This window comes from Actinoplanes sp. NPDC049599, assembly GCF_044465625.1.
Lineage (GTDB): Bacteria > Actinomycetota > Actinomycetes > Mycobacteriales > Micromonosporaceae > Actinoplanes.
On sequence record NZ_JBITLX010000001.1, the window covers coordinates 611,815 to 667,137 of the forward strand.

Here is a 55,323-nt window from a genome sequence, read left to right on the forward strand (position 1 = left end):
CAAGACCGCTCCGCTGGTGGACTTCTACGGGGCACAGGGCAAGCTGGTGGGCATCGACGCCACCGGCCCGGTCGAGGACGTCACGGTGCGCGCCATCGACGCCCTGCGGTCGTACGGGGGCTGAGATGCGCCGTCCGCAGCTGGACATTCAGCTGAAGACCCCGGAGCAGATCGAGCTGATGCGCGGGGCCGGCCTGGTCGTCGCCGCAGCGCTGGAGGCGATGCGCGACGCGGTCGCGCCCGGCGTCTCGACCGGTGACCTCGACGCCATCGCGGAGAAGGTCATCCGCGAGGCCGGCGCGGTCCCGTCCTTCAAGGGCTACCACGGCTTCCCGGCCTCGATCTGCGCCTCGGTCAACGAGCAGGTCGTGCACGGCATCCCGGCCGCCGAGCAGGTGCTGCGTGAGGGCGACCTGCTCTCGCTCGACTGCGGCGCGATCCTGCACGGCTGGCACGGCGACTCGGCGATCACCGTCGGGGTGGGCGAGACCGACCCGGCGCTGCTCACGATGGCCCAGGTGGCCGAGGACGCCATGTGGGCCGGCATCGCCGCCGCGGCCCGCGGCGCCGCCAACGGCCGGGGCCGGCTGACCGACATCTCGTTCAACGTCGAGAAGGCCGTCCGCAAGGGTGGCCGCTACGGCATCGTGGACGGCTACGGCGGCCACGGCATCGGCACCGAGATGCACCAGGACCCGCACGTGCTCAACCACGGCAAGCCCGGCAAGGGCCCGCGGCTGGTGCCGGGGCTGTGCCTGGCGATCGAGCCGATGATCACGATGGGCTCGCCGCGTACGGTGGAGCTCGACGACGGCTGGACCGTGGTCACCCGGGACGGCTCGATGGCCGCCCACGTCGAGCACACGATGGCCCTGCTCGACGACGGCGTGTGGGTCACCACCGCACCCGACGGCGGCCGGGCCCGGCTGGGCGACCTGGTCACCTCCCGCCAACCGGAAATAGCCTCCCTGCCGGAGTGAATGCGATGAGCCGCGACGAGATGCGAGCCGGCGACAGCGAGCGCCAGCAGGTAGCCGACCGGCTCAAGGCGGCACTCGACGAGGGCCGGCTGGATCTGCACGAGTACGACGAGCGGCTGGGGCAGACCTACGCGGCGAAGACGTACGGCGAGCTCGACCGGCTCCTCACCGACCTGCCCGGCCCGATCCCGGCTCAACAGTCCCGCGTGGAGCCCTATCAGCCGCCCGCTGCGCCCGCGCCGGCCGCCGAGGTGGGTCAGGTGGCCAAGCCGGGCGGCCCGCCGTTCCTGGGGCCGTACGGCGGCGTGGTGGTGGTCTGCTTCGTCATCTGGGGCGTCTCCTGCCTGGCCTCTGGTGAGTTCGTCTACCCCTGGCCGCTGTGGCTGCTGATCCCGCTGATCCTCGGCCTGCTGAGCCGCTTCACCCACCGGAATCGCTGAGGCGTCAGCTGGCCGGTGCCTGGCATGCTGGAGGGTATGGGCCGGGACGAGATGAGAGCGGCCGACGCCGATCGGCAGGCCGTGGCAGATCAGCTGAAGGCCGCGCTGGACGAGGGCCGGCTCGATCTGCACGAGTACGACGAGCGGTTGCAGCAGGCGTACGCCGCCAAGACCTACGGTGACCTGCAGCCGCTGCTCGGCGACCTGCCCGCGGCCGCGCTCCCGGTGCCGGCCCAGCGCGGCGCCCTCGCCGCTCCCGCCGGGAACGCCACCAGCGCCGAGCTGACCCGGCGCTGGGTCATGGAGGTCTGGGCGAGCTGGATCCCGGTCGTCGGGGTCACGTCGGCGATCTGGCTCATCTCCAGCATCTCCGCCGGCGAGCTGCTCAACTTCTGGCCGATCTGGGTCGCCGGCCCGTGGGGCGCCGTGCTGATCTTCATCACCCTGACCGGCCTGGCCACCGGCGAGCCGCGCAAGCAGGCCGAGAAGAAGGCCCGCAAGGAACAGGCGAAGCAGCTCAAACGCGAACGTAAGGCGCTTGAGCTGGAGGCGGACGAAAGCGTCCATCCGGCAACAAACGGGGATGAAAATCGGGCGTGACACACCCGACCCCGGGTTACGGGGACCTCGGTTTGGTGTCGATGCACCGGCGCGCGTACACTGGCTAGCTGGCGCGCAGCGTCCACTCTTCCATGTCCACCAGCGCTTCGGTGGCGGAGGAGCCGCGGCTGGTCCCGGTCCGACCACTCGACCCGGGATGAACGTTGTGAGCCTGCCCCAGAACCCGATGTCAGGTAGCGGAGGACATGCCAAAGAAAGACGGAGCCATCGAGATCGAAGGCCGAGTGATCGAGCCTCTGCCGAACGCCATGTTCCGTGTGGAGCTTGCAAATGGTCACAAGGTACTGGCTCATATCAGCGGCAAGATGCGGCAGCACTACATCCGCATCCTCCCGGAGGACAGGGTCGTCGTCGAGCTTTCGCCGTACGACCTGACCCGCGGGCGAATCGTCTACCGCTACAAGTAAGGGTCGCGGGGGCTTTGCCTAGTCCCGTCTGACAGAGAGTCAAGGCACAACCGTGAAGGTCAAGCCGAGCGTCAAGCGGATCTGCAACAACTGCCGGGTCATCCGGCGGCACGGCCGCGTCATGGTCATCTGCAAGACCGACGCGCGCCACAAGCAGCGCCAGGGTTAATCAGCTCAGCCTGATTCATCCTTGCGCTCTGGATCCGTACCACCGAACAAGCTCGTCCCAGCCGCGGTTTCGTCTCACGATGAAGCGCGGTTCCACCCCCGGTCGGAGGCCGGGGCCCGCCCGGGCAGGCGGGGTGGGGCTGGCACAGACCTCCGTGAGACACCTGAGGAGTACGCCCACTTATGGCAAGACTCGTCGGCGTCGATCTTCCCCGCGACAAGCGGATGGAGATCGCGCTCACCTACATCTTCGGGGTCGGTCGCACCCGCGCTGTCGAGGCGCTCACCGCTACCGGCATTGACCTGAACAAGCGCGCCAAGGACCTCACGGACGAGGAGCTGGTCCAGCTCCGCGACTACATCGAGGGCAATTTCAAGGTTGAAGGCGACCTGCGCCGCGAGGTCGCCGCCGACATCCGCCGCAAGGTCGAGATCGGCTGCTACGCCGGCATCCGCCACCGCCGGGGTCTCCCCGTCCGCGGACAGCGGACGCGGACCAACGCTCGTACCCGCAAGGGTCCGAAGCGCACGGTCGCTGGCAAGAAGAAGCCCGGTCGGAAGTAATAGGAGCGCACTGACTTATGCCACCGAAGGCACGCGCCGGAGCACCTGTCAAAAAGGTCCGTCGCAAGGAACGCAAGAACGTCGCCCACGGGCAGGCGCACATCAAGAGCACCTTCAACAACACCATCGTGTCGATCACCGACCCGACCGGTGCTGTGATCTCCTGGGCCTCGTCCGGCCAGGTGGGCTTCAAGGGCTCCCGCAAGTCGACTCCGTTCGCCGCGCAGCTGGCCGCCGAGGCCGCCGCGCGCCGGGCCATGGAGCACGGCATGCGCAAGGTCGACGTGTTCGTCAAGGGCCCCGGCTCCGGCCGGGAGACCGCCATCCGTTCGCTGCAGGCCGCGGGCCTCGAGGTCGGTCAGATCTCGGACGTCACGCCGCAGCCGCACAACGGTTGCCGTCCGCCTAAGCGTCGCCGGGTCTAAGGGAGAGATCGAAGCATGGCTCGTTATACAGGGGCGGACTGCAAGCGCTGCCGCCGCGAGAAGATGAAGCTGTTCCTCAAGGGCAGCAAGTGCGACGGGCCGAAGTGCCCGTTCGAGTCGCGTCCCTTCCCGCCCGGCCAGCACGGCCGCGGTCGGACCAAGGAGACCGAGTACCTGCTCCAGCACCGCGAGAAGCAGAAGGCCCGCCGCACCTACGGCGTGCTCGAGAAGCAGTTCCGCGGTTACTACGAGGAGGCTGTCACCAAGCCCGGCAAGACCGGTGAGGTGCTGCTGCAGATCCTCGAGTCGCGTCTCGACAACGTCGTCTACCGGGCCGGCTACGCCGCGTCCCGGGACATGGCCCGGCAGTTGGTCAAGCACGGCCACCTGCTGGTCAACGGTGTCAAGGTCGACATCCCGTCGTACCGGGTGAAGGACCACGACATCGTGCAGGTCCGGGAGAAGTCCCGCGAGATGACGCCGTTCGTGGTCGCCCAGGCCCAGTCCGGTTCCCGCGGGGTGCCGGCCTGGCTCGAGCCGATCCCGAGCGAGATGAAGATCCTGATCCACTCCCTGCCGGCGCGTCAGGTCATCGACACGCAGGTCCAGGAGCAGTTGATCGTCGAGCTCTACTCCAAGTAGGGCGACAGGGGTGCCGGCCCACCGGCCGGCACCCTTTCCGACGGGCGTCATATAGCGGATGCCCTGACAGAAAGAAGAACCACGTGCTCATCAGCCAGCGCCCGAGCCTCTCGGAAGAGTCGATCAGCGAGACCCGCTCCCGGTTCACCATCGAGCCCCTGGAGCCGGGCTTCGGCTACACCCTCGGCAACTCGCTGCGCCGGACCCTGCTGTCGTCCATCCCGGGCGCGGCGGTCACCAGCATCAAGATCGACGGCGTCCTGCACGAGTTCACCACGATCCCCGGTGTCAAGGAGGACGTGGTCGAGCTGGTCATGAACGTCAAGGAGCTGACCGTGAGCTCCGAGCACGACGAGCCCGTCAGCATGTACCTGCGCAAGCAGGGCCCGGGCGACGTCACCGCGGGCGACATCCAGCCCCCGGCCGGCGTCTCCGTGCACAACCCCGACCTGAAGCTGGCCACGCTCAACAGCAAGGGCCGGCTCGACATGGAGCTCACCGTCGAGCGGGGCCGTGGTTACGTCACGGCCGCGCAGAACAAGAGCGCCGGCGCCGAGATCGGCCGCATCCCGGTCGACTCGATCTACTCGCCGGTCATGAAGGTGACCTACCGCGTCGAGGCGACCCGGGTCGAGCAGCGCACCGACTTCGACCGGCTGATCATCGACGTCGAGTCGAAGGCGTCGATCTCGCCCCGCACCGCGCTGGCGTCGGCCGGCTCGACCCTGGTCGAGCTGTTCGGTCTCTGCCGCGAGCTGGACGAGACCGCCGAGGGCATCGACATCGGCCCGTCCCCGCAGGACGCGCAGCTGGCCGCCGATCTGGCCCTGCCGATCGAGGAGCTGGACCTCACGGTCCGCTCGTACAACTGCCTCAAGCGCGAGGGCATCAACACCGTCGGTGAACTCATCGGGCGGACGGAGGCCGACCTTCTGGATATAAGGAATTTCGGTCAGAAGTCCATCGACGAGGTCAAGATGAAGCTCGCCGGCATGGGCCTGGGCCTCAAGGACAGCGCGCCGTCCTTCGACCCGGCGCACGTGGTCGACTCGTTCGGCGACGTGGACTACGACACCGACGACTACCGCGAGACCGAGCAGCTCTAATCCCGGCTGCCGCGTGAGCTGGGTGGCTGTGCCGCCCCGCAGGAATTTCAACGAGGAGCAACAAGATGCCCACGCCCACCAAGGGTCCCCGCCTCGGCGGCAGCCCGGCGCACGAGAAGCTGCTGCTGGCCAACCTGGCCACGGAGCTCTTCCGGCACGGGAAGATCAAGACCACCGAGACCAAGGCGAAGCGCCTGCGCCCCTTGGCGGAGCAGCTCATCACCAAGGCCAAGCGCGGCGACCTGCACTCCCGCCGCCGGGTCCTGGGTGTCGTCAAGGACAAGGACGTCGTCTACTCGCTGTTCGAGTCGATCGCGCCGCGGTACACCAACCGCCCGGGTGGCTACACCCGGATCACCAAGGTCGGCATCCGCAAGGGCGACGCCGCTCCGATGGCCGTCATCGAGCTGGTCGAGGAGCTGCAGGTAGCGGCCACCACGGCGCCGGCCAAGAAGGCCGCCCGCAAGGCCGCCGCGCAGCAGGACAAGGTCGAGGCGCTCACCCGCGAGGAGGAGACGGTTCCGTCTTCGTCCGTCGACCAGGACTCCGAGCCGCCGGTGAACGCTTCCGGCGACAAGGGCGCTGAGGGCCCGGGCGACAAGGCCGAGGGCGAAGACCCCGACGCCAAGGCCTGACCTTCGGCAAGGTTTGATCGGCCCGGCACCCTTCGTGGGTGCCGGGCCTTCCTTTTCCGTACGGCTTCCTTGTCCACGATCCAGCGGAGGACGGCCCCCACATGACCGACACGACGCGCCTGCGCCTGGACGTCTCCTACGACGGCCGGGACTTCTCGGGCTGGGCCGTGCAGCCCGCCCGGCGCACCGTCGCCGGGGTGCTTCTTGAGGCGCTGGAGAAACTTGTCGGACCGGATCAGGAGCTGGGGCTGACCGTGGCGGGACGCACCGACGCGGGGGTGCACGCGACCGGGCAGGTGTGCCACATCAACCTGCCCACGCCGACCTGGGAGACGTTGGCGGAATCGCTGGTGCGCAGGCTGGCCGGGCTCATGCCGCCGGACGCGCGGGTGCGGTCCGTGGTGCCCGTACCGTCCACGTTCGACGCCCGCTTCTCGGCTACCTTCCGCCGCTATGAGTACCGGGTGGCGAACACGGCCTTCGGCCCCGAGCCGCTGCGCCGGTACGACACGATCGGCTGGCTGCGGCCGCTCGACCTGGACCGGCTGCGGCAGGCCGCGGCGGGTCTGGTCGGGCTGCACGACTTCGCCGCGTTCTGCAAGCGCAAGGAGCACGCCACCACGGTGCGCGCGATCACCCACCTGGACTGGCGCCGGGAGCCGGACGGGGTGCTGATCGCCACCGTGCAGGCCGACGCGTTCTGCCAGGCGATGGTGCGCAGCCTGGTCGGCGCGATGCTGACCGTGGGCGACGGCCGCCGTGACCCGGAGTGGCCGGCCCGGCTGCTGACCCTGCGGGAGCGTTCCAGCGAGGTCACCGTGGCCCCCGCGCACGGGCTGACCCTGATCGCGGTGGGCTATCCGGACGAGGCCGACTACGCCGACCGGGCCGACGCCACCCGCCGGCTACGGGTCTAGCGTCCGCCCGCCGACAACCTGCTCACCGAGATACTGCTCGACGAGCTCGGCGGTGATCCGCGTCGCGTACGGGTCGTCATCGGTGACCAGCTGCCCGTCGGGCCGGGCGATCACGCAGTACAGCAGGTAGTGACCGCGGTTGTGCCACCCCACCTGGGCCAGCGGCTCGACCAGCGGGTCGCCGGCCGAGCCGCCCAGCGTGGCGAAGGTGCCCCGGCCGGTCTCGACCAGAGTGCCGGTCAGCTCGCTGACCCGGGCCGCGCCGCTGCCGTCCGCGAGATTGAAGATCCCGGTGGTGACCTGGTAGCCGCCGTACGGCGCGGTCAGCCGGGCCCGGATCACCTGGGTGCAGCCGTAGTCACGGAGCAGGGTGCCCAGTTCACCGATGGTGGCGATCCGGCACTCGCTGTCGCTGTGCGTCATGGTGACCTGATAACCCCCGGCGATCGTGGGCTCGGGGAACACCTCACGCTGGGTCAGCGGCTCGGCGTCGACCGACCGGGACGCGATGCCCGGCTCGGCGCCGGGCGCGGCGACGGAGTCGCGTTCCTGCCCGCGGCTTTCCTCGGCGACGATGAAGAAGCCGCTCAGCCCGACGATCGCCAGGACGATCAGGGCGGCCAGCCCGCGCATCAGCAACTGCAAGGTCCTCTGGAGCTCCTGGGGCGCCCGCCGCTGCGGCGACCGCCATCGCCCGCCGGGCCACTGTGGGTCCCGCTGCGGCGACCGCCGCTGCCCGGCCGGCCCGCCGGGCCACTGTGGGCCGCGGTGCGATGACCGCCGCTGCCTGGGCAGCCCGCCGGGCCACTGTGTGCCAGGGTGCTGTGACACCGCCGAGGGGGCGCCCAGATGCCGGCCGCCGGCGTGGAACTCCGCGGCCAGCCGCACCACGTCCGGCAGCTCGAGCGCCAGCCCTGGCCCCAGCCCCAGCCCTGGCCCCGGCCCCAGCCCCAGCCCTGGCCCCAGCCCCAGCCCTGGCCCTGGCGCCAGCCCTGGCCCCGGCGCCGGCGCTCCGAGCGCCGGCGAACCGACCCGCTGCCGCCCCCGCGCCAACGGATGGTGCGCCGCCGCGTCGTCGGCTGCCGGGTCCGGCGGTGAGGTGATCACGGCCGAGCTGCGCCGGACTGTCGCGCGGTGGGCCCTGGCCCGGCGGGCCAGCGCCTGCCGGATGATCGCCTGGTGGGCCCTGGTCTGGCGGGCGAGCGCCTGCCGGATGATCGCCTGGCGGGCCCGGGCCTGACCCGCCTGGGCCTGGCGGACCAGCGCCTGGGGGCTCAGCAACGCGAGTCCACCCGCCGGGCTTGCGCGGTGGGCGGAGCGGGAGTGCGGATCGCCAAGCATGCAGGCCACGGTAGGAGGGCACCGTGATCGATGGACGCACAGGCTGTGCGGCACCCACCCCCGGCCTCCCGTCGTTGCGGGGAGGGCGTTGAGGGAGGATGAACCGCGTGACCGCCGACCATTACTTCAGCGCCGAGCCCGCCGCGTCCGCCAAGCGGAGCCGGATCGCGTTCACCGCCGCGGGGCGCTCCTACGACCTGGCCGTCGCGGCCGGGGTGTTCTCCGCCGGGCGGCTCGACCCCGGCACCGCCGTGCTGCTGCGCAAGGGTGACCTGCCCACCGCCGCGACCACCGGCACGCTGCTCGACCTCGGCTGCGGCTACGGTCCGATCGCGTGTGTGCTCGCGAGTGAGGCGCCGGCCACCACCGTCTACGCCGTCGACGTCAACTCCCGGGCCCGGGATCTGACGGCCGAGAACGCGGCCGCGCTCGGGCTCGCCGACCGGGTGCGTGTGGCGGCGCCCGACGAGGTGCCGGCCGACGTCACCTTCGACCAGATCTGGAGCAACCCGCCGACCCACGTGGGCAAGGCCGAGCTGCACGCGCTGCTGGCGCGGTGGCTGCCCCGGCTGGCCCCCGGCGGGGTGATCTGGCTGGTGATCAACCGGAACCTCGGTGGTGATTCGCTGCACACCTGGCTCACCTCGCTGGGCTGGGAGGTCACGCGAACGGCCAGCCAGCGGGGGTTCCGGGTGCTGCGGGTGACCGGGAAAACCGACTGACCGCGAGCGGCTCGTCAGGGAGGATGCTCGGGTGGGTTATGTAGACGTGTCCGGGGTCGGATTTGTGCTGCCGGACGGCCGGGAGCTCTTCTCCGACGTCTCGTTCCGGGTCGGCGAGGGCGCGAAGGTGGCGCTGGTCGGGCCGAACGGCGCCGGCAAGACGACGTTGCTGCGGATGGTCGCCGGCGACACCCCCACGCCGATCGGCACCGTCGCGCGGTCCGGCGGGCTGGGCGTGATGCGCCAGTTCATCGGCATGATCGGCGACGACCGTACGCTCGACGACCTGGCGCTGTCGCTGGCCGCGCCGCCGCTGCGGGCCGCCGGTGCGGTCCTGGCCGCGGCCCAGGCCGCGCTCGAACGTGACCCGGACGCCGAGAAGGCGCAGCTTGCCTATGCCAACGCGATCGCCGGCTGGGGCGAGGCCGGCGGCTACGACGCCGAGGTGCTCTTCGATGTCGTGGCGGTCGGCATCCTGGGCAAGCCGTGGGATGAGGTCCGGCACCGTCCGGTGCGGACGCTCTCCGGCGGCCAGCAGAAACGCTTCGCGCTCGACCTGCTGCTGCGCGGCGGCGACGAGGTGCTGCTGCTCGACGAGCCGGACAACTTCCTGGACGTGCCCGGCAAGCGCTGGCTGGAGGCCCGGCTGCGGGAGTCGGCAAAATCGGTGCTCTACGTCTCGCACGATCGCGAGCTGCTGGCCCAGACGGCAAACCGGGTGGTGGCCGTCGAGGGCGGGAGCGCGTGGACGCATCCCGGCGGGTTCGCGTCCTGGCACGAGGCCCGCTCCAACCGCCACGAGCGGCTGCTGGAGCTGCGCCGGCGCTGGGACGAGGAGCACGAGAAGCTCAAGGAGCTCGTCTTCACGCTGAAGAACAAGGCGGCGTACAACGACGGGCTGGCGTCGCGGTATCAGGCGGCGCAGACGCGGCTGCGCAAGTTCGAGGAGGCCGGGCCGCCGCCGCTGCCGCCCAAGGAGCAGTCGCTGCGGATGAACCTGCGCGGCGGGCGTACCGGAAAACGCGCGGTGATGTGCACCGGGCTGGAGCTGGAGAACCTGACCTTCCCGTTCGACCTGGAGATCTGGTACGGCGACCGGGTCGCGGTGCTGGGCGCCAACGGCACGGGCAAGTCGCACTTCCTGCGGCTGCTCGCGGCCGGCGGCACCGCGCCCGATGTGGACAACAAGCCGGTTGACGGGGCGCCGCTGGCGCACGTCGCGCACAACGGGGTCGCCCGGCTCGGCGCCCGGGTGCGGCCGGGTCATTTCTCGCAGACGCACGACCGGCCGGAGCTACTGAAACGGACGCTCGTGGAGATTCTCTGGCGGGGGGACGACCATCGGTCCGGGATGGACCGGGCCGGGGCGATGAAGGCGCTCAATCGGTACGAGCTGGCGGGGCAGGGTGATCAGGTCTTCGGCACGCTTTCCGGTGGGCAGCAGGCTCGGTTCCTCGTGCTGTTGCTGGAGCTTTCCGGGGCCACTGTGCTGCTGCTTGACGAGCCGACCGACAACCTTGATCTGGCATCTGCCGAGGCTTTGGAAGAGGGTTTGCAGGCTTTTGAGGGCACGGTGATCGCGGTGACTCACGACCGCTGGTTCACTCGGGGCTTCGACCGCTTTGTGCTGTTCCAGGGCGACGGTGAGGTTGTGGAGACTCCTTCTCCTGTTTGGGATGTTCGTTAGTTTCCCTCTTTGGTTGCGCTTGGACGGCGGGGGCCGGGGGTGACCACGCACTGCTGGTGGATCGTTTTTATGCCGTGCGTGGTCACCCCCGGCCCCAATGCCGCTTAGCCTAAGTTGATCATGGTGGTGGGCTGGGGTTTGTCGGCCGTGTGGTGTCGCGGCGGCTAGGTCCGCCGGTGCGGGCGTTACGGTCTGCGGGTGGTTGCGGATACGCAGGTCGTGGGTGGACGGTTGCCGGACTGGATCTCGCTGGGGGTGTTGGCGTCCTCGGTGCCGCGTGAGGTGGTCGATGAGGCGGTCGAGGTCACCGGTAAGGCGGCTCGCCGCTCGGATGGGAAACTCCCGCCGCACGTCATGGTCTATTTCGCGATGGCGTTGGCGTTGTTCGCCGACGACGACTACGAAGAGGTCGCGGTCCGGTTGACTGAAACCCTTGAGAGGTGGGGGTGCTGGGATTCGGAGTGGGCGGCGCCGACCTCGGGTGGGATCACCTCGGCGCGTCAGCGGCTGGGCCCGGAGCCGATGGTCGAGGTGTTCGACCAGGTCGCGGTGCCGGTCGCCGAGGAGTTGACCCGGGGCGCGTTCCTGGGGCCGTGGCGGTTGATGAGTATCGACGGGATCGAGTGGGACGCGCCGGACACCCCGGACAACGTGGCCGCGTTCGGGTACACAGGCTCGGCCGATAATCCGTCGGCGTTGCCGAAGGCCCGGATGGTCACCGTCGCCGAGTGCGCGTCACACGCGGTGGTCGCGGCGGTGATCGGTTCTCAGCGGCAGGCGGAGCAGAGCCTCGCCGCGACCCTGTATCCGCGGCTGGACTCCGACTGGTTGTTGCTGGCTGACCGCGGTTTCTATTCGTTCACCGCGTGGAACGCCGCCGCCGCGACGGGGGCGCAACTGTTGTGGCGGGTGAAAGCGGACCTGCGGCTGCCGCTGGTCGAAGCATTACCGGACGGCTCGTACATCAGCGTGCTGATCAACCCGAAGATCCGGGGCAAGGCCCGCGACGCCCTCGTCGCGGCGGCCCGCGCCGGGCAGGAACTGGATCCCGACCGGGCGGTCGGAGTCCGGGTGGTCGAGTACACCGTGCCCGACCGCACCGGTGACGGTAAAGACGAACTGATCGCCCTGATCACCACGATCGGCGACGTGGCCGCCGCGCCGTCGCAGGTCCTGGCCCAGACCTACCATGATCGGTGGGAACACGAAACCGGAAACGACCAGTTGAAGACCCATCTGCGGGGGCCGGGGCGGGTGCTGCGCTCGAAAAGCCCGGATCTGGTCCGCCAGGAGATCTACGGCTACTTGCTGACCCACTACGCGATCAGCGCCCTGATCTGCCGGGCCGCGACCGCCGCGGACATCGACCCCGACCGGGTCAAGTTCCTGCGGACCGCCCGGATCATCCGCCGCCGAGTCACCGACTCGGCGGCATTTCCCCCCTGACCGGCAGACCGCGATCCTCGCCAAGATCATGGCTGGTATCACCGCGAAGCGTCATCTCAACCCGGTCCGCCGCAACCGGTCCTACCCGCGCGTGGTCAAACGCGCCCGGCACAACTCCTACCGCGTCAAACGCCGCACCGACCACGGCACCCGCCACGAGCGTCCCGCGACCATCAGACTCGCCAACGCTCTACCACTGGCCCTCGCCGCGTGACACCCCCACCACGAAACCCCAGCCCAAAAACATGATCAACTTAGGCTAAGTGGCATTGCCCCCGGCCCCCGCCTTGCATTGGAGACTGCTGCGGCTGAGGGATTGGTTGCGCGCGCCCTGGTTGCAGGTTGGGCTGGGTGATCCCCTTGCGGGAGTGGTCTGGCTGCCGCGCTTGTGGTGACGGCGGGGGATTCTGTCGGGCAGGCCAGGGTTTGTGGTGGGGCAAGCGAATAGACCGCGCCGGTTGCGGTCGGCGGTTTATTCGCCGGTGGTGCCGTCGAGGCGTTCGCGGATCAGGTCGGCGTGGCCGTTGTGGCGGGCGTATTCCTCGATCATGTGGGTGAGCACGTAGCGCAGTGAGAACGGGTCTGCGTTGTGGTAGCCGAGCGCGTCGAGGGACTCGGCGGCGGCCACGACGGCCCGGGAGTGGGCGCACTCCGCCCGCCAGGCCGCGAAGGCCTCGCCGGGCTCCGCTCCGTCGGGGTCGAACTCGAGCTCGCCGAAGTCGGGACGGTCCCAGAGCGGCTTGCAGTCCTCGCCGTTGACGACCGCACGGAACCAGCTCCGCTCGACCAGCGTGAGGTGCCGCACCAGGCCGAGCAGGCTGAGGCCGGACGGGTCGATCGCGCGCTCGCGCAGCTGGGCCGGGGTGAGGCCCGCGCACTTGAGCGCCAGGGTGTCGCGCTGGCGTTGCAGGAAGCCGGTCAGCGTGGCGCGCTCGTCGGCCACCTGCGGCGGTTCGTGTCTCGGGTCGGCGGTCACGTCCGTCATCATGCCGAGCCGGTCGCGGCCGGCGACAGCGGTTTCCGGTGGGGGCCGTCACTGCCGATTTCCGGCGCGACCGTTACCGCAGCGTGCGGGCGCTGCGCGAGCACGCGACCACCCACAGTGGAGGAGCGCGGGGGTTTACGGACGGCGGGAGGCGGGTTACGGTCTGCTCGGAACCAACCCCACGGGAGTCCGGTGCACCGGGCTGAGAGGGGGGCTGTCGCGGCCCTCGACCGTCGAACCTGATCCGGGTAATGCCGGCGCAGGGAGGAGTGTGTTGTGGGCCCTGCATTTCCGCACCTTCACGTCATCACGGACGCCCGGCCCGGGCGGCGGCCGCTGACGGTCGTGGCCGCCGCGATCGGCGTCGCCGAGCGGCTGGGCGGGTGCCACCGGCTGGCGGTCCAGGTCCGGGTCGAGGACGACGTCAGCGACCGGGACGCGTACGAGCTGGCCGGCGCCGTCCTGGAGCTGTGCCGTCCGCACGGGGTGTTGTGCCTGGTCAACGACCGGCTGCACGTGGCGCTGGCAGTGGGCGCCGACGGCGGGCACGTGGGGGCGGACGACCTGCCCGTCGCGGTGGCCCGCAAGATCCTCGGTCCGGCCGGAGTGCTCGGCGCCACCTGCCGGGACAGCGCCGCGGCACGGGCGGCCCGCCGGGCCGGAGCCTCGTACCTCGGGGTCGGGCCGGCGTTCGAGACCACCACCAAGACCGGGTTGCCGGGGCCGTTGGGGCCGGCGGCGGTGGGCGCGGTTGCGGCGGCCGTGCCGGACACGCCGGTCGTCGCCATCGGCGGGGTGACCGCCGGCAATGCCCGCTCGCTGATCGACGCCGGGGCGGCCGCGGTGGCGGTGGTCGGCGCGGTCGCGGCCGCCGGCGACCCGGGGCGGGCGACGGCGGATCTGCTGCGGGTGCTGGCATGAGCGCCACCGAGGTCGTGGTCGTCGGTGGCGGCATCATCGGGCTGTCGATCGCCTGGCGGTGCCGGCAGCGAGGTCTGGCGGTGACCGTCCACGACGGTGGGGGCGACGACGGGGCCTGGTACGCCGCCGCCGGGATGCTGGCGCCGGCCGGTGAGGCGGGGTTCGGCCAGGAAGCGCTGACCGGTCTGCTGGTCGACTCCGCCGCGCGGTGGCCGGAGTTCGCCGCGGAGCTGGAACGCGAGACCGGGATCGGGGTGGGCTACGACTCGGTGGGGACGTTGAGTGTCGCGCTCACCGGCGACGACCTGGCCGAGGCGCGGCGGCTCTGGGCGTACCGCCGGGAGTTGGGTTTGGGGGTGGACCCGCTGCTGCCGAGCGCGTTGCGGGAGCGGGAGCCGGGGTTGTCGCCGCGGGTGCGGGGTGGCGCGCATGCGCCGGACGACTGCCAGGTTGATCCGCGGCGCGTGGTGGCGGCGTTGCGCGCGGCCCTGGGGCCGGCGGTGCTGCGGGGACGCATCGAGGCGGATTCCGCCGGGTCTGATCCGAGCGCGGGAGGTGGCACTCGGTTGGCTGAGCTGGTGGCCGCGCGGCCGGGCCGGGCCGTGGTCATCGCTGCTGGTGCCGGGACTGCCGCGTTGACCGGTCTGCCGGTGCGGCCCGTGAAAGGGCTGGTGTTGCGGTTGCGGGGTGCGCCCGGGCTGCTGCGGCATGTGGTCAACGGCTGGGCCGACGGGCGGCACGTCTATCTCGTGCCGCGGGCCGACGGTGAGGTGGTTGTCGGTGCCACCCAGGAGGAGCGGGCGGATTCCACTGTGTCCGCCGGGCAGGTGCTCGAGCTGCTGCGGGCGGCCACCGATCTGGTGCCGGAGCTGGGGGAGTGCGAGCTGGTCGAGACCGTGGTGCGGCATCGGCCCGCCACGCCGGACAACGCGCCGGTGCTCGGCGCGGTCGGTGGTGGCGTGCTCGTCGCCGCCGGGCATCACCGCAACGGGGTGCTGCTCGCCCCGGTCACCGCCGATCTGATCGCCGAGCTGGTGGCGACCGGGAAGTCGGCGCCACTGCTGGAAGCGTTCGCACCGGGGAGGTTCGGATGAGGGTCACCGTCAACGGCGCCGCGCGGGAGGTTGATGTGGTCAGTGTCGAGGCGCTGGTCGATCAGCTGACCACCGCCCGGCGTGGGGTCGCGGTCGCCGTCAACGGTGAGGTGGTGCCGCGTTCCTCGTGGCCCGTCGCGCGGTTGCGGGACGGCGACCGCGTCGAGGTGCTCACGGCGGCGCAGGGTGGCTGACATGTTCGGCGAGTCCCGGCTGATTCTGGGCACCGGCGGCGCGGAGAGTCTCGCCGCGCTGGAGGCGGCCATCGTCGCCTCGGGCACCGAGCTGGTCACCGTCGCGCTGCGCCGGGTCGACGCGGCCGGGCCCGGGCTGCTGCCGATGCTCGACCGGCTCGGCATGCGCATCCTGCCCAACACGGCCGGGTGTTACACCGCCGCCGATGCGGTGAAGGCGGCGCACCTGGCGCGTGACGCGTTCGAGACGGACCTGGTGAAGCTTGAGGTCATCGGGGACGAGCGGACCCTGCTGCCGGACGGGGTTGAGCTGCTGCGGGCGGCCGAGACGCTGGTGGCGGACGGGTTCCGGGTGCTGCCGTACACCAGCGACGACCCGATTCTCGCGCGGCGGCTGGCCGATGCCGGGTGTGCGGCGGTCATGCCCGCCGGTGCGCCGATCGGCTCCGGACTGGGGGTCTCCAACCCGCATCACATCCGGCTGATCCGCGACAGTGTGGACGTACCGGTGATCCTCGATGCCGGGATCGGCACCGCCTCGGACGCCGCGCTGGCGATGGAGCTGGGCTGCGACGCGGTGCTGGTCGCCAGCGCCGTCACCCGGGCGGCCGATCCCGCGCGGATGGCTGAGGCGATGCGGCACGCCGTGCAGGCGGGGCGCCTGGCCTTCGGCGCCGGCCGGATACCGCGGCGCTATCACGCACTGGCGTCCACATCGGACGAAGGGCGGCCGGCGTGGTGATCCCGTCCGGTGTTGTCGTGCTCACCGATCGCCGGCTCGCGGCGCGGCCGCTCGCCGAGGTGGTCGCGGCCGCGGTCCGCGGCGGCGCCGGCTGGGTGATCCTGCGTGAGAAAGACCTGGGGTACGGCCAAAGGCGCGCCCTCGCCGAGACTCTGCGCGCCGTGGTGCCGCCGGGACGACTGGTGGTCGCCGGCCCGGACCCGCTCGGTGGCGACGCGGTGCACCTGTCGGCCACCGATCCGGTGCCGGCGGAGGTCGGGCTGGTCGGCCGTTCCTGCCACGGCGTGCCGCGACTGACCACCGAGGACTATGTGACGTTGTCGCCGATCTATCCGACGCCGACCAAGCCCGGCTACGGGCCGCCGCTGGGACCGGCGCGGGCGGCCACGCTGGCCGGCGGGGTGTCGTGGCTGGCGCTCGGCGGGGTCCATTCGCCGCAACGGGCCGCGGCGTGCGCCGCCGCGGGGGCGGCCGGGATCGCGGTGCTGGGCGCGGTGATGCGGGCCGTCGATCCTGAGGCCGTGACTCGGACGCTGGCCGATGCCTTCGCGGCTGCGGCAGCGGCGGGGGTGGGGCGGTGACGCCGGCGGTGGTGCTGACCATTGCGGGTTCCGACAGCGGGGGTGGCGCCGGTATTCAGGCCGATCTCAAGACGTTCGCCGCTCTCGGGGTTTACGGGGTCTCGGTGCTCACCGCCGTCACCGCGCAGAACACCCTCGGGGTGACCGCGATCCATCCGATACCCGTGGACGTGGTGGCGGCTCAGCTGGACGCGGTGCTCGCCGATCTGCCGCCGGCCGCGGTGAAGGTCGGCATGATCGGTGATCCGGCGGTGGCCGAGCTGCTTGCCTCCCGGGCCGGTGAGTTGCCGTGTCTGGTTGTCGATCCGGTGCTGGTGGCCACCAGCGGGAGCCGGTTGTCGGGGATCGATGCGGTCACGCCGCTGCTGGCGTACCGCTGTGTGCTGACGCCGAACCGGCAGGAAGCCGGCGCCCTGCTCGGTCGGCGGGTGACCACGACGGACGATGCGGCCGACGCGGCCGCGGAGCTGGCCGCGTTCGGGCCGGGGGCGGTGGTGGTCACCGGCAGTGAGTCGGCGGTGGATGTGGTGCACGTGGACGGGGTGACCACGGTGCTGGCCGGCGCGCCGGTGCCCAGCGGCAACAACCACGGATCGGGGTGCACGTTCTCGTCGGCGCTGGCGGTGCGGCTGGGCCTCGGTGAGCCGGTGCCGGTCGCGGTGCGTGGCGCGAAGGACTACGTGGCGCGGGCGCTGGCCGGGTCGCGTGACTGGAAGCTCGGCGCGGGGCCGGGACCCCTGGACCACTTCGGCTTCGCCAACTGACGGGCTCTACCGGCGCGCGGCGGTACTTCGCTGCCGAGTGCCGTCCATTTCATACCGATTGGGGTAGCTATGCGACGCAAGGTATACGTCGAGGGTTCGCGCCCGGACCTGCGGGTGCCGTTCGCCGAGGTCGACCTGACCGGGGACAACCCGCCGGTCCGGCTCTACGACACGTCCGGTCCCGGCAGCGACCCGGAGGTGGGCCTGCCGCCGCTGCGCGGTCCGTGGATCGCCGAGCGCGGCGACGTCGCCCCGGTGGCCGGCGCCGGTACGCCGCTGGCCGGCACCCGGCCCACCCAGCTCGCGTACGCGCGGGCCGGGATCGTCACGCCGGAGATGGAGTTCGTCGCGATCCGGGAGAACGTCGAGCCCGAGGTGGTGCGCGCGGAGATCGCGGCCGGGCGGGCGGTGCTGCCGGCCAACGTCAACCACCCGGAGATCGAACCGATGATCATCGGGTCGCGCTTCCTGGTGAAGATCAATGCCAACATCGGTACGTCCGCGGTGACCTCGTCGGTGGCCGAGGAGGTGGAGAAGCTGACCTGGGCGACCCGGTGGGGCGCCGACACCGTGATGGACCTGTCCACCGGCAAGCGGATCCACGAGACCCGCGAGGCGATCGTGCGCAACTCCGCGGTGCCGATCGGTACGGTGCCGATCTACCAGGCGCTGGAGAAGGTGGACGGCGACCCGGTCAAGCTCTCCTGGGAGGTGTTCCGGGAGACCGTGATCGAGCAGGCCGAGCAGGGCGTGGACTACATGACCGTGCACGCCGGGGTGCTGCTGCCGTACGTGCCGCTGGCGGTGAACCGGGTGACCGGCATCGTCTCGCGGGGCGGCTCGATCATGGCGGCCTGGTGCCTGGCGCACCACACCGAGAACTTCCTCTACACCAACTTCGCCGAGCTCTGCGACCTCCTCGCGCGGTACGACGTCACGTTCTCGCTCGGCGACGGGCTGCGGCCGGGGTCCATCGCGGACGCCAACGACGAGGCGCAGTTCGCCGAGCTGCGGACGCTGGGCGAGCTGACCCACATCGCCTGGGAGCACGGGGTGCAGGTGATGATCGAGGGGCCGGGCCACGTGCCCATGCACAAGATCAAGGAGAACGTGGACCTGCAGGTGGAGCTGTGCGGCGGCGCGCCGTTCTACACACTCGGTCCACTGACGACGGACATCGCGCCGGCGTACGACCACATCACCTCGGCCATCGGCGCGGCGATGATCGGCATGTTCGGCACCGCGATGCTCTGCTACGTCACGCCCAAGGAGCACCTCGGGCTGCCGGACCGGGACGACGTGAAGGCCGGGGTGATCGCGTACAAGATCGCCGCGCACGCCGCCGACCTGGCCAAGGGGCATCCGGGTGCGCAGGACTGGGACGACGCGTTGAGCAAGGCCCGGTTCGAGTTCCGCTGGGAGGACCAGTTCAACCTGGCGCTGGACCCGGAGACCGCGCGGGCGTACCACGACGCGACGTTGCCCGCCGCGCCGGCGAAGACCGCACACTTCTGCTCGATGTGCGGGCCCAAGTTCTGCTCGATGAAGATCACCCAAGAGCTCAAGGAGTACGCGGCCAAGGGCATGCAGGACAAGAGCGAGGAGTTTCTCTCCGCCGGCGGGAAGGTCTACCTGCCCATCGCTCAGAGCTTGTAGAAGTTGACGTAGTGGTCGGGGGTGAACCAGGTCTCGCGGGTGGACCGGTTCACCACGATCCGGTACGCGTCCCGCGACGCGCCCCGGGCCCGGGGGTAGACGTCGTACTCGCTGTAGGTGGCGTTGGTGGGCAGCTGGCGCTCCCGGTTCTGGAACGTGCCACCGGTGTAGTTGTACTGCCCGTACGGCCAGCTGTACCAGCCCGCGCTGGTCGGCCAGCCGAGCGAGCTCCAGCCGGTGCGCGCGGTCCGGGCCGCCGAGCAGCGCGACAGCGTGCAGGTCGGGTAGACGGCGGCCTCGGCCGAGGCAGTGGCCGTCGGCGCGACCACCGCGGGCACGACGAGGCTGCCGCCGGTGAGGGCGAAGGCGAGGGCGACGGCCGCGAGCAGGCGGCGCAACCGGGACGGGCGGGGCACGTCAGCAGACATGGCGAACTCCGTAGCGTCGGGGGCCCGGTCCTGCCGGGCCGTGCCCACATCCTGCGGCCCCCGGCGCCCCGGCGGTACATCTCCGACGCATCATTCCATCGGCGTTCGGCTATGTGTTCAACGCCGCTCGCCGGCTATTTGCCGAGCCCGCTGACCCAGTCCACGTAGTCCTCGTCCTTGCCGTTCTTGGGCTTGCGCTTGCCGTGCGGCGCCTCGCCCAGCGGCTGCGGCGCGGCTTGCGACCGCGGGGCCGGGGTGACCGCCAGCGGCGGGGTGACCGGATCCGGTTGCGGCAGCGGTGCGCTGATCGGCGTCGGTTCCGGGGTCAGCGGCTCGGCGCCCTTACCCCGGCCGAACGGGCGCAGGCCGCGACCCGGCCGGCCGCCGGCGCCGCGCGGCGGCTCCGCGGCGGAGGTGCCGACGCCGGGCGGCAGCGGGCGGGTCGCGGGCTCCGGGACGTACGGCTTGGGCTCGGGCGCGGGGCCGGGGTGATGGGCGTCGGCGGCGGGGGACCAGGGCGCGCCGCCGGAGCGGGGCGCGTCGGGCTGGGCGCCCCGGCTGAACGCGTCGAACGGGACCGGGTCGGCATCACGCGAGAGGCCGGCCGAGTGGTCGGGGGTGCCGGGGCCCGGACGGGTCGCGGGGAACTCGCCGGTGCGGCCGATGAACGCGTCCGCGACGCTCGACCGGCGGCCGCGCCGGCGTGGCTTCTCGGGCTTGGCCCCCATGGCGGCCGGCCCGCCGAGCCCGGCGCCGGGACCAGCGCCGGGACTTGCGCCCGGAGCAGCCGGGCCGGACGCCGTCGTTCCCGGCCCGGATGAGGATCCGGGGCCGGATGCGTATGACGCTCCCGGGCCGGATGCGGTCGCTCCCGGCCCGGATGAGGATCCGGGGCCGGATGCGTATGACGCTCCCGGGCCGTGGGAGGGGCCGTTCTCCGTGTCGGAAGCCGGGGAGTCCGGGCCGCCCGGGCGGCCGCGCTGGGGCCGGTCGAAGACGCCGGTGTCGCCGGGACGTCCCGGCTGGTCAGCGGCGGGGGGACCGCCGGCCGGCGGGGCGCCCGCGGCCGCGATCGCCGATTCCGGCTGGTTGGTGCGCTTGGGCAGCGGCGGCTTCTCCGGCGCCTGCTCCTGCTGGTCGTCCTCGTCGTCCGGGCCCGGGCCGCGCCGCAGCACCGCGGCCAGCACCGAGCCGAGCACCCCGGCGCCGGTGGCGGTCATCGCCGCCCAGTACGGCACCACCTGGTAGCGGTCGGCGCCCGCGCCGGGGCCCGCGATCAGGTACGCGACCGTCAGCAGCGCCGGGCCGGGCAGGCCGGCCAGCGCGATCGTCAGCGTCGGCAGGTCGCGGCGGCGGGCCGCCCAGCCCAGGGCCGCGCCGATCAGCAGGGCCAGCGCGGGCATCGTGGCCAGCGCCGTCCGCTGGGTCACCGCGGGCGACAGGAAGCCGGCGTCGAAGACCCCCAGCCGGACGGCGGGCAGCGGGTCGCTGGGCGCCAGCGAGGGCGCCACCGACACCAGCGCGATCAGCCAGACCGCCGCGCCCATGGTGAGCAGGCTCCACCGCGCGATCACCTGGGCCAGCGCGGCCCACGCGGCGAACACGCCGACCAGCGCGCCCAGGCCGGCGCAGATCGCGATCACGACCACCGCGTTGACGCCGTCCACCTGCGCGGTCCGGGCCGGCTGCATGGTCAGCGGCACCACCACGCCGGCGCCGATCGCGGCGGAGAAGGCCAGCGCCAGCTCGGTGCCGACCCCGGACAGCCCGGAGCCCGGCGACCAGCGCCGCAGCAGCGCGGCGCCGACCAGGGCGCCGAGCACCGCCGCCAGCATCGGCATCCAGGCCACCCAGGCGAGCTGGGCGGTCCACTGATCACGCGTGGTCACGTCCAGCACACGGGTGAGCCGCACGATGCCGAGGCCGTACACCAGGCCGAGCTGGCTCGCGCCGGCCAGTGCGCCCACGCCGAGGGTGGCCGCCAACAGCTTGGCCCAGGTCCGAAATGCCATGCCGGGCAGGTTACGGAATGGCTCGTGGTGCTGCCAGTCCGGAGCCCGCTTCTTAAGACAGGCCAAAATTCCGCTTAGGCGGGATCGAAGCCGGCCTTCAGCTCAACGATCCGGCCGATATACACAGTGTCACCATCGTTTGTCAGCATGTGAGTTTGGCCCGGCTCCCGGTAGACCACGCTGCCGGTCTCCTCCGCGACGTCGATCCGCTCGCCCGCCGCGGTGTGGATCACGTTCCGGGCGCCCTGCACGGCGATCACCACGTACGCCAGCCCGTGGTGGTGCAGCGGCTGCGTCTCGCCCGGCGCCAGGCTGATGTGCCACACCCGGACCCGGTCGTTCTCCAGCAGGATCTCCTGCCCGACCGCTCCCAGCATCTCCGTCATAACTCTCCCACCTGCGGCAGGACCTGGGACGCGATGAGCTCCACGTGGTCCAGGTCAGACATGTCGATCACGCGTAGGTGCACCCGGGTGGCACCGATCTCCGCGAACTCCCCGATGCGCTGGACCAGGGCGTCCGGCCCGCCGACCACCGGGTCCTCCGGGGGCAGGGCGCTGGGCACGTGCAGGGGAGCGGCGCGGCGCTGGGCCTCCGCGTCGGTGCGGCCGAGGGCCACGACGATGCCGGCGGAGAGCGCGACGCTGCGGCCGTACCGCTCGCTCGCGGCCCGGACCCGGTCGAAGGCCGCCGCCGTCTCCGCGACCGATTTGAACGGCATGTTGAACTCGTCCGCGAAGCGGCCGGCGAGGTCGGGCGTGCGCTTCGCGCCGCGGCCGCCGATGATGATCGGCGGCCCGGGCCGCTGCACCGGCTTGGGCAGGGCCGGCGCGTCCAGCAGCCGGTAGTGCTTGCCGTCGTAGGAGAACTGTTCGCCGTCCGGCGTCCGCCACAGCCCGGTGATGATCGCCAGCTGCTCGGCCAGCCGGTCGAACCGCTCGCCGAGCGGCGGGAACGGGATGCCGTACGAGGTGTGCTCGCGTTCCAGCCAGCCGGCGCCCAGCCCCAGCTCGACCCGGCCGCCGCTCATCGCGTCCACCTGGGCCACCATGATCGCGAGCGGGCCGGGCAGCCGGAACGTCGCCGAGCTGACCAGCGTGCCCAGCCGCAGCCGGGTGGTTTCCCGGGCCAGGCCGGCCAGGGTGAGCCAGGCGTCGGTCGGTCCGGGCAGGCCCGGGTCGGCGCCCATCGACTGGTAGTGGTCGGCGCGCAGGTAGCCCTCGAAGCCGCCGTCCTCGGCGTGCCGGGCCAGCCGCAGCTGGTCGTCGTAGGTCGCGCCGCGGTGCGGCTCGGTGAACAGGCAGACGCGCATGGTCGGTCCTAAGCCATCAGCAGTTCGTGCAGCTCCGCGCTGCACCGGGCGACCTCTTCGAGGTGCGCGCCCCGGCCCAGGGTGCGGGGCCGCGGGATCTTGACGTCGAGGATCTCGCGGATCCGGCCCGGGCGCGGGCTCAGCACCACCACCCGGTCGGCGAGCAGCACCGCCTCGTCGATCGAATGGGTGACGAAGACGATCGTGGTGCCGAGCTCCATGTGCACGCGTTGCAGCTCGCGGGAGAGCTCCTCGCGGGTCAGCGCGTCCAGCGCGGAGAACGGCTCGTCCATCAGCATCACCCGCGGGTTCGCGATCAGCGAGCGGCACAGTGCCACCCGCTGCTGCATGCCGCCGGAGAGCTCGTGCGGCAGCCGCTTCTCAAAACCGTCGAGCCCGGTCATGGCCAGCAGCTCGTGGGCGCGGTCCCGGTGGGCGGCCTTGCGGCCGCCGAAGATCTGCACCGGGAGCAGCACGTTGTCCAGCACCGAACGCCAGGGCAGCAGGGCCGGCTTCTGGAACATCATCGCGATGTCCCGGCGCGGTCCGGTCACCCGATCGCCTGACACCTGGACCTCGCCCGCGGTCACCGGGATGAGGCCGGAGATCAATCTCAGCAGAGTGGACTTACCGCAGCCCGAGCGGCCGAGCACGGCGACGAACTCTCCCTCGCCGACCGTCAGATCGATGCCGCGCAGGGCCTCCACCGTGCCGGATCGACCTGCGAAAGTGCGGGAGACGCCGGTGAGACGGATCATCTGCGGGAGCTCCCGATAGCGGCGGATCGATGCGCTGACACTCTAGCCAGCGCTTGTTGCGGCACCGTGACCACCCCGTCCACAAGGGCCGCCGATACACACCTGTCATCGATCGGCGCTCCGGGGTCCCCTACGCTAACGCCCGAGTTCACGCACATCACCATGCGGCGCCGGTGCACCCTCCGCCCGACGCCGACTGCTCAACACCCCCTCGGTTGGGAAGGAACACGGTGCACAGAAGAACGTTCACCCGCATGCTCGTGGCCGCCGCGCTGGCCACGACCCTCGCCGCCGCAGCCGGTTGCAGCGACGACGGGGACGACAACGGCGCGTCCGGCGGCACGCAGACGCTGGAGAAGGTCATCTACCTGACGTCGTTCGGCACCTTCGGCCGCGACTCGTACGCCTACGTGGCCAAGGAGAAGGGCTACTTCCGCGACGCCGGCTTCGACGTCGAGATCAAGCCCGGCGCGGGCAGCGGCGAGGGCATCAAGCAGATCGTCGCCGGCTCCGCCCAGTTCACGCCGATCGACCTCACCGGCGGCCTGCTCGCCGCGGGCGGGCCGGGCAAGGCCACCGGCTTCACCGCGGTCGGCGCGATCCAGCAGCGCACCATGGCCGCGATCATGTCGCTCGACGGGTACGGGATCAACTCGCCCAAGGACCTCGAGGGCAAGACGCTGGCCGACACCCCCGGCTCGGTCGTGCGCAACCTGTTCCCGACGTACGCCAAGCTGGCCAACGTGGACGCGTCCAAGGTCAAGTTTGTGAACGGCAACCCGCAGACGCTGTTCGGCACGCTGGCCGGGCACAAGGTCGACGGCATCGGCCAGTTCGTGGTCGGCAAGCCCACGATCGAGACCATCGCCAAGGGCAAGACCGCGGTGCTGCTGCCGTACAGCGACTACCTGCAGGACCTCTACGGCAACGTGCTGATCACCAACAGCACGTACGCCAAGGAGAACCCGGAGAAGGTGAAGAAGTTCACCGGGGCCCTGCTCAAGGGTCTCGAGGACGCGATCACCAACCCCGACGAGGCCGGCAACGTGCTGAAGAAGAACGTGCCGACCGCCGACCCCAAGTCGGCCGCCGCGGAGCTGACGCTGATGGCGCCGTTCGTGCGCTCCGAGGCCTCCGGCGTGCCGGTGGGCGCGCTGGACAGCCAGCGGGTCGCGCGCAGCATCGCGATCCTCCAGGGTTCCGGCCAGATCCAGGCCGGGCTCACCCCCGAGCAGATCATCAGCTTCGACCTGGTGCCGAACGCCTGATCCGGCTCTGACACGGGGCCTGTCACAGCCGGCAGGCCCCGTCCGCCGGGAGTGGAGCGACAAAGACATGACTGACCTGGCCACAGCGCCGGCGCCGGCGGACCGGGTCGTGGGCCCGCGCCGCCGTACCGTCGCGGCCGTGGGCTGGCCGCTGCTCGGCCTGGCCGTCGCGATCGGCCTCTGGTGGGCCGGCACCGTGCTCTTCGCGGTCAACACGGTCGTGCTGCCCGGCCCGCCCGCGGTGATCGACGGCTTCAACCGGTACCGGGAGTTCCTGCTCGCCGAGACCTGGCACACCACCACGGCGACGGTGGAGGGCTTCCTGCTCTCGGTCGGCGTCGGCGTGCTGCTCGGGATGGCCATCGCCGCCTGGGGCCCGTTCGAGCGGATGTTCTCGCCGCTGCTGGTCGCGTTCAACGCGGTGCCCAAGGTGGCGCTCGCGCCGCTGGTGCTGATCTGGTTCGGCTACGGGCGCACGCCGATCCTGGCGATGGCGTTCATGGTCTGCTTCTTCCCGATCGTGCTGTCCACCGCGACCGGTCTCAGCAGCACCCCCGCCGACCTGGCCGAACTGGTCCGGTCGATGGACGCGTCCCGGTGGCAGACCTTCGTCCGGGTGCGGCTGCCCGCGGCGTTGCCGCAGATCTTCGTCGGGCTCAAGGTGGCGATGCCGCTCGCGGTCATCGGCGTGGTGGTCGGCGAGATGCAGTACGGCGAGAGCGGCCTCGGCACGATCATCGTGCAGACCAGCGGCCAGGGTGACACCGCGACGGCGTTCGCCGCGATCACCCTGCTGGCGCTGGTCAGCATCGTCCTGTACTACGCGCTGGTGGCGATCGAACGGCTCGCCCTGCCCTGGGTGCGCGCCACCACCTCGCAGCGCTGACACCCACGAAGAAGCCGGCCGACTCGTCGAGTCGGCCGGCTCTGTCGTCCGGGTGGGTCAGCGTTGTCGTCCGGGTGGCTCAGCGTCGTCCCGGTGGCTCAGCTGAGCAGCCGCCAGCGGCCACTGCGCGCCACCAGCAGGGTCAGTGCCTGCGGCATCAGCCCGGAGTGGTTGTCCGGGGTGAGCCGGATCGGGCCGGCCAGGCCGTCGGTCTGCGAGGTCTCCAGCACGTCGCGGATCCGCTGGCGGTCACCGCCGACCTTGACCACCGCGTCGGCGATCAGGTCCACCGCGTCGGCCGCGAACGCGGCCACCCCCGAGTAGCTGCCGTACCGGGCGGTGTAGTCCCGGAACCACTGCTTGCGGGCGGCCTTCGCCGGCGTCGTGGCGATCACGTCCTCGATCGCCAGGATCTGGGTGAACACCATGGTGGTGCGGTCGGTGGCGCTCGCGGCGGCCTGCGGCAGGAAGAGATCGCCGGCGGCGGCCGCGTCGAAGTAGATGTCGCCCTTGAAGCCGGCCGTCTTGGCACTGGTGGCCGCGAGGGTCGCCTGTTCCGCGCCGGCCAGCACCACCAGGGCGTCCGGCTCGGTGTCGGTCAGGGTGCCGACGGTCTGGCCGATCTCGGTCGCCGTGGGCCTGATGCTGAGGCTGGTCGGGTCGATGTCCGCGTTCTCGAGCTGCTTCTGCATCGTCTTCTGCGCGCCGCGGCCGTACAGGTCGGCGGAGTAGAGCACCGCGGCGGTCTTCGCCTTCTTGCGGACCAGCTCGGCCACGATCGCGGCGGCGCTGTCGGTCGAGTTCGGACCGAGCTTGAAGACGTACCGGCGGCTCTCCACCGGCTCGGTGACCTCGTCGGCGGCGGCCAGCGCGATCGTCGGGATCTTCTGGTCGTTGATCGTCTTGGCCGCGTTGACCACGCACTCGTCACAGAAGCCGCTGATCACCGCGGCGACCGCGGGATCCCGGGCGAACGCGCTGATGTTGCGCAGCGACTCGGTGGGGTCGGACCGGTTGTCCTGGATCCGCAGGACCAGCTGCCGGGAGCCGAGCACACCGGAGGCGTTCACCTGCTCGATCTTGAGCTGCAGGGCGCGGGTGTACGCGAAGTCGGCCGACGAGCCCGAGGCCAGGTCGGCACCGATCACGATCTGGGTGGTGTCACCGCTCTCGGAGTCCGAGTCGCAGCCGGTCAACGCGGTGATGACCAGCGCCGATGCAGCTACGGACGCCGTCAGACGGCGGGGGAGCCTCACTGCGGGTGCCTCCTAGGGGGCGGAGAGCCCGGGATTGAACCATCCCGGTGAACGCAACGTTGTCCGGTGTGGACCGCGCGAACACGGACAGTCCGTCCGTCCGATCGCGCCAAACCTTGCCAACGTGAAGGTCCCTGGTCAAGCTGCGCCGCTGAGGGCGGACGGGACGACTTTCCCACATAGTGGTTGGAATCTTGATGGATCAGCGTCACTGCACCGACACGGATAGTCGTGACGGTCACATTCGTGCACGTCAACGCCTACGGAGCGTCGATTGTCGAGCCGAATGGTTGATTGTCAGGGCACCGTGAACGCTGTTTCCGGAACGGCGCAGACTTCCCAAAGGCTTGCCGTTTCTGATGAAATCGCGGCCGTGCCGCGTGTGGCACGAGCCCTGTCGCGTGGATCGGCTTCTCCCGGGCGGCAGTCTCGGGATGGGCGAGGAAATGCGGGGATGACCAGCGAGGAGATGTCGTGAGCACCGGTTCTTCGGCCCAGGCTTCGACCTATCCCGCCCTCGGCGCCGGCGCCCCGGCCGGTGGCAGCGCGGATGTCGGTCGCCAGGGTGGGGCCGGCACGCGGGAGCGGCGCGGACGCATCCCGCGGCTGCGGGACGCACGCATCCGGTCCAAACTCGCCCTCATTCTTTTTGTGCCGCTGGTGGCCGTGCTCGCGCTCGCCACCGTGCGGCTCGTCGACGTCGGTGGCCGGGCGCTCGACGCCCGCCAGGTCGAGGACCTGACCAGGCTCTCCACCGACGTCTCCGACCTGACGCAGTACATCCACAAGGAACGGATGGCCGCGGCGCAGTACCTCGCCACGCCGGGTGCCAAGCCGGACGGTTACAACGCGGCAATCGCGCTCAGCGACGACCGGATCCAGCGGTACACCGCGGACCGCCGGGAGCTGGACGACGCGCCCACCGCCGTGCAGGACCGGCTGAACCGCATCGACGGCCACCTCCAGACGATGGAGGCGACCCGCAAGAAGGTCACCGACCGCGACGAGATCGCGATCTCCGAGGCGGTCCTGCGGTACGGCGTCGTGCTCACCGACCTGGTCGGCTACGGCGAGGTGCTCAGCCAGTACGCCGGCGAGGGCACCGTGGCCGACACCCTCCGCACCGTCTCCGCGTTCGCCCGGGCCAAGGCCGGCACCGCCGAGCAGGAAGCGGTCGCCTACGCCTCCCGCGCCTCCGGTGACCTCAGCGCCGAGCAGCTCTCCGTGCTCACCGCCACCGAGACCAGCCAGCAGGAGGCGCTCGAGAGCTTCGCCCTGGTGGCGACCCCCGCGCAGCGCGCCCTGGTGGACAACACGGTCACCGGCGACGCGATCAACCTGGCCGACCAGTACGCCACCCGGCTCAACCGCTCCGACCCGATCACGCCGATCGAGCTGACCCAGTCCTTCGGTGCCGTCGTCGACCTGATGCGCTGGGCCGAGCAGCGGCTCGAGTCCGAGGCCCTGACCCAGGCGGCCGACGAGAGCTCCGCGGTGGGCCGGCAGGCCGCCCTCGAGGCCGGGCTGGTGCTGCTCACCCTGATCGTCGCCATCGCGCTGGCCGTGGTGCTGGCCCGCTCGCTCAACCTCTCGCTGCGCCGGCTGCGCGAGGGCGCCCTGGCCGTGGCCCACCGCGACCTGCCCGAGGCGGTCGCCCGGCTGCGGGACGTCCGCAACCTGGGCGACGGCGGCGCCGACGACATCGTGCGCCAGGTACGGGACCCGATCCGGCTCACCAACCGCGACGAGGTCGGCCAGGTGGCGCAGGCGTTCAACGTCGTACACCGGGAAGCGGTCCGGATCGCGGCCGAGCAGGCCGCCCTGCGGACCAGCGTCTCGGCGATGTTCCTCAACCTGGCCCGCCGCTCGCAGAGCCTGGTCGACCGGATGATCGGCGAGCTGGACCTGATCGAGCGCGGCGAGGAGGACCCGAAGCGGCTCGCGCAGCTCTTCGAGCTCGACCACCTCGCCACCCGGATGCGCCGCAACGACGAGAACCTGCTGGTGCTGGCCGGCGCCGACTCCAGCGCCCCGCGCCGCGAGGACGCCCTGGTGGTCGACGCGCTGCGGGCCGCGCAGTCCGAGGTCGAGCTCTACAACCGGATCGAGTTCGGCACGGTCGACACCGACATCTCGATCATGGCGGTCGCCGTCAACGACGTGGTCCGGCTGGTCGCCGAGCTGCTCGACAACGCGACCCGCTTCTCGCCGCCGAACACGGTAGTGGTCGCGGACGGCCGGCGGATCCGCGACTACGTGGTGATCCAGGTCGAGGACCGCGGGCTGGGGATGTCCGAGGAACAGATGGACTCCCTGAACCGGCGGCTGGCCGAGACCCCGGACGTGGACGTCGCGGCGTTCCGGCTGATGGGCCTGGCCGTGGTCAGCCGGCTCGCCAACCGCTACGGCATCCGGGTGGAGCTGCGCGCCAACATCGAGGGCGGCACGGTCGCCCAGGTGATCCTGCCCAACCACATCGTGGTGCTGCCGCAGCACCGCCCGCTGGAGTCGCCGACGCGCGGCAACCGCCAGCTCGACGCGGCCCCGGCCAACTGGAACGACCCGATGCCGCTGGGCCGGGGCAGCGCGGCGACGGCGACCCTGCCGGCGATCGCGCCCGAGCCGTGGGGGCAGCGCACCGACGGCGGCCTGCTCCGGTCCGGCACCGGTGGTTACCCGGTGGTGCCCGCCCCGCAGGAGCCGGCGCACCCGCAGCTGCCGTTGCAGCCCGCGCAGCTGCCCGGCCGCGGCGACGGCCTGCCCACCCCGGACCGGCCGGTGCTGCCCAGGCGCGGCGAGGGCCAGCCGGCCACGGACCGCCCGCCGCTGCCGACCCGGGTCACCCAGCCGGCCGAGTCCGCGCCGGTGGCCGGCTTCGGCGTCGGTGCCACGAGCTCGCCGACGATGGCGTACCCGACCATGAAGGCCGCGGCGCCCGACCGCCAGGTGCAGCAGAGCTTCGCGCCGGCCACCGGCTTCGCCACCCCCGACGGGGGTACGGTGCCGGCGCCTGCCCGGCCGGCCAGCCCGAACCCCAACGGGTGGGGTGCCGCGCTCGCGGCGATGCCGCCGGCGCCCCCGCCGCCGGCGCCGCAGACCGAGGATCGCGGCGAGTCCTCGCCGATCTTCCTCGAGATGCAGCAGAGCTGGTTCAAGGGGCACGAGGGGCTGACTTCCGGGGAGTGGAGCATGCCGACCGCGGGCTATGCGCCACCGCCGAACCAGCCGCAGGCCGCCGCTCCGGTGGCGGCAGCCCCGGCGGCCCCGGCAGCCCCGGCGGCCCCGGCGGCCGCTGCTCCGGCGGCCCCGGTGACACCCCCGGCAGCCGCTGCTCCGGCAGCCCCGGTGACACTCCCGGCGCCGCCGGCCCCGGTCCCGCCGGCAGCCCGACCCGAACCGACGACCTCCCGGCCCCAGAACGCGGGGCAGAATGGTTCGCGACCGGTGGAAGCCGGTCCGGACAGCGGTGCCCAGGTCCCCCGGCCACGCAGGTCGGCCGAGGATGCCTGGCGCACCGCCGCCGACGAAGGCTGGCAGCGGGCGATGGCCGCGGCGGAACCCGCGGTCAACGACACGACCCGTTCCGGACTACCCAAGCGGGTGCCCCAGGCCCAGCTCGTCCCCGGTGGCGTGCAGAGCAGCCCGCGCAACCAGAACCGTCGCAGCCCGGATGAGGTACGCGGCCTCCTCTCCGCTTACCACCGCGGTGTGCAACGTGGGCGTACGGCCGGCAGCGAGGAAACTGCCGCGGGCGCCCCTGCTCCGAAGGAGAACTCACAGTGACCAGGCCCCCCACCATGCAGGACATGGGCTGGCTGCTCAGCAACTTCGCCGACAGCGTGGCCGGTATCGCGCACGTCGTCGCGGTCTCCGCGGACGGCCTGCTGCTGGCCTCGTCGCGGGACCTGCCGGCGGACCGTGCCGACCAGCTCGCCGCGATCACATCCGGCGTCGTCAGCCTCACCGACGGCGCGTCCCGGATGTTCAACGCCGGCGAGGTGCAGCAGACCATCATCGAGATGGACAGCGGATACCTCTTCCTGATGTCCATCAGCGACGGCTCCTCGATGGCCGTGCTGGCGGCGCGCAGCTGCGACGTCGGCCAGGTCGGCTACGAGATGGCACTGCTGGTCGAACGGGTCGGCGCCGCCCTGGTGCCCGCTCCCCGCGAGGCCGTGTCACACCAGGTCTGACCTGGCGCTGTATCCCGTACCGCAGAGCACGCCGGAAGGAGGTGACCGCACGTGGGACAACCGCACGACCCCCGGGGCAACCTGGTCCGTCCCTACGCGGTCACCCGGGGCCGGACGGAGCCGCAGCGGCACATCCCCATCGAAGCGGTCCTGGTCGCCAGCCAGGCCGCCGTGCAAGAGGCCCGGTTCGCCGGGCATGACAAATACCGCATCGCCGTGCTGTGCGAGCCGCGGGCGCAGTCCCTGGCCGAGATTGCTGCATACAGCAGGCTCGCGCTGGGAGTAGCTCGGGTGCTGGTCGCCGACATGGTCGCCGACGGGCTGTTGACGCTGCACAGTGCCGCTCCCAAGGAAGGCTTCACGGAGCGGATGGATCTGCTGGAAAGGGTGTTGAGTGGACTTCGCAAGCTCTGAGCGGGCGGGGGCGCAACCCAAGGAGATCACCTCCGCGAAGATCGTCATTGCCGGCGGCTTCGGCGTGGGCAAGACGACCCTGGTCGGTGCGGTCTCCGAGATCGAGCCGCTGACCACCGAGGCCGTGATGACCTCGGCGGGCCAGGGCATCGACGACGCGTCCAAGGTGCCGGGCAAGGAGACCACCACGGTCGCCATGGACTTCGGCCGCATCACGATGGCCGACGACCTGATCCTGTATCTCTTCGGCACGCCCGGCCAGACCAGGTTCTGGTTCATGTGGGACGAGCTGATCAGAGGTGCGGTGGGCGCGGCGGTCCTGGTGGACACCAGACGGATCTCCGACGCCTTCGCGCCGCTTGACTACTTCGAGAACCGTCACCTGCCGTACCTGGTGGCGCTGAACTGCTTCGACGGAGCACCCCGGTACGAACCGGAAGAAATCCGCGAAGCCCTGGCGATCGCACCGCACGTGCCACTGATCATGTGCGACGCCCGGCACCGCGACTCGGTGAAATCAGTGCTGGTGGGCGTGGTGGAACACGCGATGGCAACCCTGGTCGCCGAACAGGGCAGAGGCTTCCCGGCAACGGTGGGCTGAACCCGGCCCCGAGCCCCGCGGCGGTCCGCATTGCGGACCGCCGCATCACCGTGCCCGGGAGCACAACACGCGCGGAATGGGGCATGCCTGCCTTCGGCGTGGGCTGCTTGACGCCTATGGGGCTGCGGGCCCACTCACGCCGGCCCCCGACATGAGCAGTAAGCCGGCCACCCGCCCAAACCACGTGCCCCAGTGGCCAGCCCGCCCCAACGCCAAAAAGACCCAGTCCGCACGGGACGGCGTGTGCGGCGGTGTGCGCCTGCGGGTACGCCGGCCATGGACGCCCCGACAGATCTTGTAACGCTGTGGTCGGCTCGTCCGCGCTGCGACAAGATCAGGCGCAAGTGGTTGAAGCGTCAATGGATGAGCCGAAGGGGCGTGCTTCGGGTAGACGCTACGGCCGCGGCTAGCCCTTAACCCCAACTCCACAAGACTCAGGCGGCGCGAGGGCGCGCGAGGTCGATGCGGCGCGGCGCGAGGCGCGGGGTGCGGGCGGCGCGGTGTGCGGGCGGCGCGGTGTGCAGCGTGGGGTGCGGCGTGGGTGGGGCGCGGCGTGGGGCGTGGGTGGTGCGGTGCTGCGCGGTGTGGCGCGGGGCGCGGGCGGCGCCGGGGCGAGGGCGGCGCCGGGGCGAGGGCGGCGCCGGGCGGCGCGGGGCGGAACGAGGGCGGCACGGACGAGGGGACGCGGTGCAGCGCGGGGCAAAGGCGAGGACGGGCGTCTGCGGTGCGGGGCGTCTGCGGTGCGGGGCGTCTGCGGTGCGGGGCGTCTGCGGTGCGGTGCGGGGCGTCTGCGGTGCGGGGCGGGGAAAGGCGGGGTCTGCGGCGCGGGGTGCGCCGGGCGGGGCCGGGCGGGCCGGGTGCGCCGGGCGGGGCCGGGCGGGCCGGGCGGGCCGGGCGGGGCCGGGCGGGGCGGGAATCTTGGGCGGGTGGCAGCGGTGGGCGGTTGCGGGGCACGCCTGACGTGGATGCTTCGGATGGCTTGTAACGCCGAGGTCGGCTCGCTCGAGCGCTGCGAGATTCAGGCGCGCGGGACAGGTGGTGGGTGCGTGGGTGGGCCGGAGGCGAGTGCCCGGCAGGTGGCGGGGAGTCGTGTCCAGCCTCGCGCTTTGAGCACTGCGCGATCCAGCGGGGTCGGTGGGCGGCGGAGGTCTGTGCTGGTGGACGTTGTAGCGCGGTGGTTAGCTCCGCACCCCAGCGCTACAAGATCGCGCGGGCGGTGGAGCCCAGCGCGAAGGGCTGTCGCGCGTGCGGGGGTGCGCCGGCCGGCGGGAAGGCAACGAGGGTGACCACGTCGGGCTTGGGGGCGGGGATGACCCACGCAGGGACCAAGCCTGACCGCCCGGAGTGGGTTGTCCCCGCCCCCAAGCCCCACCATGCACCTCGCGCAAGGGGAGGGTCCATGCAACCAGCGCGAGCGAATGGACCATGCAATCACCCTGCGTTCGGCGGGAGCGACGGTCAGTGCCATGCAACCAGGCACGACCGGAAGATCTTGATTTGCTCAGGCCGGAAGGCGGTAGCCGCGTTTCACGACCGTTTGGATCACGCCCGGCGTGCCCAGGCCGGCTCGGAGGCGGGCCACCGCCATCTCCACCGCGTGCTCGTCCGCGCCGCGGGGGAGGGCCCTCAGCAGGGCCGCGCGGGACAGCACCCGGCCCGGGGTTGACGCCAGGGCTCGCAGGACCGCCATCGGGGCCGGCGCCAGCGGCTTCAGGTCTCCGTCCACGATCGCCGCGTGGCCGCGCAGGGTCAGTTTGTGGCCCGCTACCTCCAGGGACAGCGCCCTGCGGGGCAGTTCGTCGACGATCGTTCTGACCAGGGCGCTCAGCCGGGCGCGGGCCGGGGTCACCACCGGCACGTCGTGTCTGCGCAGTGGCGCCGCTGTCACCGGGCCTACGCAGGCCGTCAGGACGTCGGCGCGGAGTGCTTCCAGCAGGGGCTCCGTGTTCGGGCCGGCCGTGCGGAGCAGGGCGCTCACCGCTGGGGCCGAGGTGAACGTCACCGCGTCCACCAGGCGGCCCGTGATCAGGTCGACCAGGCGGTGCAGCGGGGCCGGGTCGACCGGGGGCGCCCAGCGGTATACCGGGACCTCGATCACCCGGGCGCCCGCCGTCTGGAGGGCCTCGGTGTATTCCGGCTGGCTTTCGCCATGCAGTTGCATTGCGACCGTCAGTCCGGCGATGCCGCGGGCGGTCAGGTGCTCCACGACCTCTTCGTAGCTTTCGCCCTCCGGCGACCATTGGTCCTGCAGGCCCGCGGAACGGATCGCGGCGCGGGCCTTCGGGCCGCGGGCGACCAGGTACGCGCGGGACAGCACCGACCGCAGCGGCTCCGCCAGCCCCCAGCCGTCCGCCGCCTCCAGCCAGCCTCGCATGCCTATTCCGGTGTTCACCAGCACGATGTCCGGTGGCGTCTCGAGGCAGGCTCGGGTGGCCGCGCGCAGTTCCGCGTCGTCGGCGATCGGGACGATGCGGAGGGCTGGGGCGATCACTACGCGGGCGCCTCTGTTCTCCAGCAGGCCCGCCAGTTCGTCGCGGCGGCGGTCCGAAGTCACGCCTATCGTGTAGCCGGACAGCGACGCCGTCGGCTCCGCGAGCGCTGCTGCGGTGATCACGGTTTTTCTCGCGCTGCCGGCCCGGTCCGTCATCCGGCGGCCCGCCCTCCCCACACTGAGGTGCGGGGAGGGTTGCCAGAAAGCCGCGGCGTGGCCGGCCGGTCCACCGAAGGGCACGCTCGGAGACCGCCGTCCTCAGCGTGGACCCGCTCCCATGTCACGCTTGCGTTCTCCGCCGTACCTCCGGCCGGCACACGCCGCGGCTTCCCGTTGCCGAGCCGGTCAAACGGCTCGGCGGGCACCGCCAGGTCCGTCCTCAACCCTGGCGGTGGTCCTGCGGTGGTGCGCCCGGGCGCGCCGCCGGGCCGGAGCCCTGGCCGCGTCGTCGAGATGACCGCACCACTCGCCATGTCGGAAGACTGCCGGGGGGTAATTACCACCGCGCGTCCCGTATGTTTCGAGCCTGCTAAGAGGCATTCACGTTGCCGGGCGTGCCACCGGTGGGTGGAATCACGCATCCCCATGTCGGCGTGCCGCGGGGCACCGCCTAAACTGGTGGCGCTACGTTATCCGGTCCCGTCTGCATGGCGGGCCCACCGCCCGTTTTGACCGCGCGCCGCGCAGGCGGGTATTGTTGCCTGCTGTTGTGCGACAGCTGCGAGCGTGCCCGTTCGGGTAGGCTTGATGTTCGTGCTTTCTGCGACCAGCGCGCGCCCCCAGACCGACGACGAGACAAGGTAATTCTGTGCGTACGTACAGCCCGAAGCCGGGTGAGATCGAGCGTCAGTGGCACATCATCGACGCTTCCGACGTCGTTCTGGGCCGGCTCGCCACCCACACCGCGGCGCTCCTGCGCGGCAAGCACAAGCCCACGTTCGCCCCGCACGTCGACACCGGCGACTTCGTGGTGATCATCAACGCCGGCAAGGTTGCGCTGACCGGCAACAAGCGGCAGACCAAGGTCGCCTACCGGCACTCCGGTTACCCGGGTGGCCTGAAGCAGATCGGCTACGAGGAGCTGCTGTCCAAGCGCCCCGAGCACGCGGTGGAGCTGGCCGTCAAGGGCATGCTCCCGCACAACAAGCTGGCCCGCCAGGTCATCAAGAAGCTCAAGGTCTACCCGGGCGCCGAGCACCCGCACGCCGCGCAGCAGCCGGTGCCGTTCGAAATCAAGCAGATCGCGCAGTGAGCGCGGGCGAAGGAAACAGCATGACCGACATCGTCGAGCCCGAGGTCGTCGAGACCGTCGAGGAGCCCGCCGTCGAGGCCCCCGCCGCTGAGGCGCCTGCCGCTGAGGCGCCCGCCGCTGAGGCGCCTGCCGCTGAGGCGCCTGCCGCTGAGGCCTCCGCTGCTGAGGTTCCCGCCGAGACTGCCGAGACCGTCGTGGTCGTCGAGGCCGCGCCGGCTCCGGTGCGCGCCCCGCGCCCGGGCGACCGGCCGATCCAGACCGTGGGCCGCCGCAAGGAGGCCATCGTCCGGGTGCGCCTCATCCCCGGCACCGGCAAGATCACCTGCAACGGCCGCGACCTCGAGGCCTACTTCCCGAGCAAGGTGCACCAGCAGCTCATCCGTGAGCCGCTGAGCACCGCGGAGAAGCCCGAGCAGTTCGACGTGATCGCCAACCTGCGCGGCGGCGGCATCACCGGCCAGGCCGGCGCGCTGCGTCTCGGCATCGCCCGGGCGCTCATCACGAACGACCCGGACGACCGCCCGGCCCTGAAGAAGGCCGGCTTCCTGACCCGTGACTCGCGGGTCAAGGAGAGCAAGAAGTACGGCCTCAAGAAGGCCCGTAAGGCTCCGCAGTACTCGAAGCGCTGATCGCAGCGCTCGTCTTGCACCACGTCTGACCGGACGGCCGGGCGCGCTCCTCACCGGGGAGCGTGTCCGGCCGTTCGCGTTTCCCTCCCCGACAAACAGCACCGGCCCACCGCCCGAACACGGGCGGGCCCGGCGAAAGGAACGACCGCCATGGGGCGACTCTTCGGCACTGACGGCGTACGCGGGCTGGCAAACGGTGACCTGCTCACCCCGGAACTGGCCCTTTCGGTCGCGGTCGCGGCCGCCCGGGTGCTCATCGAGAGCGACGCCAGCCACCAGCCCCTGGCAATCGTCGGGCGTGACCCGCGGGCCAGCGGCGAGATGCTGGAGGCCGCCGTCGTGGCCGGGCTGACCAGCGCCGGCGCCAACGTCGTCCGGGTCGGTGTGCTGCCCACCCCGGCGGTCGCGTACCTGGTCGGCCAGACCGGCGCGGACCTCGGCGTGATGCTGTCGGCGTCGCACAACCCGATGCCGGACAACGGCATCAAGCTCTTCGCCCCGGGCGGCCAGAAGCTCCCGGACGAGCTGGAGGAGAAGATCGAGGCCGCCATCGCCGACGGGCACGGCCTGGTCGGCCGCCCGATCGGCGCCGGCGTGGGCCGGGTGCACGACCTGCTGGACGGCGCCGAGCACTACATCAAGCACCTGGTCGAGTCGACCCCGCACCCGCTGGCCGGGGTCAAGGTCGTGGTCGACTGCGCGAACGGCGCGGCCAGCGAGGTCGGCCCGACCGCGTACGAGGAGGCGGGCGCGGAGGTCATCGCGATCCACGCCAACCCGGACGGCCTCAACATCAACGACAACTGCGGCTCGACCCACCTCGAGGCGGTCCGCGAGGCCGTCCTGGAGCACGGCGCCGACCTGGGCCTGGCCCACGACGGCGACGCCGACCGCTGCCTCGCAGTGACCGCGGCCGGCGACGTGGTCGACGGCGACGAGATCATGGCGATCCTGGCCCTGGCCATGCGCGAAGCCGGCGACCTCACCGAGGACACCCTGGTCGCGACGGTGATGAGCAACCTCGGCCTGCGGCTGGCGATGAAGCAGGCCGGCATCCGGCTGCTGGAGACCAAGGTCGGCGACCGGTACGTGCTGGAGGAGCTGGCCGCGGGCGGCTACGCGCTGGGCGGCGAGCAGAGCGGCCACATCGTGATGCCGGCGTACGCGACGACCGGCGACGGCGTGCTGACCGGCCTGCACCTGATGGCGACGATCGCGCGGACCGGCAAGTCGCTGGCCGACCTGGCGGGGGTGTTGCACAAGCTGCCGCAGGTGCTGATCAACGTCCCGGTCAAGGACCGGCAGGCGGGAGCGGCGGCGCCGACGGTGCAGGCCGCGGTGGCGCTGGCGGAGAACGAGCTGGGCGAGACCGGCCGGGTGCTGCTGCGCCCGTCGGGCACCGAGCACCTGGTCCGGGTGATGGTCGAGGCGGGCAGCGAGGACCAGGCGCGCACGATCGCCGAGCGGGTCGCGGACGAGGTGCGTTCCGCCAGCCCGGCATGAGCTGACCGGCGACGGGTCCGGCGTCTCGCCGGGCCCGCCGCCGCCGCGGCTCGGCTGGCGGCTGGGGTTCAGCCGGAGCCGGGGCTGGGCCCGCCCGCGGGCGGGGTCGGGCCGGGCGGGGTCGGGCCCGGGCCGACCGCAGGCTGGGGCTCGGCTCGGGGCCGGGCCTGCCCGCAGGCTGGGGTTCGGGACGGGGCCGGGCCTGCCCGCAGGCTGGGGTTCGGGACGGGGTCGGGCCTGCCGTCGCGAGGGGCTGTCAGGCGAGGGTGCGCAGGCGGCGGGCCGCCTCGTCGATGACGTCCTCGCGCTTGCAGAAGGCGAACCGGATCAAGCGCCGCCCGTGCTCCTGGTGGTCGTAGAAGACCTGGGTCGGCACCGCCACCACCCCGCAGCGCTCCGGCAGCGCCCGGCAGAAGTCGACGCCGTCCGTGCCGCCCAGCGGCGTGATGTCGGCCGTCACGAAGTACGTGCCCTCGGACGGCAGCACGCCGAAGCCCGCGTCGGTCAGGCCGGCGACGAGCCGGTCGCGCCGGGACTGCAGGCCGTCGCGGAAGCCGGTGAAGTACGCATCCGGCAGGCCCAGCGCCACGGCCACCGCCGGCTGGAGCGGTCCCGCGTTCACGAACGTCAGGAACTGCTTCACCCGCGTCGTCGCGGACACCAGCGGGGCCGGGCCGGTCGCCCAGCCCACCTTCCAGCCGGTGCAGGAGAAGGTCTTGCCGGCCGAGGAGATCCGCAGGGTGCGCTCCCGCATGCCGGGCAGGGTGGCGAGCGGGACGTGCGGCTCCGGCGCGTCGGTGAAGACCAGGTGCTCGTAGACCTCGTCCGTCACGGCGTACACGTCGTGCTGCTGGCAGAGCTCCGCGATCAGCGCCAGCTCGCCGGCGGTGCAGACCTTGCCGGTGGGGTTGTGCGGGGTGTTCAGCAGCATCAGCCGGGTGCGCGGCCCGAACGCGGCCCGGAGCTCGTCCGGATCGAAGCCGTACCGGCCGTCGGGGCCGGCCCGCAACGTGACCGGCCGCCGGACCGCGCCGGCCAGCGCGATCGACGCCGCGTACGAGTCGTAGTACGGCTCGAAGCACACCACCTCGTCGCCCGGCTCACACAGCCCGAGAATGCCGGCGGCGATCGCCTCGGTGGCGCCGGCGGTGACTACGACCTCGGCGTCCGGATCCCGCTCCAGCCCCCAGAACCGCTGCTCGTGCGCGACGATCGCGGCGCGCAGCGCGGGGATGCCGGTCAGCGGCAGATACTGGTTTGCCCCTGACCGCAGCGCCTCGGCGGCCGCGGCCAGCATCTCGGGCGGCCCGTCGGTGTCCGGGAAGCCCTGCCCGAGGTTGACCGAGCCGGTGCGCAGGGCCAGCGCGGACATCTCGGTGAAGATGGTGGTGCCGAACGGGCGCATGCGCCCGACGAGCGGATCGGCCGGGGTCGACGTCGTCACCCCGTCAGCCTACGGCGTGCCGTGGCTGAGGGGTTTCTAGAAGACCAGCTTGGTGCAGGCGGCGGTGATGAAGGTGCCCTCGCTCGTCTTCTGTGCCACTTCCTCGCCGTCCACCTTGGCGCTGCAGCTCAGCGTTCCCTCGGACGTGGCGCCGCGGACCGCGATGACCGACACCAGCGCCGAGCCCTTCATCGTGATCGTCTTGCGCCACGGCAGGTCGACGTTGCGGACCCGTTTGGCGTCGCCGCCGAGCTTCTCCACGTACACGATCTCGACCGGGCCGTCGCCGCTGACCTCGTACTCGACCTCGATCTCCTTGTCGGGGTCGATGTCCGGCAGGTTCGGCAGCCCGGTGGGCAGGTCGGTCGGCAGGTCCGTGGGGAGGTCGGTCGGCAGGTCGGTGGGCAGCTCCGGCACCGCGGTGGGCAGGTCGGGCAGCGAGTCGATCTTTTCCTGGGCCTTCTCGGTGGCGCGGTTCACCAGCAGGACGACCGAGGTGACGCCGCCCGCGCAGAGCAGCAGCACCACCGCCACCAGCACGGCGACCAGCGGGAGGTTGCTGCGCTTCGGGGGCGGGGGCGGGGCGCCGTAGCCGGGCGGCGGGCCGTAGCCGGGCGGGGGACCGTAGCCGGGTGGGGGACCGTAGCCGGGCGGCTGGTGGGCCGGCGGCGGGTACTGACCCTGCTGCTGCGGCGGCTGGCCGGGCTGGGCCTCGTACTGCGGGTAGTTGGCCTGCGCGGGGAACTGCGACGTCGGCGGGTAACCCTCCGGCGGCCCGCTGGTCTGCGCGTTCGGGGTGGGCAGCGAGGCGTAACCCGGCTGGAAAGTCGGCGCCGGGGGCCGCGGCGGCTGGTAGGGCTCGGCGCCCAGGGAGTCGCCCGACGGGGCCGACCACGGCTGGCCGGAAACGGGTTCTTCCGAGTGGTACGGGCGCGTCGGGTCCGAAGGGGGTGGGTAGCTCAATCGTCTCTCCAGAGCAGGCGTCCGCCCGACGGTACGCCCCCGACGCCAGATTCGGATCACCCGGTCGTGTCACCGGTGCGCCTGACCTGGCCAGGAAGGGGGACAGGACCCACCGAACGGTTCTTTCGCTCACGTACGATGCGCGAAAGTGTGGTTCATGCGCAGTGGTCGTGAGCGGAAGTCCGCTACGCTGCCCCACATGTGTGGGATCGTGGGTTACGTCGGCAGTCGGCCGGCTCTGCAAATCGTCCTCGACGGGCTCCGCCGGCTGGAGTACCGCGGTTATGACTCGGCCGGTATCGCGGTCATCGACGGCTCCGTCATCCTGACCGAGAAGAAGGCCGGCAAGCTGGCGAATCTCGAAAAGGCGCTGGCCGAACGCGCGAGCGACGGCATCTCGGTGGGCGCCACCGCGATCGGGCACACCCGGTGGGCCACCCACGGCGGCCCCACCGACCGCAACGCCCACCCGCACCTGTCGGCCGACGGCCGGGTCGCGGTGATCCACAACGGCATCATCGAGAACTTCGGCCGGCTGCGCGCCGAGCTCGAGGCGGCCGGCGTCGAGTTCGTCAGCGACACCGACACCGAGTGCGCCGCTCACCTGCTCGCGGCCGAGATGCGGGCGCTGCGTGCCGCCGGCGGGGAACAGGGACCGCAGCTGCTGGCCGAGGGCATGCGCCGGGTCGTCCGCCGGCTCGAGGGCGCCTTCACGCTGCTCGCCATCGACGTCGACTTGCCCGACGCGGTCGTCGCCGCCCGGCGCAACTCGCCGCTGGTAGTCGGCCGCGGTGACGGGGAGAACTTCCTCGCCAGCGACGTCTCCGCGTTCATCGAGCACACCCGCGAGGCGGTTGAGCTGGGCCAGGACCAGGTCGTGCTGATCACCTCCGCGGACATCGAGATCACCGACTTCGCCGGGCAGCCCGCCGCCGGCAAGGAGTTCCACATCGACTGGGACGCCTCCGCCGCGGAGAAGGGCGGCTACGACTACTTCATGCTCAAGGAGATCGCCGAGCAGCCGCAGGCGATCGCGGACACCCTGCTCGGCCGGCTCTCCGAGCGTGGCGAGATCGTGCTCGACGAGGTCCGCCTCACCGACCAGGACCTGCGCGACGTCGACAAGGTCTTCATCATCGCCTGCGGCACCTCCTACCACGCCGGCATGGTCGCCAAGTACGCCATCGAGCACTGGACCCGGATCCCCTGCGAGGTCGAGCTGGCCAGCGAGTTCCGCTACCGCGACCCGGTCCTGGACCGCTCGACGCTGGTGATCGTGATCAGCCAGTCCGGCGAGACGATGGACACGCTGATGGCGCTGCGGCACGCCAAGGAGCAGAAGGCGCGGGTGCTGGCCATCTGCAACTCGAACGGCTCGACGATCCCGCGCGAGTCCGACGCGGTGCTCTACACCCACGGCGGGCCGGAGATCGCGGTCGCCTCCACCAAGGCGTTCCTGACCCAGCTGGTCGCCTGTTACCTGATCGGCCTGCACCTGGCCCAGATCCGCGGCGTCATGTACGCCGACGAGGTCGCCGCCGTGGTGTCCCAGCTCCAGCGCACCCCGGACGACCTGCGTGAGCTGCTCACCGGCATGGAGGAGGTGCGGGCGCTGGCCCGCGACCTGCGGACCGCCTCGACCGTGCTGTTCATCGGCCGGCACGTCGGCTACCCGGTGGCGCTGGAGGGCGCGCTCAAGCTCAAGGAGCTCGCGTACATGCACGCCGAGGGCTTCGCGGCCGGCGAGCTGAAGCACGGGCCGATCGCCCTGATCGACGAGGGCACCCCGGTGGTCTGCGTGGTGCCGTCCCCGGCGGGGCGCGGCGTGCTGCGGGACAAGGTCGTCTCCAACATCCAGGAGGTGCGCGCCCGCGGCGCCCGGACCATCGTGATCGCCGAGGAGGGCGACGACGCGGTGCGCGCGTACGCGGATCACCTGATCGTGGTGCCGCGCACGCCGACGCTGCTCGCCCCGCTGATGACCACCGTGCCGCTGCAGATCCTCGCCTGCGAGATCGCGGCGGCCCGGGGTTACGACGTGGACCAGCCGCGCAACCTGGCCAAGTCCGTCACCGTGGAATGACATCGCCCCGCCCCACCGCGATGGCCGCCAGCGCGTCGAGCGCCGCGCTGCCGGGCTCCCAGTAGCCGAGGTGCCCGGCGTCCGGCTCGCTCGTGAACACGCGGGCGCCGAACGCCGGGTCACTCGGATTGGTGCCGAAGTACAGGTCGTTCTCCGGGCGGGTGAAGGCCAGCAGGGCGCCGCCCGGCACGGCCTGGCTGAGCACGAGATCCTCGGCCAGGCTCCGTGGTGAGACGGCCGCCCACTGGATGATGTCCGACCTGGACGTCGAGGACCACACGTGGCCCGGCGGCACCCGCAGCTCGGCCGCCGAGTCCACGCCGACGCCGGGTGAGCCGACGAACACCACGTCGTCGGCGGCGAGGCCCGGCTGCGCCGCGGCGGTGCCCACGACCAGCGATCCGTAGCTGTGCCCGAGCACGGTCTGATGCGCCGGCGGCCCGACGTGTGTGGCGCGGAGTCCTTCCTGGAACCGGCGTAACCCGGCGGCGCCGGCGATGGCCCGGGACCGGGTCGCGGCCTCGTGGACGAAGTCCGGGGCGTCGTAGCCCAGCCACATGACTGTGCTGGTGGCGGACTCCGGGGCCAGGCCGGTGGCGCGGGCCGCGAGCCGTTCGGCGCGGGTCAGCTCGCCGCCGTACGAGGCCAGGTCGGCGGTCATGCCGGGCACCTGGGTGAGCACGTGCGCGGCCCGGTCCGGGTCACCCAGCGCGACCACCGCCTGTCCCTCCCCGGCCGGATCGATCCGTAAGAGGTATGCCCGGGTCCGCTCCCCGTCGGCCAGCCGGTCCCGGAGCGCGTCGAGGCCGGGGAGCCCCGCCGGCAGCTCGTCCAGGACCAGCCGGTTTGCCAGGTCGCGGATGGCGGCCGGAACGCCCTCCAGCGCACCGAGCCGGCCCGGCTCGGTGCCGAGCAACCAGCGCCGCTGGGCCGGGCCCAACGCCTCCCACCAGCGCCGCACCTCGGCGGGTGAGGCGGTGCAGGCCGGCGGATCGACCGACGGCGGGGTGGCCGTGCCGCTCCCGGGCAGGTCGCCGAGACGGTTCGCGCATGTGCTGTCCGCCTGCGCGGCGATGGCCAACGCGGTCGTGACGGCCGCTGCGGTGTCGCGAGCGGCCCCCGCCCGCTGACCGTCGACGGTGCTCCTGGCGGTGCCGTCCCCGGCGGTGCCGTCCCCGGCGGTGCCGTCCCCGGCGGTGCCGTCCCCGGCGGTGCCGTCCGCGGCGCTCGCGCCCGCGGGTGTGCTCGCCAGCAGGGCTCGGGCCCGGGTCAGGGCGTCCGCGAACTCGCTCAGTGCCTGGTCGGCGACCCAGCAGCCGAGCCGGAACAGGGTGAGCCGGCGGATCAGCTCAGCCAGGCGGGCCGTGGCGGCGGCGGCCGCGGATCCGGTCCAGACGCCACCGAGCCGGGCCGCGTGGGCCCGCAGCTCGGCCGCCCACCCGCCGGCGGTCGCTGCCCAGGCCCGCCAGGCGGCGGCGGTGTCACGCCAGCGCCCGGGATCGGTGGCCCGCAGCCGTGGACAGGTCACCGCGCCCGCGCTCATCCGACGCCTCGCAGCCGGGCGGCGGCCCGGTCGTCCGCGTCGTCGTAGTCGTCCGCGGCGGCCGACGCCTGCCGGGCCGCTGCCGTGATGTCCTCCGCGAGTGCGCTCAGCTGCCCCCGCGCCGCCTCCGCCACGGCCACCGCCGCGGCGGTCGAGGACCACGGCGGGCCGCCCGGTGGCAGCGGTGCCACGGTGCTGATCCGGGCCGCTGTCGCGGACAGGGCGGTGGCCCAGGCGCGGACCGCCGCGGCGTCGACTTCGAGCTCGGACGTCATCGGCAACCTCCAGGTCGGGAAGGGGTTCGGCCGACGACGCTAGGCGAGTTCGCCGCCCCGGATCTGCCCCTGTGGACAAGCGGCTGCGGGCGTACCGCGGTTGTCCACAGGCTGGACGCACGACCGGCCGCGCCGGACCGCGGGCCGATAGGGTTGCTCCTGTGATCGTGGCTGTGGGTATCGACGTCGTGCTGGTCGAGCGGTTCGGCAAGGCGCTGGAACGCACGCCGCTGCTGGCCGACCGGCTCTTCACCGACTCGGAACGCATGACCTCCTCCGGCAACCCGCGGTCGCCGGAGTCGCTGGCCGCCCGGTTCGCGGCCAAGGAAGCCGTCGCCAAGGCGCTCGGTGCGCCCGCCGGCTTGCGCTGGCACGACTGCGAGGTGGTCACCGATCCGGACGGACGGCCGTGGCTGACCGTCTCCGGTACGGTCGCGGCGGTGGCGGCCGAGCGCGGCGTGAGCCGCTGGCACCTGTCGCTGTCGCACGACGGCGGCATCGCCTCCGCGATGGTCGTCGCGGAGGCCTGAGTTCCCAGGGGGTTGAGCATGCGGCAGGCCTGGCGCGTGGCGGACGTCCGCGCGGCCGAGAAGGCCCTGATGGCGACCCTGCCACCGGGCACGCTCATGCAGCGCGCGGCGGCCGGGCTGGCCCGCCGGTGTGCGCTGCTGCTGCGCGAGTCCGGCGGGGTCTACGGCGCCACCGTGCTGCTGCTGGTCGGCAGCGGTGACAACGGCGGTGACACCCTCTATGCGGGCGCCACCCTCGCCGCCCGGGGCGCGGCGGTCAAGGCTGTTCTGCTGCGGCCCGACCGGGTGCACCTCGCGGGCCTCGCCGCGCTGCGCCGCGCGGGTGGAGTCACGGTCACGGAGCTGCCGGGACGGGTCGACCTGGCCGTCGACGGCATTGTCGGCATCGGTGCCAGCGGCGGGCTGCGACCGGAGGCGGTCGCGCTGGTCAAGCGCCTCGCCGAGCTGCGTGCCCGGGACGGCGCCCGGCCGCCGGTCGTCGCGGTGGACGTGCCCAGCGGCGTGGCCGTCGACACCGGTGACGTGCCCGGCGAGGCCGTGCACGCCGACGTCACCGTCACCTTCGGGTGCCTCAAGCCCGCGCACGTGGTCGGCCCGGCCGCGGCCCTGGCGGGCCACGTCGACCTGGTCGACATCGGCCTGGGTGCGACCCTGCACCCCCACCCGGCGGTACGGGTGGCCGACGCCGCCGACATCGCCGGCTGGTGGCCGCGGCCGACCGCCGCCTCCGACAAGTACAGCCGTGGTGTCGTGGGCGTCGCCACGGGTTCCGCGACCTATCCCGGCGCCGCAGTGCTGTCCGTCTCGGGCGCCCTCGCCGGCCCGACCGGGATGGTGCGATACGCCGGCAGCGCCGACCGCGACGTGCTGCACCGGCACCCGTCCGTGGTGGCCGCCGGCCGGGTGTCCGAGGCCGGCCGGGTGCAGGCCTGGGTCTGCGGCTCCGGCCTGGGCACCGACGACGCGGCCCGCACCGAGCTGCGCAGCGTGCTCGCCACCTCCCTGCCGGTCCTGCTCGACGCCGACGCGCTCACCCTGCTCGTGGACGGCCAGCACGCCGCCGACCTGCGCCGGGACGCGCCGCTGGTGCTCACCCCGCACGACGGTGAGTTCGCCCGGCTGGCCGGCGAGCGGCCGGGCGCCGACCGGATCGCCGCGGCCTGCCGGCTGGCGTCCTGGACCAACGCGGTGGTGCTGCTCAAGGGCGACCGGACGATCGTGGCCACCCCGGCGGGCGAGGCGTGGGCCAACCCGACCGGCAGCTCCGTGCTGGCCACGGCCGGCAGCGGGGACGTGCTCGCGGGGCTGCTCGGCTCCCTGCTCGCCGCCGGCCTGCCCGCCGAACGCGCAGCGATCATGGCGGCCTACGTGCACGGCCTGGCCGGCCGCCGGGCCGCCCAGAACGGCCCGGTGACCTCCGCGGACGTGGCCGCCGCGCTCCGTCCGGTCCTCGCCGAGCTGCTGTGACGCGGTTCTGTCATACCGGTCAGTAGGCTGATGAACATGTGGCAGGCCGAGGTCCGGGTAGATCTGGACGCTATCCGGGAGAACGTCGCGACGCTGCGCGCGGGCACCACCGCCGAGATCATGGCGGTGGTCAAGGCCGACGGCTACGGGCACGGCATGCTGCCGGCCGCCCGGGCCGCCCTGGCCGGCGGGGCGACCTGGCTGGGTGTCGCCACCCTCGACGAGGCGCTGACCCTGCGGCGGGCCGGCCTCACCGCTCCGGTGCTGGCCTGGCTGCTCGCCCCCGGTCTGCCGCTGCACGACGGCGTCGCAGCCGACGTCGACCTCAACGCGGGCAGCCTGGCCCAGCTGGCCGAGCTGGTCACGGCCGCCCGCCGGGCGCAGCGCCCGGCCCGGGTGCACCTCAAGCTCGACACGGGCCTGGCCCGCGGCGGCGCCACCCCGGCCGACTGGCCCGCCCTGCTGGAAGCGGCGGCGAAGGCCCAGGCCGACGGCGAGGTGGAGATCGTCGGCGTCTGGAGCCACTTCGTGTACGCGGACGCGCCCGGTCACGAGACGGTCGACCACCAGCTCGCGGTCTTCGCCGAGGGCCTGGCGACCGCGGAGCAGTACGGCATCGAGCCCCGCTACCGCCACATCGCCAACTCGGCGGCCACGCTGACCCGCCCGGACGCCCACTACGACCTGGTCCGCCCGGGCGTGGCCATCTACGGGCTGTCGCCGCTGGCCCCCGCGCACCAGACCGGGCTGCGACCGGCGATGACCGCCCGCGCCCGGGTCACGCTGACCAAGCGGGTCCCGGCCGGGCAGGGCGTCTCCTACGGCCACGCCTACTACACAACGCGGGAGACGACGCTGGCGCTGGTGCCGCTCGGCTACGGCGACGGGGTGCCCCGGCACGCGTCCAATGTGGGCCCGGTGTCGCTGGGCGGCCGCACCCGCACGATCGCCGGCCGGGTCTGCATGGACCAGATCATCCTCGACTGCGGCGACGACCCGGTCGCGCCGGGCGACGTGGCGACGCTGTTCGGCCCGGGTGACGACGGCATGCCGACGGCCACCGACTGGGCCGAGGCGATCGGCACGATCAACTACGAGATCGTGACCCGCTTCGGCGGCACCCGGGTGCCCCGGATCTACGACGGCACCGCAGGCCTGCCGCCTGCACCGTCGACGACCCGACCGGACCGCGCGGATTCTCCGGGCAGCGGGCCAGGCGGAGCCGCGGGCGGAAGTGCCGGCCCGGTGGCCGGGCAAGGGGAGGGCGAGTGAGTCACGGCAAGCAGGCAGCGCGATCCGGGCCGCGGCGGCGGGCCAGGCAGGTCGGGATCGTCGGGGCCGCCATCGGTGTTGCCGCCGCCGGTCTCGCCACGGCGTTCGCCGTCGAACGGGCCCTGGTGCGCAAGTCGGTCAACGCGCCCGGCGATCCCTACGCCGACGAGGAGTTCGGTGACCAGCCGTTCGACCGGCAGGTCACCGTCACCGCCGCCGACGGCACCGATCTGCATGTGGAGATCGTCGAGCCGGCGGGTGCCGATGCCAGGCCCACCGTCGTCTTCGTGCACGGTTTTGCCCTGGACATGGGGACGTTCTACTTCCAGCGGCAGGTGCTGACCGCGTTGGGGGAGAATCGCCTGGTCTTCTACGACCAGCCCGGGCACGGCCGGTCCAGCCGGTTGCAGTCCGGTGACTACGACATCGCCGCGCTCGGCAAGTCGCTGGCCGCCGTGCTCGACGAGACCGTGCCGGAGGGGCACATCATCCTGGTCGGGCATTCGATGGGCGGCATGACGATCATGGCGTTCGCCGAGCACTATCCGGAGTGGTTCGGCGAGCGGGTCACCGGGGTCGTGCTGATGTCCACCTCGGCCGGCCTGATCGACAAGAGCAGGCTCGGGCTGCCCGCGCTGGTCGCCCGGGTCAGCGCGCCGTTCTTCCCGCTCTGGGGCGCCTCGGCCCGGATCGGGGGTCACACGATCGACCGGGCCCGGGTCGCGGTCGCCGACCTGGCCTGGTTGCTCACCCGCCGGTACGGCTTCGGTGACGCCCGGCCCAGCGCGTCGTTGGTCACCTTCGTGGAGCAGATGAACTCGAAGACCTCCGTCGAGACGCTCACCAAGTATCTGCACACGCTCTACACCCACAACCGCTTCCCGGCGCTGTCCGTGCTGCGCGGGGTGCCCGTGCTGGTGCTGGTGGGCACCAAGGACTACCTGACCCCGGTGACCCATTCCGAGAACATCCTGCGGCACCTGCCCGAGGCGACGCTGGTGAAGATCGACAACAGCGGGCACGTGGTCATGCTGGAGAAGGCCGGCGAGGTCAACGCCGCGCTGATCCCGTTCCTGGAGAAGATCTCTTGACTCCGACCGGCATCCGGCTGGCCACGGTGGACGACACGCACGCCTTCGGCCGGCGGCTCGCGGCCCTGCTGCGCCCCGGTGACCTGGTGCTGCTCACCGGCCCGCTCGGCGCCGGCAAGACCGCGCTGGTGCAGGGCCTGGGCGCGGGGCTCGGCGTGCTCGGCGCCGTCACCTCGCCGACGTTTGTCATCGCGCGGGTGCACCGGCCCGACCCGGCGCGCGGCGGTGCGGTGCCGCTGGTGCACGCCGACGCGTACCGGCTGGGTGACGCGGCCGACCCGCGTGCCGAGATCGACGACCTCGACCTGGACGCGTCCGCCGACGACGCCGTCACCGTGGTCGAGTGGGGCGCCGGCCTGGTCGAGCAGCTCAACGACGAATACCTGGCCGTCCGGATCGACCGGCTCGACGACGACACCCGGGTCATCGACCTCGTCCCCCACGGCGGCGACTGGGCCGCCCGACTGGAGAAGCTGTGAACCTGCCCGACCTGCTCCCGGACGCCTGGCGCGCGGAGCTCACGCCGTATCTCGACGGGGCGGCGACGACGGCCCTGAGCGCCTTCGTCACCGCGCAGTACGAGACGCAGACCGTGTACCCGCCCGTCGAGGACCTGTTCGCGGCCTACCGGTTGTGCCTGCCCGAGCAGGCCCGGGTGCTGATCCTCGGGCAGGACCCGTATCACGGGCCGGGGCAGGCGCACGGGCTGAGCTTCAGCGTCCGCGACGGGGTGCGGATCCCGCCGTCGTTGCGCAACGTCTTCAAGGAGCTGGCCGAGGACGTCGCGGTGCCGCCGGCGACCAGCGGCGACCTCACCGGTTGGGCACGCCAGGGGGTGCTGTTGCTCAACGCGGTCCTGACCGTACGCGCGGGAGCCGCGGCGTCGCATGCGAACAAGGGCTGGGAGGCGTTCACCGACGCGACGATCCGGGCGCTGAACGCCCGCGACGAGCGGATCGTGTTCCTGCTCTGGGGCACCTACGCCCGTAAGAAGGCCGCGCTGGTCAGCAACCCCGCGCACGTGGTGCTGGAGGCCGGCCACCCGAGCCCGCTGAACCCGAAGGGCTTCCGGGGCTCGCGCCCGTTCAGCGCGGCCAACAAGGCCCTGGCCGACGCCGGCCGCCCGCCCGTCGACTGGGACCCGCGAGCCGGCGGTTAGGGTTCTCACGTGCTCGTTCTCGCGCTGGACACCGCCACTCCCGCGGTCACCGCCGCTCTCGGGGAGGTCACCGACAGCGGCATCAAGGGGCTTGCCGAGCGCCGTACCGTTGATCCTCGCGCCCACGGTGAGCGGCTCGCGCCGCAGGTCCAGCTGGTTCTCGACGCCGCCGGGGTGCGGCCGCGGGAGCTGGCCGCGATCGTCGCCGGGGTCGGCCCGGGCCCGTTCACCGGGCTCCGGGTCGGGCTGGCCACCGCCGCCGCCATGGGGCAGGCGCTGGGCATCCCCACGTACGGGATCTGCTCGCTGGACGCGATCGGCCGCGCGGCCGGTCCCGGCCGGGTGCTGGTCGCCACCGACGCCCGCCGGCGTGAGGTCTATTTCGCCACCTACGCAGACGGGGTCCGGGTCACCGGGCCCGAGGTCGCCAAGCCCGCCGATGTCCTGGTCGCGGCCGACCGGGCGGTCGGCGAGGGCGCCCTGAAGTACAGCGAGATCTTCGGCATCCCGATCGACGACCGGGTGCTGTTCCCCTCCGGCGAGGCGCTGATCGCGCTGGCCGCGGCGCAGGTCCGCGGCCGGGCGCCGGGGGAGCAGCTCACCCCGCTCTATCTGCGCCGGCCCGACGCCGTGGAGCCGGCCGCGCGGAAGTCCGTGCTGAGCTGATGCTGATCACCCGGTTCCGCTGGTGGCACATCGCCGAGGTGCTGCCGATCGAGGAGGACCTGTTCGGCGCGGAGAAGTGGTCGGCCGCCATGTTCTGGAACGAGCTGGCGCAGCGGAATTTCTACCTGGTCGCGCAGGAGGACGAGAAGGTGGCCGGCTACGCGGGCCTGGCGATCGTCGACCAGGACGAGTCCTGGGTGCAGAACATCGCCGTGGACCGGCGGGCCCAGCGCGGTGGCATCGGGCGGCAGCTGCTGGAGGCGCTGCTGGCCGAGGCCGGCAAGCGCAAGGTGCTGCTCGAGGTCGCCGTCGACAACGCGCCCGCCCAGCGGCTCTACGCCGGCTACGACTTCGAGCCGGTCGGCATCCGGCGCGGCTACTACCAGCCCAGCAACACCGACGCCCTGGTGATGATGCGAAGTGCCTGACGAACCCCTGGTCCTCGGGATCGAGACCTCCTGCGACGAGACCGGCGTCGGCATCGTGCGCGGCCACACCCTGCTGGCCGACGCGCTCGCGTCCAGCGTCGAGCAGCATGCCCGCTTCGGCGGGGTGGTGCCCGAGGTCGCCAGCCGGGCCCACCTGGAGGCGATCGTGCCGACCATGCAGCGGGCGCTCGACGACGCCGGGGTCACCCTCGCCGACATCGACGCGATCGCGGTGACCGCCGGGCCCGGTCTCGCGGGTGCGCTGCTCGTCGGGGTCGCCGCCGCCAAGGGGTACGCGCTCGCCGCCGACAAGCCCCTCTACGGCGTCAACCACCTCGCCGCCCACGTCGCCGTCGACACCCTCGAACACGGGCCGCTGCCCGAGCCGGCCATCGCCATGCTGGTCTCCGGCGGCCACTCCTCGCTGCTGCTGGTGGACGACCTCACCGCCGGGGTCACGCCGCTCGGCGCCACCATCGACGACGCGGCCGGCGAGGCGTTCGACAAGGTGGCCCGGCTGCTCGGCATGGGCTTCCCCGGCGGCCCGGTGATCGACCGCACCGCCCGCGCCGGCGACCGCACCGCGATCGCCTTCCCGCGCGGGCTCACCTCGCCGAAGGACCAGCTCAAGCACCGTTATGACTTCTCCTTCTCCGGGCTGAAGACGGCCGTGGCGCGGTGGGTCGAGGCCCGCGAGCGCAGCGGCGAGCCGGTGCCCGTGGCCGACGTCGCCGCCAGCTTCCAGGACGCCGTCTGCGACGTGCTGACCAGCAAGGCCCTGGCCGCCTGCCGGGAGCACGGCGTCGAGACGCTGATCATCGGTGGCGGGGTCGCCGCCAACTCGCGGCTGCGGGCGCTCGCCGAGGAGCGCGCCGCCAAGCTGGGGATCCGGGTGCGGGTGCCGCGCCCGGGGCTGTGCACCGACAACGGCGCGATGGTCGCCGCGCTCGGCTCGCACCTGGTCGCCGCCGGGGTTGCGCCCAGCCGGCTGGACCTGCCGGCGGATTCCGCGATGCCATTGACCTCGGTCACTGTGGCGGGGTAGGAAGCAGCATGATTGCTCGAATGTGGGAGGTGCGGGCCCTGGGCAGCGGCTTCGACGAGCTGCTCACCTGGGTCTGCGACGTGGCGTTGCCGCAGGTGGAGGTCCTGCCGTCGCACGTGTCGAGCGACGTCTACTCCTCGACCGACCACCGCATCGTGGTCATCTCCCGGTGGCGGCACACCCCGGCGGACCTGCCCGCCCCGCCGGAACGCCTGACCGCCCGCGCGCCGCACGTCTGGGATTTCACGCCGGTCGACAGATAACGCGCTGGCCCGTGACGGCCCGGTTTCGTACCGTCAAGGGAGAATGCGCGAGCTGCCGCCTGCCGATCCCGGCATCCCCGACGACCGGTCCGCCACCCGCTACCTGGGCTGGCTCGCCCGGCGTACGTGGTCATCCGTCACCGGCGGCATGCTCTTCGGCATCGTCTGGATGATCTGCCAGGCGCTGGTGCCGGCCATCATCGGCAAGGCCATCGACGCCGGCCTGACCCGGCGCGACCTAGGCGCCCTGCTGGTCTGGAGCCTGGTGCTGCTCGGCGTCGGCCTGATCCAGGCGGGTGCCGGGGTGACCCGGCACCGGCTGGCCGTCTTCAACTGGCTGGCCGGCGCGTACCGCACCGTGCAGGTGGCGGTGCGGCAGGCGAACCGGCTGGGCTCGGCGCTGCCGCGCCGGCTGGACGCGGGCGAGGTCGTGGCCATCGGTACGGCCGACATCGGCCACATCGGCGGCGCGCTGGACATCACCGCCCGGGGCGCCGGTTCACTGATCGCCATCGTGGTGGTGACGGTGGTCCTGCTGGTCACCTCGGTGCCGCTGGGCCTGATCGTGGTGCTCGGCGTGCCGCTGCTGATGGCCGTCGTCGGGCTGCTGATCCGGCCGCTGCACCGCCGCCAGCAGGCCTACCGCGAGCAGCAGGGCCGGCTCACCGGCCGGGCCACCGACCTGGTCAGCGGGCTGCGGGTGCTGCGTGGGGTGGGCGGCGAGCCGGTCATGTCCGCCCGCTACCGGGCCGAGTCGCAGCGGCTGCGCGCGGCGGGCCTGCGGGTCGCTACGGTGGAGGCACTGCTGGAGGCGGCCCAGGTGCTGCTGCCGGGCATCTTCCTGGCCCTGGTGACCTGGCTGGGCGCCCGCTTCGCGCTCTCCGGGCGGATCACGCTCGGGCAGCTGGTCTCGTTCTACGGGTACGCGGCGTTCCTGGTCGCGCCGCTGCGCCAGCTCACCGAGACGCTGGACAAGCTGACCCGGGGCCACGTCTCCAGCCGGCGGGTGGTGACGATGCTGCTGGCCCGTACCGATCTGGCCGACCCGGACCGGCCCGCCCGGGTGCCCGGCGGCGGTGAGCTGGTGGACCGGGTGTCCGGGGTGGTGGTGCGCCCGGGCCTGGTCACCGCGATCGCGGCGGCGGCGCCCGCGGACGCGGTGGCGATCACCGATCGGCTGGGGCGCTACGTGGACACCGCGCCGGGCGCCGGGGCGACGCTGGCCGGCGTACCGCTGAGCGATCTTGATCTGGCGACCGTGCGGGAGCGGATCCTGGTGGCCGACAACGACGCGCGCCTGTTCTCCGGCCCGCTGCGGGCGGATCTGAATCCGGCCGGCGCGGCGGCGCTGCCGGCCGCGCTGGTGGCCGCCGGCGCGGACGAGATCGTCGCCGGGCTGGCGGCGGGCCTGGAGACCGAGGTGGCCGAGCGGGGACGCACCTTCTCCGGCGGCCAGCAGCAGCGGTTGCGGCTGGCCCGGGCGCTGGTCGCCGACCCGGAGGTGCTGGTGCTGGTCGAGCCGACCAGCGCGGTCGACGCGCACACGGAGGCCCGGATCGCCGCCCGGCTCGGCCCGGCCCGGCGCGGCCGCACCACGGTCATCTGCTCCACCAGCCCGCTGGTGCTGGACCGCGCCGACGTCGTGCACTACGTCGAGGCGGGCCGTACGGTCGCCGCGGGCACCCACCAGGAGCTGCTGGCCGGCCATCCGGGCTACGCGAGAACGGTGTTGCGGGAGTGAGCAACGCGCTGCCCGTCGCTGACACCCGCCAGGTCCGCCGGTACGCCCGCAACCTCTTCCGCCGGCATCCCCGCCCGCTGATCGTCGCCGTCCTGCTGCACGCCCTCGCCGCGATCGCCGGGCTGGTCTCGCCGCGGCTGCTCGGCGAGCTGATCGAGTCGCTGCAGCACGGCGTCCGGACCGGCACCGTGGATCTGATCGCGCTCGGCATCGCCGGGTGCGTCGTGACGCAGGCGGTGCTGGTCCGGTTCGCGTTCCTGGCCTCGGCCCGGCTCGGCGAGCGGGTGCTGGCCGAGCTGCGCGAGGAGTTCGTGGACCGGGTGCTGGCCGTGCCGCTGTCCATGGTGGAGCGGGCGGGCACCGGGGACCTGCTCACCCGGACCTCGCGGGACGTCGATGCGCTGTCGCGGTGCGTGCGGTTCGCGGTGCCCGAGACCACGATCGCGCTGCTGACCGCGACGCTGGCGGTGGGCGCGCTGCTGCTGGTCAGCCCGCTGCTCGCGCTCCCGCTGCTGATCGCGGTGCCGGTGATCGCGCTCTCCGCCCGCTGGTACCTGCGTCGGGCCGGCCCCGCCTACCTCCGGCAGAACGCCGCCTACTCGCAGGTCACCGACGGTCTCGCGGAGACCGTCGAGGGGGCCCGGACGATCGACGCGCTGGGCCGGCAGGCCGACCGGATCCGGCGTACGGACACCGACCTGAACCGTTCCTTCCGCGCCGAGCGGTACACGTTGTTCCTGCGTACGGTGTGGTTCCCCACCGTGGAGGTGGGCTATGTGCTGCCGGTGGCGGGCACCCTGCTGATCGGCGGCTGGTACTACCTCCAGGGCTGGGTCGGCCTGGGCCAGGTCACCGCCGCGGTGCTCTACGCGCAGCTGCTGATCGACCCGATCGACCGGTTCCTCGGCTGGCTGGACGAGCTCCAGGTCGGCGCTGCCTCCCTGGCCCGGCTGCTGGGGGTGGCCGAGACGCCCGACGCGGCGCCGGCCGAGGGCGCCACCCCGCGCGGCGCCCGGATCGTCGCCGACGACGTGCGGTTCTCCTACGTGGCCGGCCGGGAGGTGCTGCACGGCATCTCGCTGACCATCGAGCCGGGGGAGCGGCTGGCGATCGTCGGGCCCTCCGGCGCCGGCAAGTCCACGCTGGGCCGCCTGCTCGCCGGGGTGTACGCCCCCGGCGCGGGCTCGATCTCCGTCGGCGGGGTGCCGCTGGCCGGGCTGCCGCTGCACCGGCTGCGCACCGAGGTCGCGCTGGTCAGCCAGGAACACCACGTGTTCATGGGCACGCTTCGGGACAACGTCGCGATGGTCCG

57 protein-coding genes, 1 pseudogene and 1 riboswitch (2 of these 59 cut by a window edge) are annotated in these 55,323 nt (G+C 72.5%); of the genes and pseudogenes, 45 read left to right on the forward strand and 13 right to left on the reverse strand.

From position 1 onward, the window contains the following. The 12 genes from ACIBQZ_RS02945 to truA form a co-directional block, all read left to right on the forward strand. Positions 1-124, forward strand: partial view of an adenylate kinase gene (locus tag ACIBQZ_RS02945; protein ID WP_125804098.1) — the end only. The gene continues 530 nt to the left of window position 1, outside the view; only the last 124 of its 654 coding nucleotides appear in the window; its start codon lies off the left edge, out of view; its stop codon occupies positions 122-124. Between the two features lies 1 nt (position 125). Then, on the forward strand, positions 126-980 hold the full coding sequence (gene map / locus ACIBQZ_RS02950; protein ID WP_396086729.1) for a type I methionyl aminopeptidase: 855 nt from the start codon (positions 126-128) through the stop codon (positions 978-980). A 5-nt stretch (positions 981-985) separates the two neighbouring features. Next, positions 986-1,420 (forward strand): DUF1707 domain-containing protein, encoded by a 435-nt coding sequence (locus ACIBQZ_RS02955; protein WP_396086730.1) that lies wholly within the window; start codon positions 986-988, stop codon positions 1,418-1,420. A gap of 51 nt (positions 1,421-1,471) precedes the next feature. Then, the gene (locus tag ACIBQZ_RS02960; RefSeq protein WP_396086804.1) at positions 1,472-2,020 is read left to right on the forward strand and encodes a DUF1707 domain-containing protein; all 549 of its coding nucleotides are present in this window, start codon (positions 1,472-1,474) and stop codon (positions 2,018-2,020) included. A 206-nt stretch (positions 2,021-2,226) separates the two neighbouring features. After that, entirely contained in the window at positions 2,227-2,448 is a 222-nt protein-coding gene (gene infA, locus ACIBQZ_RS02965; RefSeq protein ID WP_007073013.1) for a translation initiation factor IF-1, read from the forward strand. A 52-nt stretch (positions 2,449-2,500) separates the two neighbouring features. Further along, a complete protein-coding gene (gene rpmJ / locus ACIBQZ_RS02970; RefSeq protein ID WP_015619018.1) occupies positions 2,501-2,617 on the forward strand; it encodes a 50S ribosomal protein L36 in 117 nt (38 codons plus the stop codon). 182 nt (positions 2,618-2,799) lie between these two features. Continuing rightward, positions 2,800-3,180, forward strand: coding sequence for a 30S ribosomal protein S13 (rpsM, locus tag ACIBQZ_RS02975; protein ID WP_396086731.1), 381 nt, complete (start codon positions 2,800-2,802; stop codon positions 3,178-3,180). 17 nt (positions 3,181-3,197) lie between these two features. Beyond that, on the forward strand, positions 3,198-3,605 hold the full coding sequence (gene rpsK, locus ACIBQZ_RS02980) for a 30S ribosomal protein S11 (protein ID WP_015619020.1): 408 nt from the start codon (positions 3,198-3,200) through the stop codon (positions 3,603-3,605). A gap of 15 nt (positions 3,606-3,620) precedes the next feature. Then, complete coding sequence (rpsD, locus tag ACIBQZ_RS02985) at positions 3,621-4,247, forward strand: 30S ribosomal protein S4 (RefSeq protein ID WP_396086732.1); 627 nt, start codon at positions 3,621-3,623, stop codon at positions 4,245-4,247. Between the two features lie 83 nt (positions 4,248-4,330). Then, a complete protein-coding gene (locus tag ACIBQZ_RS02990; RefSeq protein WP_396086733.1) occupies positions 4,331-5,353 on the forward strand; it encodes a DNA-directed RNA polymerase subunit alpha in 1,023 nt (340 codons plus the stop codon). A gap of 65 nt (positions 5,354-5,418) precedes the next feature. Next, positions 5,419-5,988 (forward strand): 50S ribosomal protein L17, encoded by a 570-nt coding sequence (gene rplQ, locus ACIBQZ_RS02995; protein ID WP_396086734.1) that lies wholly within the window; start codon positions 5,419-5,421, stop codon positions 5,986-5,988. Positions 5,989-6,089: 101 nt separating this feature from the next. Beyond that, positions 6,090-6,905 (forward strand): tRNA pseudouridine(38-40) synthase TruA, encoded by an 816-nt coding sequence (truA, locus tag ACIBQZ_RS03000; protein WP_396086735.1) that lies wholly within the window; start codon positions 6,090-6,092, stop codon positions 6,903-6,905. Here the strand turns inward: truA and ACIBQZ_RS03005 are convergent. Next, positions 6,894-8,246, reverse strand: coding sequence for a hypothetical protein (locus ACIBQZ_RS03005; protein WP_396086736.1), 1,353 nt, complete (start codon positions 8,244-8,246; stop codon positions 6,894-6,896). The genes truA and ACIBQZ_RS03005 overlap by 12 nt on opposite strands. A gap of 107 nt (positions 8,247-8,353) precedes the next feature. Between ACIBQZ_RS03005 and ACIBQZ_RS03010 the strand changes: the two genes are divergently transcribed. The 4 genes from ACIBQZ_RS03010 to ACIBQZ_RS03025 all read left to right on the forward strand — a co-directional run bounded on the left by ACIBQZ_RS03010 (position 8,354) and on the right by ACIBQZ_RS03025 (position 12,315). Next, positions 8,354-8,968, forward strand: a complete 615-nt coding sequence (locus ACIBQZ_RS03010; RefSeq protein ID WP_396086737.1) for a class I SAM-dependent methyltransferase — start codon at positions 8,354-8,356, stop codon at positions 8,966-8,968. Between the two features lie 31 nt (positions 8,969-8,999). After that, a complete protein-coding gene (locus ACIBQZ_RS03015; protein ID WP_396086738.1) occupies positions 9,000-10,655 on the forward strand; it encodes an ABC-F family ATP-binding cassette domain-containing protein in 1,656 nt (551 codons plus the stop codon). A gap of 198 nt (positions 10,656-10,853) precedes the next feature. Continuing rightward, positions 10,854-12,101: an IS4 family transposase gene (locus ACIBQZ_RS03020; RefSeq protein WP_396086739.1), complete on the forward strand. Its 1,248-nt coding sequence runs from the start codon at positions 10,854-10,856 to the stop codon at positions 12,099-12,101. Positions 12,102-12,129: 28 nt separating this feature from the next. Beyond that, a complete protein-coding gene (locus tag ACIBQZ_RS03025) occupies positions 12,130-12,315 on the forward strand; it encodes a hypothetical protein (RefSeq protein ID WP_396086740.1) in 186 nt (61 codons plus the stop codon). Between the two features lie 258 nt (positions 12,316-12,573). Here ACIBQZ_RS03025 and ACIBQZ_RS03030 read toward each other — a convergent pair whose 3' ends face one another. Next, entirely contained in the window at positions 12,574-13,077 is a 504-nt protein-coding gene (locus ACIBQZ_RS03030) for a DinB family protein (protein WP_396086741.1), read from the reverse strand. 180 nt (positions 13,078-13,257) lie between these two features. Next, a riboswitch (TPP riboswitch) is annotated at positions 13,258-13,369 on the forward strand. A 23-nt stretch (positions 13,370-13,392) separates the two neighbouring features. Here ACIBQZ_RS03030 and thiE point away from each other — a divergent pair. From thiE to thiC, 7 genes are all read left to right on the forward strand, one after another. Continuing rightward, a complete protein-coding gene (gene thiE / locus ACIBQZ_RS03035; protein ID WP_396086805.1) occupies positions 13,393-14,007 on the forward strand; it encodes a thiamine phosphate synthase in 615 nt (204 codons plus the stop codon). Then, entirely contained in the window at positions 14,004-15,101 is a 1,098-nt protein-coding gene (thiO, locus tag ACIBQZ_RS03040) for a glycine oxidase ThiO (protein ID WP_396086742.1), read from the forward strand. The genes thiE and thiO overlap by 4 nt, the downstream gene beginning before the upstream one ends. Continuing rightward, entirely contained in the window at positions 15,098-15,295 is a 198-nt protein-coding gene (thiS, locus tag ACIBQZ_RS03045; protein WP_396086743.1) for a sulfur carrier protein ThiS, read from the forward strand. The genes thiO and thiS overlap by 4 nt, the downstream gene beginning before the upstream one ends. A 1-nt stretch (position 15,296) precedes the next feature. Further along, positions 15,297-16,037: a thiazole synthase gene (locus tag ACIBQZ_RS03050; protein WP_396086744.1), complete on the forward strand. Its 741-nt coding sequence runs from the start codon at positions 15,297-15,299 to the stop codon at positions 16,035-16,037. Next, positions 16,031-16,618, forward strand: coding sequence for a thiamine phosphate synthase (locus ACIBQZ_RS03055; RefSeq protein WP_396086745.1), 588 nt, complete (start codon positions 16,031-16,033; stop codon positions 16,616-16,618). The genes ACIBQZ_RS03050 and ACIBQZ_RS03055 overlap by 7 nt, the downstream gene beginning before the upstream one ends. Further along, on the forward strand, positions 16,615-17,382 hold the full coding sequence (gene thiD / locus ACIBQZ_RS03060) for a bifunctional hydroxymethylpyrimidine kinase/phosphomethylpyrimidine kinase (RefSeq protein WP_396086746.1): 768 nt from the start codon (positions 16,615-16,617) through the stop codon (positions 17,380-17,382). The genes ACIBQZ_RS03055 and thiD overlap by 4 nt, the downstream gene beginning before the upstream one ends. Before the next feature lie 69 nt (positions 17,383-17,451). Beyond that, on the forward strand, positions 17,452-19,038 hold the full coding sequence (thiC, locus tag ACIBQZ_RS03065; RefSeq protein ID WP_396086747.1) for a phosphomethylpyrimidine synthase ThiC: 1,587 nt from the start codon (positions 17,452-17,454) through the stop codon (positions 19,036-19,038). Here thiC and ACIBQZ_RS03070 read toward each other — a convergent pair. The 5 genes from ACIBQZ_RS03070 to ACIBQZ_RS03090 form a co-directional block, all read right to left on the reverse strand. Then, positions 19,026-19,466: a ribonuclease domain-containing protein gene (locus ACIBQZ_RS03070; RefSeq protein ID WP_396086748.1), complete on the reverse strand. Its 441-nt coding sequence runs from the start codon at positions 19,464-19,466 to the stop codon at positions 19,026-19,028. The genes thiC and ACIBQZ_RS03070 overlap by 13 nt on opposite strands. Before the next feature lie 134 nt (positions 19,467-19,600). Next, a complete protein-coding gene (locus tag ACIBQZ_RS03075) occupies positions 19,601-21,478 on the reverse strand; it encodes a hypothetical protein (RefSeq protein ID WP_396086749.1) in 1,878 nt (625 codons plus the stop codon). Positions 21,479-21,552: 74 nt separating this feature from the next. Next, the gene (locus ACIBQZ_RS03080; RefSeq protein ID WP_396086750.1) at positions 21,553-21,864 is read right to left on the reverse strand and encodes a cupin; all 312 of its coding nucleotides are present in this window, start codon (positions 21,862-21,864) and stop codon (positions 21,553-21,555) included. After that, positions 21,861-22,790: an LLM class F420-dependent oxidoreductase gene (locus tag ACIBQZ_RS03085; RefSeq protein ID WP_396086751.1), complete on the reverse strand. Its 930-nt coding sequence runs from the start codon at positions 22,788-22,790 to the stop codon at positions 21,861-21,863. The genes ACIBQZ_RS03080 and ACIBQZ_RS03085 overlap by 4 nt, the downstream gene beginning before the upstream one ends. Before the next feature lie 8 nt (positions 22,791-22,798). Continuing rightward, positions 22,799-23,548 (reverse strand): ABC transporter ATP-binding protein, encoded by a 750-nt coding sequence (locus tag ACIBQZ_RS03090; RefSeq protein WP_396086752.1) that lies wholly within the window; start codon positions 23,546-23,548, stop codon positions 22,799-22,801. Positions 23,549-23,802: 254 nt separating this feature from the next. Here ACIBQZ_RS03090 and ACIBQZ_RS03095 point away from each other — a divergent pair, with 254 nt between their 5' ends. Both ACIBQZ_RS03095 and ACIBQZ_RS03100 read left to right on the forward strand, forming a co-directional pair. Beyond that, a complete protein-coding gene (locus ACIBQZ_RS03095; RefSeq protein ID WP_396086806.1) occupies positions 23,803-24,816 on the forward strand; it encodes an ABC transporter substrate-binding protein in 1,014 nt (337 codons plus the stop codon). A 67-nt stretch (positions 24,817-24,883) separates the two neighbouring features. Then, positions 24,884-25,702: an ABC transporter permease gene (locus tag ACIBQZ_RS03100; RefSeq protein ID WP_396086753.1), complete on the forward strand. Its 819-nt coding sequence runs from the start codon at positions 24,884-24,886 to the stop codon at positions 25,700-25,702. 98 nt (positions 25,703-25,800) lie between these two features. Here the strand turns inward: ACIBQZ_RS03100 and ACIBQZ_RS03105 are convergent, their stop codons facing one another. Beyond that, positions 25,801-26,958 (reverse strand): ABC transporter substrate-binding protein, encoded by a 1,158-nt coding sequence (locus tag ACIBQZ_RS03105; protein WP_396086754.1) that lies wholly within the window; start codon positions 26,956-26,958, stop codon positions 25,801-25,803. A gap of 474 nt (positions 26,959-27,432) precedes the next feature. On the opposite strand from ACIBQZ_RS03105, the gene ACIBQZ_RS03110 reads away from it, so the two are divergent. From ACIBQZ_RS03110 to ACIBQZ_RS03125, 4 genes are read left to right on the forward strand one after another with little or no spacing between them, the layout of a single operon-like run. Continuing rightward, complete coding sequence (locus ACIBQZ_RS03110; RefSeq protein WP_396086755.1) at positions 27,433-30,741, forward strand: nitrate- and nitrite sensing domain-containing protein; 3,309 nt, start codon at positions 27,433-27,435, stop codon at positions 30,739-30,741. Continuing rightward, positions 30,738-31,151 (forward strand): roadblock/LC7 domain-containing protein, encoded by a 414-nt coding sequence (locus ACIBQZ_RS03115; protein WP_023358264.1) that lies wholly within the window; start codon positions 30,738-30,740, stop codon positions 31,149-31,151. The genes ACIBQZ_RS03110 and ACIBQZ_RS03115 overlap by 4 nt, the downstream gene beginning before the upstream one ends. A gap of 51 nt (positions 31,152-31,202) precedes the next feature. Beyond that, on the forward strand, positions 31,203-31,565 hold the full coding sequence (locus ACIBQZ_RS03120; RefSeq protein ID WP_396086756.1) for a DUF742 domain-containing protein: 363 nt from the start codon (positions 31,203-31,205) through the stop codon (positions 31,563-31,565). Next, the gene (locus tag ACIBQZ_RS03125; protein ID WP_396086757.1) at positions 31,546-32,166 is read left to right on the forward strand and encodes a GTP-binding protein; all 621 of its coding nucleotides are present in this window, start codon (positions 31,546-31,548) and stop codon (positions 32,164-32,166) included. The genes ACIBQZ_RS03120 and ACIBQZ_RS03125 overlap by 20 nt, the downstream gene beginning before the upstream one ends. 1,501 nt (positions 32,167-33,667) lie before the next feature. Here ACIBQZ_RS03125 and ACIBQZ_RS03130 read toward each other — a convergent pair. Next, a complete protein-coding gene (locus ACIBQZ_RS03130; RefSeq protein ID WP_396086758.1) occupies positions 33,668-34,813 on the reverse strand; it encodes a uroporphyrinogen-III synthase in 1,146 nt (381 codons plus the stop codon). A gap of 652 nt (positions 34,814-35,465) precedes the next feature. Here ACIBQZ_RS03130 and rplM point away from each other — a divergent pair. The 3 genes from rplM (at position 35,466) to glmM (ending at position 38,041) form a co-directional block, all read left to right on the forward strand. Next, the gene (rplM, locus tag ACIBQZ_RS03135; RefSeq protein WP_396086759.1) at positions 35,466-35,909 is read left to right on the forward strand and encodes a 50S ribosomal protein L13; all 444 of its coding nucleotides are present in this window, start codon (positions 35,466-35,468) and stop codon (positions 35,907-35,909) included. 20 nt (positions 35,910-35,929) lie between these two features. Then, positions 35,930-36,538 (forward strand): 30S ribosomal protein S9, encoded by a 609-nt coding sequence (gene rpsI, locus ACIBQZ_RS03140; protein ID WP_396086760.1) that lies wholly within the window; start codon positions 35,930-35,932, stop codon positions 36,536-36,538. A gap of 150 nt (positions 36,539-36,688) precedes the next feature. After that, positions 36,689-38,041: a phosphoglucosamine mutase gene (gene glmM / locus ACIBQZ_RS03145; RefSeq protein ID WP_396086761.1), complete on the forward strand. Its 1,353-nt coding sequence runs from the start codon at positions 36,689-36,691 to the stop codon at positions 38,039-38,041. Positions 38,042-38,297: 256 nt separating this feature from the next. On the opposite strand, the gene ACIBQZ_RS03150 is transcribed toward glmM, so the two are convergent. Next, on the reverse strand, positions 38,298-39,485 hold the full coding sequence (locus tag ACIBQZ_RS03150; RefSeq protein ID WP_396086762.1) for a pyridoxal phosphate-dependent aminotransferase: 1,188 nt from the start codon (positions 39,483-39,485) through the stop codon (positions 38,298-38,300). 36 nt (positions 39,486-39,521) lie between these two features. Beyond that, positions 39,522-40,448, reverse strand: coding sequence for an MmpS family transport accessory protein (locus ACIBQZ_RS03155; protein WP_396086763.1), 927 nt, complete (start codon positions 40,446-40,448; stop codon positions 39,522-39,524). 199 nt (positions 40,449-40,647) lie between these two features. On the opposite strand from ACIBQZ_RS03155, the gene glmS reads away from it, so the two are divergent. Beyond that, positions 40,648-42,531: a glutamine--fructose-6-phosphate transaminase (isomerizing) gene (gene glmS, locus ACIBQZ_RS03160; RefSeq protein ID WP_396086764.1), complete on the forward strand. Its 1,884-nt coding sequence runs from the start codon at positions 40,648-40,650 to the stop codon at positions 42,529-42,531. Here the strand turns inward: glmS and ACIBQZ_RS03165 are convergent. Next, the gene (locus ACIBQZ_RS03165) at positions 42,518-44,074 is read right to left on the reverse strand and encodes an alpha/beta hydrolase (protein WP_396086765.1); all 1,557 of its coding nucleotides are present in this window, start codon (positions 44,072-44,074) and stop codon (positions 42,518-42,520) included. The two genes, glmS and ACIBQZ_RS03165, sit on opposite strands and share 14 nt — an antisense overlap. Next, on the reverse strand, positions 44,071-44,349 hold the full coding sequence (locus ACIBQZ_RS03170; protein ID WP_396086766.1) for a hypothetical protein: 279 nt from the start codon (positions 44,347-44,349) through the stop codon (positions 44,071-44,073). The genes ACIBQZ_RS03165 and ACIBQZ_RS03170 overlap by 4 nt, the downstream gene beginning before the upstream one ends. 161 nt (positions 44,350-44,510) lie before the next feature. On the opposite strand from ACIBQZ_RS03170, the gene ACIBQZ_RS03175 reads away from it, so the two are divergent. From ACIBQZ_RS03175 to ACIBQZ_RS03230, 12 genes and pseudogenes are all read left to right on the forward strand, one after another. Then, positions 44,511-44,879, forward strand: coding sequence for a holo-ACP synthase (locus ACIBQZ_RS03175; RefSeq protein WP_396086767.1), 369 nt, complete (start codon positions 44,511-44,513; stop codon positions 44,877-44,879). Between the two features lie 18 nt (positions 44,880-44,897). Further along, positions 44,898-46,346 (forward strand): NAD(P)H-hydrate dehydratase, encoded by a 1,449-nt coding sequence (locus tag ACIBQZ_RS03180; protein WP_396086768.1) that lies wholly within the window; start codon positions 44,898-44,900, stop codon positions 46,344-46,346. 36 nt (positions 46,347-46,382) lie between these two features. Beyond that, positions 46,383-47,492: pseudogene (alr, locus tag ACIBQZ_RS03185) on the forward strand (alanine racemase); the annotation flags it as partial. A gap of 182 nt (positions 47,493-47,674) precedes the next feature. Then, a complete protein-coding gene (locus ACIBQZ_RS03190) occupies positions 47,675-48,709 on the forward strand; it encodes an alpha/beta fold hydrolase (RefSeq protein WP_396086807.1) in 1,035 nt (344 codons plus the stop codon). Then, complete coding sequence (tsaE, locus tag ACIBQZ_RS03195; protein WP_396086769.1) at positions 48,706-49,188, forward strand: tRNA (adenosine(37)-N6)-threonylcarbamoyltransferase complex ATPase subunit type 1 TsaE; 483 nt, start codon at positions 48,706-48,708, stop codon at positions 49,186-49,188. Before ACIBQZ_RS03190 ends, tsaE begins: the two co-directional genes overlap by 4 nt. Then, positions 49,185-49,868 (forward strand): uracil-DNA glycosylase, encoded by a 684-nt coding sequence (ung, locus tag ACIBQZ_RS03200; protein WP_396086770.1) that lies wholly within the window; start codon positions 49,185-49,187, stop codon positions 49,866-49,868. The genes tsaE and ung overlap by 4 nt, the downstream gene beginning before the upstream one ends. Before the next feature lie 9 nt (positions 49,869-49,877). Beyond that, complete coding sequence (gene tsaB / locus ACIBQZ_RS03205) at positions 49,878-50,534, forward strand: tRNA (adenosine(37)-N6)-threonylcarbamoyltransferase complex dimerization subunit type 1 TsaB (RefSeq protein ID WP_396086771.1); 657 nt, start codon at positions 49,878-49,880, stop codon at positions 50,532-50,534. Then, positions 50,534-50,962, forward strand: coding sequence for a ribosomal protein S18-alanine N-acetyltransferase (gene rimI, locus ACIBQZ_RS03210; protein ID WP_396086772.1), 429 nt, complete (start codon positions 50,534-50,536; stop codon positions 50,960-50,962). Before tsaB ends, rimI begins: the two co-directional genes overlap by 1 nt. Next, positions 50,955-52,007, forward strand: a complete 1,053-nt coding sequence (tsaD, locus tag ACIBQZ_RS03215) for a tRNA (adenosine(37)-N6)-threonylcarbamoyltransferase complex transferase subunit TsaD (RefSeq protein WP_396086773.1) — start codon at positions 50,955-50,957, stop codon at positions 52,005-52,007. The genes rimI and tsaD overlap by 8 nt, the downstream gene beginning before the upstream one ends. Positions 52,008-52,015: 8 nt before the next feature. Then, a complete protein-coding gene (locus tag ACIBQZ_RS03220; protein WP_396086774.1) occupies positions 52,016-52,270 on the forward strand; it encodes a hypothetical protein in 255 nt (84 codons plus the stop codon). Positions 52,271-52,313: 43 nt separating this feature from the next. Continuing rightward, the gene (locus ACIBQZ_RS03225; RefSeq protein WP_396086775.1) at positions 52,314-54,011 is read left to right on the forward strand and encodes an ABC transporter ATP-binding protein; all 1,698 of its coding nucleotides are present in this window, start codon (positions 52,314-52,316) and stop codon (positions 54,009-54,011) included. Next, positions 54,008-55,323: the 5' portion of an ABC transporter ATP-binding protein gene (locus ACIBQZ_RS03230; protein WP_396086776.1), read on the forward strand. Its footprint extends 469 nt past the window's final position; only the first 1,316 of its 1,785 coding nucleotides appear in the window; its start codon is at positions 54,008-54,010; the stop codon falls past the right edge of the window. Before ACIBQZ_RS03225 ends, ACIBQZ_RS03230 begins: the two co-directional genes overlap by 4 nt.

What these genes read in the sequence shown, in the direction of transcription:
- map (WP_396086729.1), top strand. Translation starts at nt 126, where the DNA reads ATGCGCCGTCCGCAGCTGGACATTCAGCTGAAGACCCCGGAGCAGATC.
- ACIBQZ_RS02955 (WP_396086730.1), top strand. Translation starts at nt 986, where the DNA reads ATGAGCCGCGACGAGATGCGAGCCGGCGACAGCGAGCGCCAGCAGGTA.
- ACIBQZ_RS02960 (WP_396086804.1), top strand. Translation starts at nt 1,472, where the DNA reads ATGAGAGCGGCCGACGCCGATCGGCAGGCCGTGGCAGATCAGCTGAAG.
- infA (WP_007073013.1), top strand. Translation starts at nt 2,227, where the DNA reads ATGCCAAAGAAAGACGGAGCCATCGAGATCGAAGGCCGAGTGATCGAG.
- rpsM (WP_396086731.1), top strand. Translation starts at nt 2,800, where the DNA reads ATGGCAAGACTCGTCGGCGTCGATCTTCCCCGCGACAAGCGGATGGAG.
- rpsK (WP_015619020.1), top strand. Translation starts at nt 3,198, where the DNA reads ATGCCACCGAAGGCACGCGCCGGAGCACCTGTCAAAAAGGTCCGTCGC.
- rpsD (WP_396086732.1), top strand. Translation starts at nt 3,621, where the DNA reads ATGGCTCGTTATACAGGGGCGGACTGCAAGCGCTGCCGCCGCGAGAAG.
- rplQ (WP_396086734.1), top strand. Translation starts at nt 5,419, where the DNA reads ATGCCCACGCCCACCAAGGGTCCCCGCCTCGGCGGCAGCCCGGCGCAC.
- truA (WP_396086735.1), top strand. Translation starts at nt 6,090, where the DNA reads ATGACCGACACGACGCGCCTGCGCCTGGACGTCTCCTACGACGGCCGG.
- ACIBQZ_RS03005 (WP_396086736.1), bottom strand. Translation starts at nt 8,246, where the DNA reads ATGCTTGGCGATCCGCACTCCCGCTCCGCCCACCGCGCAAGCCCGGCG.
- ACIBQZ_RS03025 (WP_396086740.1), top strand. Translation starts at nt 12,130, where the DNA reads ATGGCTGGTATCACCGCGAAGCGTCATCTCAACCCGGTCCGCCGCAAC.
- thiO (WP_396086742.1), top strand. Translation starts at nt 14,004, where the DNA reads ATGAGCGCCACCGAGGTCGTGGTCGTCGGTGGCGGCATCATCGGGCTG.
- thiS (WP_396086743.1), top strand. Translation starts at nt 15,098, where the DNA reads ATGAGGGTCACCGTCAACGGCGCCGCGCGGGAGGTTGATGTGGTCAGT.
- ACIBQZ_RS03050 (WP_396086744.1), top strand. Translation starts at nt 15,297, where the DNA reads ATGTTCGGCGAGTCCCGGCTGATTCTGGGCACCGGCGGCGCGGAGAGT.
- thiC (WP_396086747.1), top strand. Translation starts at nt 17,452, where the DNA reads ATGCGACGCAAGGTATACGTCGAGGGTTCGCGCCCGGACCTGCGGGTG.
- ACIBQZ_RS03070 (WP_396086748.1), bottom strand. Translation starts at nt 19,466, where the DNA reads ATGTCTGCTGACGTGCCCCGCCCGTCCCGGTTGCGCCGCCTGCTCGCG.
- ACIBQZ_RS03075 (WP_396086749.1), bottom strand. Translation starts at nt 21,478, where the DNA reads ATGGCATTTCGGACCTGGGCCAAGCTGTTGGCGGCCACCCTCGGCGTG.
- ACIBQZ_RS03080 (WP_396086750.1), bottom strand. Translation starts at nt 21,864, where the DNA reads ATGACGGAGATGCTGGGAGCGGTCGGGCAGGAGATCCTGCTGGAGAAC.
- ACIBQZ_RS03085 (WP_396086751.1), bottom strand. Translation starts at nt 22,790, where the DNA reads ATGCGCGTCTGCCTGTTCACCGAGCCGCACCGCGGCGCGACCTACGAC.
- ACIBQZ_RS03090 (WP_396086752.1), bottom strand. Translation starts at nt 23,548, where the DNA reads ATGATCCGTCTCACCGGCGTCTCCCGCACTTTCGCAGGTCGATCCGGC.
- ACIBQZ_RS03095 (WP_396086806.1), top strand. Translation starts at nt 23,803, where the DNA reads ATGCTCGTGGCCGCCGCGCTGGCCACGACCCTCGCCGCCGCAGCCGGT.
- ACIBQZ_RS03100 (WP_396086753.1), top strand. Translation starts at nt 24,884, where the DNA reads ATGACTGACCTGGCCACAGCGCCGGCGCCGGCGGACCGGGTCGTGGGC.
- ACIBQZ_RS03130 (WP_396086758.1), bottom strand. Translation starts at nt 34,813, where the DNA reads ATGACGGACCGGGCCGGCAGCGCGAGAAAAACCGTGATCACCGCAGCA.
- rpsI (WP_396086760.1), top strand. Translation starts at nt 35,930, where the DNA reads ATGACCGACATCGTCGAGCCCGAGGTCGTCGAGACCGTCGAGGAGCCC.
- glmM (WP_396086761.1), top strand. Translation starts at nt 36,689, where the DNA reads ATGGGGCGACTCTTCGGCACTGACGGCGTACGCGGGCTGGCAAACGGT.
- glmS (WP_396086764.1), top strand. Translation starts at nt 40,648, where the DNA reads ATGTGTGGGATCGTGGGTTACGTCGGCAGTCGGCCGGCTCTGCAAATC.
- ACIBQZ_RS03165 (WP_396086765.1), bottom strand. Translation starts at nt 44,074, where the DNA reads ATGAGCGCGGGCGCGGTGACCTGTCCACGGCTGCGGGCCACCGATCCC.
- ACIBQZ_RS03170 (WP_396086766.1), bottom strand. Translation starts at nt 44,349, where the DNA reads ATGACGTCCGAGCTCGAAGTCGACGCCGCGGCGGTCCGCGCCTGGGCC.
- ACIBQZ_RS03180 (WP_396086768.1), top strand. Translation starts at nt 44,898, where the DNA reads ATGCGGCAGGCCTGGCGCGTGGCGGACGTCCGCGCGGCCGAGAAGGCC.
- rimI (WP_396086772.1), top strand. Translation starts at nt 50,534, where the DNA reads ATGCTGATCACCCGGTTCCGCTGGTGGCACATCGCCGAGGTGCTGCCG.
- ACIBQZ_RS03220 (WP_396086774.1), top strand. Translation starts at nt 52,016, where the DNA reads ATGATTGCTCGAATGTGGGAGGTGCGGGCCCTGGGCAGCGGCTTCGAC.
- ACIBQZ_RS03225 (WP_396086775.1), top strand. Translation starts at nt 52,314, where the DNA reads ATGCGCGAGCTGCCGCCTGCCGATCCCGGCATCCCCGACGACCGGTCC.